This window comes from Snodgrassella sp. CFCC 13594, assembly GCF_001590725.1.
GTDB lineage: Bacteria > Pseudomonadota > Gammaproteobacteria > Burkholderiales > Neisseriaceae > Snodgrassella.
This window is the reverse complement of record NZ_LQXR01000016.1, coordinates 1-48,458: the sequence shown is the minus strand read 5'-3', so window position 1 is coordinate 48,458 and position 48,458 is coordinate 1. Positions and strand designations below refer to the sequence as shown.

The 48,458-nt window shown below is 48.6% G+C and carries 44 protein-coding genes, 1 tRNA gene and 5 pseudogenes; 36 read left to right on the top strand and 14 right to left on the bottom strand.

Annotated features, from left to right (window positions below; translation table 11 throughout):
* The 5 genes and pseudogenes from A2F46_RS09470 to A2F46_RS09450 all read right to left on the bottom strand — a co-directional run.
* Positions 1-203 (bottom strand): annotated as a pseudogene (locus tag A2F46_RS09470) (ABC transporter permease); the annotation flags it as partial.
* Positions 200-1,003 (bottom strand): ABC transporter ATP-binding protein, encoded by an 804-nt coding sequence (locus tag A2F46_RS09465; protein ID WP_066569726.1) that lies wholly within the window; start codon positions 1,001-1,003, stop codon positions 200-202. The pseudogene A2F46_RS09470 and the gene A2F46_RS09465, both read right to left, overlap by 4 nt.
* A gap of 113 nt (positions 1,004-1,116) precedes the next feature.
* Positions 1,117-2,106 carry a 4-hydroxythreonine-4-phosphate dehydrogenase PdxA gene (gene pdxA, locus A2F46_RS09460; RefSeq protein WP_066569725.1) on the bottom strand — a complete coding sequence of 330 codons (990 nt, stop codon included), beginning with the start codon at positions 2,104-2,106 and terminating at the stop codon, positions 1,117-1,119.
* A gap of 57 nt (positions 2,107-2,163) precedes the next feature.
* On the bottom strand, positions 2,164-3,117 hold the full coding sequence (locus tag A2F46_RS09455; RefSeq protein ID WP_066569723.1) for a peptidylprolyl isomerase: 954 nt from the start codon (positions 3,115-3,117) through the stop codon (positions 2,164-2,166).
* Positions 3,114-5,420, bottom strand: coding sequence for an LPS-assembly protein LptD (locus A2F46_RS09450; RefSeq protein WP_066569739.1), 2,307 nt, complete (start codon positions 5,418-5,420; stop codon positions 3,114-3,116). Before A2F46_RS09450 ends, A2F46_RS09455 begins: the two co-directional genes overlap by 4 nt.
* 60 nt (positions 5,421-5,480) lie before the next feature.
* Here A2F46_RS09450 and amgK point away from each other — a divergent pair, with 60 nt between their 5' ends.
* Together amgK and A2F46_RS09440 are read left to right on the top strand one after the other, a co-directional pair.
* Complete coding sequence (amgK, locus tag A2F46_RS09445) at positions 5,481-6,485, top strand: N-acetylmuramate/N-acetylglucosamine kinase AmgK (RefSeq protein WP_066569721.1); 1,005 nt, start codon at positions 5,481-5,483, stop codon at positions 6,483-6,485.
* Between the two features lie 311 nt (positions 6,486-6,796).
* Positions 6,797-7,081 carry a hypothetical protein gene (locus A2F46_RS09440; RefSeq protein ID WP_066569719.1) on the top strand — a complete coding sequence of 95 codons (285 nt, stop codon included), beginning with the start codon at positions 6,797-6,799 and terminating at the stop codon, positions 7,079-7,081.
* A gap of 73 nt (positions 7,082-7,154) precedes the next feature.
* Here the strand turns inward: A2F46_RS09440 and dtd are convergent, their stop codons facing one another.
* Positions 7,155-7,616, bottom strand: coding sequence for a D-aminoacyl-tRNA deacylase (dtd, locus tag A2F46_RS09435; protein ID WP_066569738.1), 462 nt, complete (start codon positions 7,614-7,616; stop codon positions 7,155-7,157).
* A 366-nt stretch (positions 7,617-7,982) separates the two neighbouring features.
* Here dtd and A2F46_RS09430 point away from each other — a divergent pair, with 366 nt between their 5' ends.
* The 3 genes from A2F46_RS09430 (at position 7,983) to A2F46_RS09420 (ending at position 10,645) form a co-directional block, all read left to right on the top strand.
* On the top strand, positions 7,983-8,759 hold the full coding sequence (locus A2F46_RS09430) for a ferredoxin--NADP reductase (protein WP_066569718.1): 777 nt from the start codon (positions 7,983-7,985) through the stop codon (positions 8,757-8,759).
* A gap of 94 nt (positions 8,760-8,853) precedes the next feature.
* Complete coding sequence (locus A2F46_RS09425; RefSeq protein WP_066569717.1) at positions 8,854-9,768, top strand: lysine exporter LysO family protein; 915 nt, start codon at positions 8,854-8,856, stop codon at positions 9,766-9,768.
* Positions 9,769-9,865: 97 nt separating this feature from the next.
* A complete protein-coding gene (locus A2F46_RS09420) occupies positions 9,866-10,645 on the top strand; it encodes a DeoR/GlpR family DNA-binding transcription regulator (RefSeq protein ID WP_066569715.1) in 780 nt (259 codons plus the stop codon).
* A gap of 112 nt (positions 10,646-10,757) precedes the next feature.
* Here the strand turns inward: A2F46_RS09420 and dcd are convergent, their stop codons facing one another.
* The 4 genes from dcd to A2F46_RS09400 all read right to left on the bottom strand — a co-directional run bounded on the left by dcd (position 10,758) and on the right by A2F46_RS09400 (position 14,558).
* Positions 10,758-11,324 carry a dCTP deaminase gene (dcd, locus tag A2F46_RS09415; RefSeq protein ID WP_066569713.1) on the bottom strand — a complete coding sequence of 189 codons (567 nt, stop codon included), beginning with the start codon at positions 11,322-11,324 and terminating at the stop codon, positions 10,758-10,760.
* Between the two features lie 91 nt (positions 11,325-11,415).
* Positions 11,416-11,787 carry a hypothetical protein gene (locus A2F46_RS09410; RefSeq protein ID WP_156471615.1) on the bottom strand — a complete coding sequence of 124 codons (372 nt, stop codon included), beginning with the start codon at positions 11,785-11,787 and terminating at the stop codon, positions 11,416-11,418.
* 43 nt (positions 11,788-11,830) lie between these two features.
* Positions 11,831-12,736 (bottom strand): recombination-associated protein RdgC, encoded by a 906-nt coding sequence (locus A2F46_RS09405; RefSeq protein WP_066569709.1) that lies wholly within the window; start codon positions 12,734-12,736, stop codon positions 11,831-11,833.
* Positions 12,737-12,932: 196 nt separating this feature from the next.
* A complete protein-coding gene (locus tag A2F46_RS09400) occupies positions 12,933-14,558 on the bottom strand; it encodes a phosphoethanolamine transferase (RefSeq protein WP_066569707.1) in 1,626 nt (541 codons plus the stop codon).
* Between the two features lie 165 nt (positions 14,559-14,723).
* Here A2F46_RS09400 and A2F46_RS09395 point away from each other — a divergent pair.
* The 5 genes and pseudogenes from A2F46_RS09395 (at position 14,724) to A2F46_RS09375 (ending at position 18,579) form a co-directional block, all read left to right on the top strand.
* Positions 14,724-15,415: pseudogene (locus tag A2F46_RS09395) on the top strand (VIT family protein).
* 103 nt (positions 15,416-15,518) lie between these two features.
* Positions 15,519-16,181: a winged helix-turn-helix domain-containing protein gene (locus A2F46_RS09390; RefSeq protein WP_066569704.1), complete on the top strand. Its 663-nt coding sequence runs from the start codon at positions 15,519-15,521 to the stop codon at positions 16,179-16,181.
* Positions 16,178-17,554, top strand: coding sequence for an ATP-binding protein (locus tag A2F46_RS09385; protein WP_066569702.1), 1,377 nt, complete (start codon positions 16,178-16,180; stop codon positions 17,552-17,554). The genes A2F46_RS09390 and A2F46_RS09385 overlap by 4 nt, the downstream gene beginning before the upstream one ends.
* A gap of 59 nt (positions 17,555-17,613) precedes the next feature.
* Positions 17,614-17,689 (top strand) — tRNA-Glu (locus tag A2F46_RS09380).
* A gap of 308 nt (positions 17,690-17,997) precedes the next feature.
* Positions 17,998-18,579: a LysE family translocator gene (locus A2F46_RS09375; RefSeq protein ID WP_066569700.1), complete on the top strand. Its 582-nt coding sequence runs from the start codon at positions 17,998-18,000 to the stop codon at positions 18,577-18,579.
* Positions 18,580-18,745: 166 nt separating this feature from the next.
* On the opposite strand, the gene A2F46_RS09370 is transcribed toward A2F46_RS09375, so the two are convergent.
* The 3 genes from A2F46_RS09370 to A2F46_RS09360 all read right to left on the bottom strand — a co-directional run bounded on the left by A2F46_RS09370 (position 18,746) and on the right by A2F46_RS09360 (position 22,437).
* Positions 18,746-19,255 carry a hypothetical protein gene (locus A2F46_RS09370; protein WP_156471614.1) on the bottom strand — a complete coding sequence of 170 codons (510 nt, stop codon included), beginning with the start codon at positions 19,253-19,255 and terminating at the stop codon, positions 18,746-18,748.
* Positions 19,255-19,875, bottom strand: coding sequence for a hypothetical protein (locus tag A2F46_RS09365; RefSeq protein ID WP_082783652.1), 621 nt, complete (start codon positions 19,873-19,875; stop codon positions 19,255-19,257). The genes A2F46_RS09370 and A2F46_RS09365 overlap by 1 nt, the downstream gene beginning before the upstream one ends.
* A gap of 522 nt (positions 19,876-20,397) precedes the next feature.
* Complete coding sequence (locus A2F46_RS09360) at positions 20,398-22,437, bottom strand: OPT family oligopeptide transporter (RefSeq protein ID WP_066569693.1); 2,040 nt, start codon at positions 22,435-22,437, stop codon at positions 20,398-20,400.
* A 292-nt stretch (positions 22,438-22,729) separates the two neighbouring features.
* Between A2F46_RS09360 and serB the strand changes: the two genes are divergently transcribed.
* The 12 genes and pseudogenes from serB to iscX all read left to right on the top strand — a co-directional run bounded on the left by serB (position 22,730) and on the right by iscX (position 31,545).
* A complete protein-coding gene (gene serB, locus A2F46_RS09355; RefSeq protein WP_066569691.1) occupies positions 22,730-23,581 on the top strand; it encodes a phosphoserine phosphatase SerB in 852 nt (283 codons plus the stop codon).
* 93 nt (positions 23,582-23,674) lie between these two features.
* Positions 23,675-24,613 (top strand): prolyl aminopeptidase, encoded by a 939-nt coding sequence (gene pip / locus A2F46_RS09350; protein ID WP_066569688.1) that lies wholly within the window; start codon positions 23,675-23,677, stop codon positions 24,611-24,613.
* A 113-nt stretch (positions 24,614-24,726) separates the two neighbouring features.
* A complete protein-coding gene (gene iscR / locus A2F46_RS09345) occupies positions 24,727-25,179 on the top strand; it encodes a Fe-S cluster assembly transcriptional regulator IscR (protein ID WP_066569734.1) in 453 nt (150 codons plus the stop codon).
* A gap of 31 nt (positions 25,180-25,210) precedes the next feature.
* Positions 25,211-26,424 (top strand): annotated as a pseudogene (locus A2F46_RS09340) (IscS subfamily cysteine desulfurase).
* Between the two features lie 59 nt (positions 26,425-26,483).
* Positions 26,484-26,864, top strand: coding sequence for a Fe-S cluster assembly scaffold IscU (gene iscU, locus A2F46_RS09335; protein WP_066569678.1), 381 nt, complete (start codon positions 26,484-26,486; stop codon positions 26,862-26,864).
* A 9-nt stretch (positions 26,865-26,873) separates the two neighbouring features.
* The gene (locus tag A2F46_RS09330; protein ID WP_066569677.1) at positions 26,874-27,140 is read left to right on the top strand and encodes a DksA/TraR family C4-type zinc finger protein; all 267 of its coding nucleotides are present in this window, start codon (positions 26,874-26,876) and stop codon (positions 27,138-27,140) included.
* Positions 27,141-27,187: 47 nt separating this feature from the next.
* Positions 27,188-27,508, top strand: coding sequence for an iron-sulfur cluster assembly protein IscA (gene iscA, locus A2F46_RS09325; protein WP_066569675.1), 321 nt, complete (start codon positions 27,188-27,190; stop codon positions 27,506-27,508).
* A 291-nt stretch (positions 27,509-27,799) separates the two neighbouring features.
* Positions 27,800-28,303, top strand: coding sequence for a Fe-S protein assembly co-chaperone HscB (gene hscB / locus A2F46_RS09320; protein ID WP_066569731.1), 504 nt, complete (start codon positions 27,800-27,802; stop codon positions 28,301-28,303).
* A 96-nt stretch (positions 28,304-28,399) separates the two neighbouring features.
* On the top strand, positions 28,400-30,268 hold the full coding sequence (hscA, locus tag A2F46_RS09315) for a Fe-S protein assembly chaperone HscA (protein WP_066569670.1): 1,869 nt from the start codon (positions 28,400-28,402) through the stop codon (positions 30,266-30,268).
* Between the two features lie 57 nt (positions 30,269-30,325).
* The gene (locus tag A2F46_RS09310; protein WP_066569730.1) at positions 30,326-30,961 is read left to right on the top strand and encodes a glutathione S-transferase family protein; all 636 of its coding nucleotides are present in this window, start codon (positions 30,326-30,328) and stop codon (positions 30,959-30,961) included.
* Between the two features lie 20 nt (positions 30,962-30,981).
* Positions 30,982-31,323, top strand: a complete 342-nt coding sequence (gene fdx / locus A2F46_RS09305; protein WP_066569669.1) for an ISC system 2Fe-2S type ferredoxin — start codon at positions 30,982-30,984, stop codon at positions 31,321-31,323.
* A gap of 27 nt (positions 31,324-31,350) precedes the next feature.
* Positions 31,351-31,545 carry a Fe-S cluster assembly protein IscX gene (gene iscX / locus A2F46_RS09300; RefSeq protein ID WP_066569667.1) on the top strand — a complete coding sequence of 65 codons (195 nt, stop codon included), beginning with the start codon at positions 31,351-31,353 and terminating at the stop codon, positions 31,543-31,545.
* 68 nt (positions 31,546-31,613) lie between these two features.
* Here iscX and A2F46_RS09295 read toward each other — a convergent pair whose 3' ends face one another.
* A complete protein-coding gene (locus tag A2F46_RS09295; RefSeq protein WP_066569666.1) occupies positions 31,614-33,158 on the bottom strand; it encodes a transporter associated domain-containing protein in 1,545 nt (514 codons plus the stop codon).
* A 272-nt stretch (positions 33,159-33,430) separates the two neighbouring features.
* On the opposite strand from A2F46_RS09295, the gene gap reads away from it, so the two are divergent.
* From gap to murA, 14 genes and pseudogenes are all read left to right on the top strand, one after another.
* Positions 33,431-34,459: a type I glyceraldehyde-3-phosphate dehydrogenase gene (gene gap / locus A2F46_RS09290; RefSeq protein WP_066569663.1), complete on the top strand. Its 1,029-nt coding sequence runs from the start codon at positions 33,431-33,433 to the stop codon at positions 34,457-34,459.
* A 146-nt stretch (positions 34,460-34,605) separates the two neighbouring features.
* The gene (locus tag A2F46_RS09285) at positions 34,606-36,360 is read left to right on the top strand and encodes a M61 family metallopeptidase (RefSeq protein WP_066569661.1); all 1,755 of its coding nucleotides are present in this window, start codon (positions 34,606-34,608) and stop codon (positions 36,358-36,360) included.
* Positions 36,361-36,786: 426 nt separating this feature from the next.
* Positions 36,787-37,758: a hypothetical protein gene (locus tag A2F46_RS09280; protein WP_156471613.1), complete on the top strand. Its 972-nt coding sequence runs from the start codon at positions 36,787-36,789 to the stop codon at positions 37,756-37,758.
* The gene (gene recJ / locus A2F46_RS09275; protein ID WP_156471617.1) at positions 37,758-39,476 is read left to right on the top strand and encodes a single-stranded-DNA-specific exonuclease RecJ; all 1,719 of its coding nucleotides are present in this window, start codon (positions 37,758-37,760) and stop codon (positions 39,474-39,476) included. The genes A2F46_RS09280 and recJ overlap by 1 nt, the downstream gene beginning before the upstream one ends.
* 160 nt (positions 39,477-39,636) lie before the next feature.
* On the top strand, positions 39,637-41,316 hold the full coding sequence (gene pilB / locus A2F46_RS09270) for a type IV-A pilus assembly ATPase PilB (RefSeq protein ID WP_066569654.1): 1,680 nt from the start codon (positions 39,637-39,639) through the stop codon (positions 41,314-41,316).
* Positions 41,317-41,361: 45 nt separating this feature from the next.
* Complete coding sequence (locus A2F46_RS09265; RefSeq protein WP_066569652.1) at positions 41,362-42,591, top strand: type II secretion system F family protein; 1,230 nt, start codon at positions 41,362-41,364, stop codon at positions 42,589-42,591.
* A 1-nt stretch (position 42,592) separates the two neighbouring features.
* Positions 42,593-43,449 (top strand): annotated as a pseudogene (locus A2F46_RS09260) (A24 family peptidase).
* Complete coding sequence (gene coaE / locus A2F46_RS09255; protein ID WP_066569649.1) at positions 43,449-44,060, top strand: dephospho-CoA kinase; 612 nt, start codon at positions 43,449-43,451, stop codon at positions 44,058-44,060. The pseudogene A2F46_RS09260 and the gene coaE overlap by 1 nt, the downstream one beginning before the upstream one ends.
* Positions 44,057-44,833: a cell division protein ZapD gene (gene zapD / locus A2F46_RS09250; protein WP_066569646.1), complete on the top strand. Its 777-nt coding sequence runs from the start codon at positions 44,057-44,059 to the stop codon at positions 44,831-44,833. The genes coaE and zapD overlap by 4 nt, the downstream gene beginning before the upstream one ends.
* Entirely contained in the window at positions 44,830-45,033 is a 204-nt protein-coding gene (gene yacG / locus A2F46_RS09245; protein ID WP_369796334.1) for a DNA gyrase inhibitor YacG, read from the top strand. Before zapD ends, yacG begins: the two co-directional genes overlap by 4 nt.
* Before the next feature lie 41 nt (positions 45,034-45,074).
* Positions 45,075-45,995 carry an ABC transporter ATP-binding protein gene (locus A2F46_RS09240; RefSeq protein WP_066569729.1) on the top strand — a complete coding sequence of 307 codons (921 nt, stop codon included), beginning with the start codon at positions 45,075-45,077 and terminating at the stop codon, positions 45,993-45,995.
* Positions 45,992-46,753, top strand: coding sequence for an ABC transporter permease (locus tag A2F46_RS09235; RefSeq protein ID WP_066569641.1), 762 nt, complete (start codon positions 45,992-45,994; stop codon positions 46,751-46,753). The genes A2F46_RS09240 and A2F46_RS09235 overlap by 4 nt, the downstream gene beginning before the upstream one ends.
* An 81-nt stretch (positions 46,754-46,834) precedes the next feature.
* The gene (locus tag A2F46_RS09230; RefSeq protein WP_066569631.1) at positions 46,835-47,083 is read left to right on the top strand and encodes a BolA family protein; all 249 of its coding nucleotides are present in this window, start codon (positions 46,835-46,837) and stop codon (positions 47,081-47,083) included.
* 33 nt (positions 47,084-47,116) lie between these two features.
* Positions 47,117-48,369, top strand: a pseudogene (murA, locus tag A2F46_RS09225) (UDP-N-acetylglucosamine 1-carboxyvinyltransferase).
* Positions 48,370-48,458: the final 89 nt, after the last annotated feature.

Below are 48,458 nucleotides of genomic sequence, written 5' to 3'. Positions count from 1 at the left end.
AGCACCATGCCCACAAACAAACCAGAAACCGCAATAATCACAATCGACAGCACGCCCGCAAAGTACATTTGCCGGATGCCCAATCGCGGACGTCGCAACGCAGCGCCACTGCGCCACAAAATGGCACCGAAAAACAACACCACTCGGCCCAATTGCTGAATAAAATTGAGGGCTTTCCGGCCCAAAGCTTGAATGGGGTTCATGTCAATAAATGCAAATCCTGTTGTAATGTGGTTTTGGCCGGATACCGGAAAGCCACCGGACCATCAGCTTGACCTTGTATAAACTGATTAATCCAAGGTGAATCTAAACGGCGCATTTCCTCAGGGCTGCCTGAAAACACGATCTCACCGTGCGCCAAAAAAACCACTTGATTCACGATATGTAAAGATTGCTGAATATCATGCGTTACCATAATACTGGTTGATTGCAGTGCCTGATTCACTCGACTGACCAAACTGGCAATCACACCCAACGATATGGGATCCAAACCAGTAAATGGCTCATCATACAGCAACAAGCTTGGATCCAAAGCGATGGTTCTGGCCAAGGCCACACGGCGAGCCATACCACCTGACAACTCTGCAGGCATTAAATCCTGCACGCCGCGTAAACCCACTGCATGCAATTTCAGTATCACCAAATCATGGATGACACTTTCAGGCAACCGGGTGTGTTCGCGCATAGGGAACGCCACATTTTCAAATACCGATAAATCAGTAAACAATGCCCCGAATTGAAATAGTACCCCCATATTGCGCCGGTGTTCGTATAGTTCTTCGGCAGTAAACCCAGCCAAGTTACGCCCATTAATCAACACTTGCCCTTGCTGTGGTTGAATTTGCCCTGTAATCAAGCGCAGCAGCGTGGTTTTACCACTGCCCGAACCACCCATAATAGCGGCAAAATTACCCCGGGGCACAGCAAAATTGATGTTTTGCAAAATGGGCCTGTCTCCATAAGAAAACGCCACATTTTTCATTTCAATAAACGCCGTATCCATGCCTCTCCGCTTCCTGCTCTGCCGTCAACTGGGCTGGGTATTTTAAACACCCAGACGCACCCGAAGCAAACTAACTGTGTTGAGATTATTGTAATCCAGTATAGGGCTGTGGTCTAAAGCGCCGGACGATGATGGGTACTCATGTCCCATGCACACAACACCGCTTCATGCAGGCTGCCTGAATCTGCCGCACCCCGCCCCGCCAGATCCAACGCCGTACCATGATCCACCGAAGTACGGATAAAAGGCAGCCCCAAGGTGATATTAACACCCTTACCAAAACTGGCATATTTCAATACCGGTAAGCCTTGATCATGGTACATGGCCAATACCGCATCGGCATCTTTCAACATAAATGGCTGAAACAAGGTATCAGCAGGGAACGGCCCTCGCACTGCCAGCCCTTGTTTCTGTAATTGCTGTATCACCGGCTCAATGATGTCTTGCTCCTCATGGCCCAAATGGCCTTGCTCTCCAGCATGAGGATTCAAGCCCGCCACCAAAATACGCGGCTGCGGCAAACCAAATTTGGTTTGCAAATCATGTTGCAAAATCGTCAATACCGATATCAATAAATCTGCAGTGATGGCGGCCGGTACTGACCGCAACGGTAAATGGGTGGTTGCCAGAGCCACTCGCAAGCCGCCACCGGCAAGCATCATCACCACTTGTTTGGTGTGGCTTTTGTCTGCCAGATACTCAGTATGCCCGCTAAAAGGAACGCCCGCATCATTAATGATGCCTTTGTGTACTGGCGCGGTTACCATGGCAACAAACTCACCACATTGTATGCCTTCATAGGCTCGATCAAGCAGTGCCAATACATAAGGGGCATTGGCCACATCCAAGCAACCGGCTTGAACTGGCTGAGGCAGCGGCACATCCAACACATCCAATACGGTGGGATCATATGCCAAATCAGGGCGGTATGATCGCAAAGCCACCTGCTTGCCCAAACCATTGGCACGGGCCTTCAATAAGGCCAAATTACCCAGCACCACAACGTGTCCGGGCAAACCCATGCTCGGCAAATCCAAGCAAATATCTGGACCAATACCAGCAGGCTCGCCACTGGTTACCGCGATTTTAGGTAAAGCTGTCATCGTTGTCGTCCAAAGTATTTCAGGCAGCCTTAAGGCTGCCTGAAAAAAGCCAACATGTTATTGTCGAACCTGAATAAAAGCCTGTTGGTGTAATTGCTGCAATAAATTTTGCATCACCGCTGCTCGTTTTTCTTGGGTCAAAACAGCGCGCATACCATTGCGTTGTTGTTGCTCAGGACTGTCGTTGGACTTCACCGCCACCAAACGCACAACATGCCAGCCAAATTGAGAACGGATTGGTTGACTCACTTGACCAGGCTTAAGCGCCTTCACTGCAGCCTCAAATGGCGCCACTGTCTGCCCTTCCGCAATCCAGCCTAAATCGCCGCCATTGGCCGCACTGCCATCCTGCGAATATTGCCGCGCCAACTGCTCGAAATTAGCACCTGCGCGCGCCTGTTCCGCAATTTGCCGTGTTAATTTTCGAGATTGCTCAGTATCGTCTTTAATCAAAATGTGTTGTACATGATAGGTATAGGTAGTAACTGGCGGAGGTAAAGCTTTGCCTGCTTGTTTGGCTCGGGCAATGGCATCATCAATCTCGGCTTCTGTCACTTGACCTTTGCTCATAGCCTCGCTGTCGGCCACTTTCTGCGCCAAGATATTTTCACCAATAGTGCGCCGCAACGTATTTTTGCCCACCCCTTCCTTAGCGATCTGGTGGTAAAGCTGATCCACAGTTATTTTTTTACTGGCCGCAATGCGCACCACTTCTGCATCGATGTCCGCCTCCGAAGCCGATACACCATTGCGCTTCGCGGCCTGCACCAGCAAACTCTGATTCACCAACTGCAGCAAAGCTTGTTGACGTACTGCTGCACCATCCGCTTTACTACCTTTGGGCAGCTGTGCACGAGCCTGACTGGTGGCCCAGTTGAGTTCTTGCTGCGTAATGGCATCATTATTCACCACCGCCACAATGCTGTCGACTGACTGAACACCTGCGGCTTGGGCTGCCTGAAACACCATCCCAATTGCAGCCACGCCCATCCATTGTTTTATTTGCTTCATCTGCGTTTTACCTCATTGACATTGCTGTAGCCGGGAATGGCTGTACGCAACTCATCCATTGGATTATTACCAACGCTGGTTAAATCACGCAACTGCAATTGCACAAAATAAGCAGTTTTGGTGCTGTTCACCCCATTCACATAGCGATTCGCCACAAAGCTTGCGCTCCAACAATTGCAAGGACTTTGGTACTGCACCCCAAGCAATCGATTCAGTGATTTATGATTGTCTAAATCGTAATTTTGGCGCGCCATCACATACCAATTTTGGGCAACCGGCCACTGCACGCCAATATCCAGCTGGCGCAGCTTACCATAGACATTGTCATATAGCTCTTCGTAGCGCCCATATTTATAGCGCACTGATACGGTTTTGCCTGTCTCAGGAGTATAGCGAATACCTGCATCATAACTCTCTGATGTTTTCAGGTTTTCATTGTAGTGCCAATTGCCTTCCACGCGAATTTGATCATTCACATTGGCACGCGCAAAAGCCAAAATATCAGAGCGATTCCGAGCATTCTCAGTTACTGAGCCATCCAACAACACATCATCGCGATTAAAGTAAAAACGCTGCCCCACGCCCGCACTGAGTCGCTCTACGCCAGTTTTTTTGTCGTATACACGCGTTTGCAATGCCATGGTAATGAAATTGGCAGAATTAATGCGATCTTGCCCTGAAAAGCGATTTTCACGGAACAACTGAGCATAGGTGAAATCATTTTCGGAAGTGTCAAACAGAGGCAAATCGTTCTGTTCTTTGGATGGAATGTAGGTATAAAACAATCGCGGTTCTAGCGTCTGTATGTAATCTCGGTTTCGCCATTGCCAAGGCCGCTCAAAAGTGACTCCGCTGTCCACGCTCACGATCGGCAAAACCCGATTTACGCTGCGTGATTTTAAACCGTCAAAAGCATCCAAATCATAATGGGTAGCATGTACGCCAATTTTAGGGCGTATATAACCCCAGCTGTTAGCGAACTCCGCAGTGGCTGTTGGATATACCACCACCCGGTTGCCTTCTTGCTTGCTGTCATGCGTAAATCGCGTGGCTTCTCCATAAACATTCACACGGTAATTATCACCGAATGAACGCCCCCAATTGCTGCTCAGACGCGGCATCATTGCATAAGGTTCGTCTTTATAGCCCGTAGTGGAAGCTAAAGTCTGGTATTTCTTAACGGTAAAGTAGCTGTCGGCTGTACCACCCCAAAGATCGGCATGGTGATTCAACCAAAATTGGCGATTCAAATTAACACTATCGTTATCTGCATTCCAAAAATCACGCTGGTAATCATCATCCGATACCTGATGGAAATCCACACCACCAGACAATCCGCTTATCCATGAATTTAAATTTTGCTGATGCGTCCAATCCAGCTTATAGCGATTATTATGGGTGCTATCTCGGTCATCGGGAAGCCACTCACCATTGACTTCGCCTACATAATTTGGCTGCAAATAACGAAACTCACCACCCAGTTGTAATCCACGTTTACTGATGTAATGCGGCTTAAACGTCGCATCATAATTGGGCGCCAAGTTAAAGTAATACGGCATCATCAATTCAAAGCCATCTGATCCAGCTTTAACTGTGGGCGCCAACAAGCCACTCTTGCGATTGCCATTCAGTGGAAAATCAATCCAAGGCGTATAAAACAACGGTACACCACCAAACACAAACGTGGCATTGCGTGCCACACCCACATTTTTGTCGTAATCGGTATCAATGCTGCTGGCACGAATATACCAACTATCGTCTCCAGGATTACAGGTATTGAATTGGGCGTGCTCCAAACGGTAGCGCTGCTTGCCTTCCATTTGCACAGTCTTGCCCACACCCTGCAACCGTCGCCCTTCCTGCTCAGTCTCAAAGCGAGCCGCATCGGCCACGCCAGAATCAGTGGACAGATCATAGGTGATTTTGTCACCACTCACGCGGCCTTGACCATCCGAAAAAGTAAATTCATCACCAGCTTTCAATAGCTGGTTTTGCTGATCATAATCCGCCCAATCAGCATTGAGTGTTTGTTGATTGCGCTCAACAATGACATTGCCCTTGGCATGAACCCGCACTTGAGATTGGCCACTGACATCGTCGGCCACAACCCGCGTCGCATCCTGTACCAATGGACCATCTCCACTACTTTGCGGTGGCGACACAAAATATTTAGGCGGATTAGGGGCATGACAGACTGAGCTGCCCATCGCCAATCCAGAATCTGCCCATGCCATGGCAGGCAAAGCAGTAAATCCGGCCAATAAGGCCAGAACCAGCGGTTTTTGATTAAACAATCGGGACAAAGTATCACCCTTACCGGATTTGCCAGTTAAAATAGCGTTTATTTTAACCTGAAAATGACCATGCAACGAGAAACCCAACTAAAAAACTGGCTGGCTGAATGCTACCCTGACCAAACACTGGCACTCAGCTTTGCCGCTGCCGATGCTGACTTTCGTCGCTATTTCCGCGCCACCTTTGACAATGGCGATAGCGTTATCTGCATGGATGCGCCGCCGGATAAAATGAGCATTGAGCCTTACATCAAAGTGCAGCAGTTGTTTCAAGCTGTCAATGTCCCCACCATTTATCATACTGATGTTGCGCAAGGATTTATGACGCTGCAGGATTTCGGCCACACTCCTTATTTAGCCGCATTAGAGCACGACAGCCGCCCAGAAGTTCACAAAGCTTTATTGTTGGAAGCCATTGATGAGTTGGTATTACTGCAGCAAAGCAGCAAACCAGGCAGGCTGCCTGAATACGATGAAGCCGTATTGCTGCGCGAATTACAACTTTTTCCAGACTGGTTTGTGGCCAAAGAGTTGAACAAAAGCTTGAATTTCAAGCAAAAACAACTGTGGCAACAAACTTTAGATGTGCTCATCCCTGTATTAACAGTCCAATCTTCCGTTTATGTTCACCGCGACTTTATTGTGCGCAACCTGATGTTGACACCCAGCCGCCCAGGTGTTCTAGATTTCCAAGATGCGTTGTATGGCCCTATCAGTTATGACTTGGTGTCTTTGCTACGGGATGCTTTTATTGAGTGGAATGAAGAGTTTGTATTGGACTTGGTCATTCGATATTGGGAAAAAGCACGTGCAGCAAACTTACCCGTACCTGCAGAATTCGACACGTTCTATCGCGATTTTGAATGGATGGGCGTGCAACGACATTTGAAAGTCGCTGGTATTTTTGCCCGGCTGTATTACCGCGATGGCAAAGACAAATACCGTGGCGAAATTCCTCGCTTTCTAAACTACCTGCGCAAAACAGCGCGTAGATACGGCGCTTTGGCGCCGTTGTATGCATTATTGGTCGAACTCGTAGGTGATGAAGATTTACAAACTGGTTACACTTTTTAGTTGGCATATCGGATAGATTATCACGCCACAGCTGCCTGAATGCAGCAGCAGGAACATGCCATGCCCAATGAATTTAGGTTATCTGTTTCATTTAAAAAAACATAAGCGGACAATTCGGGCATGCTCTGTTTGAGAATAGTTAATGACACTGCGGTAGCTATCGCCTTCTGTCAAAAAGGGGATCGCCAAGGATATGCAACGCTAACAAAATTTAGCCTACAGCCACTCATTCATCACCTTATTTAACCCCTAATCAGGATGGTTAGGACTAAACTAAAAATACCTTAAACCTAAAAACCTGGGAAACAATTATGAAAAAAGTATTGGCATTGTTGACTGCCTCAAGTTTGGCTTTATCCGGTATCACGTTGGCAGCACCTGGTGAACCAGTACCTCCCAAACCGCAGGTGCAACAACCTAATGCTCAACCGCAAAAACACCACTTAAAACATCAGAAGCGCGCGGCAAAACCCCAATTGAAAAAAAACCACCAACGTCCCTTGGCTCAAAAGAAACCGCAACCATTGCCACCCAAACATAAAGCGCAAGCACAGCCTATGGATCAGCAACAACCGATGCCGCCACGTGGTGAATAAGTAGATGCAATAAAAAATCCCTGATAAATCAGGGATTTTTTATTGCAGAAATCCTCAATATTCATCGTAAAAATTAAAACAATTTTTTGGAATCCAATAAGATGGTTACTGGTCCATCATTGTTCAATTCTATGTTCATGTGGGTGCGAAAATGACCGGTTTTAACCACGAGTCCCATATCCATGAGTAAATCTGCCAAGTCATTATACAAAGCGCGGGCTTGTTGAGGTCGCGCGGCCTCAATAAAAGAAGGACGACGGCCATTGCGCATATCCCCAAACAGCGTAAATTGCGAAACCAGCAAGATTTCACCTGCCACATCTTGAATAGACAGGTTCATTTTATCGTCTGCATCTGCAAAAATACGCATATGGGCAATTTTATCCGCCACATACGCAACATCTCGGTTGGTGTCATCATGGGTGATACCCACCAAAACCACCAAGCCTTGATCAATGTGATCAACATGGACCAATTCATGGCTTTCCACCACACCAATGTTGGCTTCCAATACTTTTTGAATAACAGCTCGCATGTCTTCTCTTAAAATACTTTGAGGGGGCTGTTTTATTAAGCCACAGAATAGCAGAATAAAAAATGAAAATATCAGCGGCATCAATAATATATCCACGATCCGCCTTAGATTAGGAGCGATTGCATAATATGCCAAAATATTTAATTATGCAATATCGATAATTCACCTGCCGCCGACATTCTGTCCAATGAGGCACAATCAGATTGATGATGTTGGTGTCGTTTCATTGTGAAGACAACGGTTTTCCCTTAAAATCGAGTTTTTGCTCATGCGTGCAGCTTAATGCTGCATGTTTGCTTCGGTTTTGCTGATTCAATGGCACGTACCTTCTGTGGCAAACAATGTGTTCAACTGGAATAAATATACATGGCCGCTTTCAACGTTCAAAAAGTTTTATCTGTGCATCACTGGACCGATGCCTACTTCACTTTCACCTGTACCCGGGATGATGCATTGCGCTTCCAGAATGGTCAATTTGTTATGGTTGGCTTAATGGTCGATGGCAAGCCACTGATGCGCGCGTACAGCGTTGCCAGTGCCAACTGGGAAGAACATTTGGAATTTTTCAGTATCAAGGTACAAGATGGTCCATTGACCAGTCGTCTGCAACATTTGAAAGTTGGCGATGAAGTATTAATCAGTAAAAAACCCACCGGCACGTTAATTGCAGGCGATTTAAATCCGGGTAAAAATCTCTATTTACTCTCCACCGGCACTGGCTTGGCCCCTTTTTTGAGTATCACGAAAGACCCGGATGTCTATGAGCAATTTGAAAAAGTGGTGTTGATTCATGGTGTGCGCTATACAAAAGATTTAGCCTATTATGAACACTTCACCCATGGCTTACCCAATCACGAGTATTTGGGTGAATTGGTACGTGAAAAACTGATTTATTATCCAGTGGTCTCTCGAGAAGCATTTAAAAACCAAGGGCGATTAACCAATTTGATGCGTACGGGCCAGTTATTTGAAGACATCAACATGGAACCCATCAACCCTACCGTGGATCGTGCCATGATTTGCGGCGGCCCAGGCATGCTCAAGGATTCATGCGATACACTCAATGAGTTTGGTCTGAAAATTTCCCCAAAAATGGGGCAGCGCGGCGACTATGTCATCGAACGCGCCTTTGTGGAACAATAAGCCGTTTTATTATCCCTGTTCACCCAAGCCCTTGGTTTGGGCTGCCTGAATCAAGCTGTCGGCCATCGGCAGCTTATTTTTATGTGAATGCCTTATGCACAGTCTCATCACCCTCATTACCATTTTGTTGCCGCTGTTTGTCGGCTTTTGCGTGCGATTGCCACCTGCCGGTGTGGCGTGGGTGAACCGTGGTTTGTCTTGGCTGGTATATTTGATTTTGGTTTTAATTGGACTCTCGCTGGCCAAAGTACCCAACTTGGGCAATCAACTGCATCTGATTGCGCTGACCACTGTGTGGTTGTTTGTTTGCACCATTGGTTTGAATTTGGTGGTATTGATGGTTTTCGACCATAAACGCCCTTGGACGCAACGGCCGTGCACACAGCAAAACCACAAAACCCGTGTTAGTGTTTCAGGCAGCCTGAAACAAGTGGCTTGCGTATTATTGGGATTGTTGTTGGGTAAAGCATTGCCCACACAATGGCTGCCGCCCGATGCCGCCAGCACCGATGCGCTCATGTTGTTGGTGTTTCTTGTGGGTGTGCAATTACGCAGCAGTGGCATCACTTTGCGGCAAGTTTTTATCAATCGGCGCGGCGTACAAACAGCCGCTTGGTTCATGCTTGCCAATCTGGCTGCCGGCATCGTGTTTGCAGCGACATTACCTCATGTATCTTGGTCGCAAGGGTTGGCTCTATCATCAGGTTATGGCTGGTACTCACTCTCCAGCATTGTCATGACAGAAGCTTATGGCCCCATTTGGGGCAGTATCGCACTCTTAAATGACTTGGCACGCGAATTTTTTGCATTGATGTTCATCCCCTTCATCATGCGCCGTCATCCCTCCGCGGGGGTGGGTATAGGGGGTGCCACCAGTCTGGATTTTACCCTCCCTATTATCCAGTCCTCTGGCGGTATTGCTGTCGTGCCGCTGGCCATCAGCTTCGGTTTTATTGTGAATGTGGTTTCGCCCATTTTAATGGTGTTTTTCTCTACATGGGCATTTTGAGCATGTAATTTCGCTGAGCGGAACTCAGCTTGCGCGCATGTGAACAATGATGCACAATACTTTTCACTTTTAGCCACAATCATTATAAGGTATGAAAATGCCGAGCCGTACGCCACGCCATGAAAAAATCATCGACTTAATCCGCGAAAGCGGTTTTATGCCCATCGACGAATTGGCACGGGTTTTGGACGTTACCCCACAAACCATCCGCCGCGACATCAATCAATTATGCGAAGAAAATTTGTTGCGACGTTATCATGGCGGCGCCGCATTGGGCAGCAGCATTGAGAATGAAGATTATTTTTCACGCAAAAATAAACTGCAAAGTGAAAAATCGCACATTGCCGACGTGATTGCGGAACACATTCCCGACAATGCCTCCTTGTTTATGAGCATCGGTACCACCATCGAAGCCGTGGCTTTATCATTGATTAAAAATCACAAAAACCTCAGCATCATCACCAACAACATCCACGTTGCCTCCATCGTATCCAGTCGCAGCGATTACACGGTCATGATCACCTCCGGGGTGGTGCGCGCTGTGGATGGTGGCATTACCGGCGTGGCCACCATTGATTTTATTAATCAATTTAAAGTCGACTATGCCGTTTTGGGTGCGGCCAGTATAGAGTCAGACGGTTCGTTACTCGACTTTGACTACAAAGAAGTCAGTGTCATGCAGGCAATGATGCAAAATGCGCGTTTTCGTTACTTGGCGGTTGACCACAGTAAATTTGGCCGCAATGCCTTGGTGCGCATGGGTGATATTACCGAGTTTCATGCATTGTTTACTGATGAAGAACCTTCTCCCGCATTGTCTAAAAAATTGGATGATCATGACGTAAAATGGTATTTGGCCGACAAAGAAGATGAATAAACAAACCAAGTCCAATAAAAAGGCTGCCTCAATGTTTCAGGCAGCCTTTTTATTTTTGGTTTGGGTATCAATTTTTATTGCATAACCGATAGGCAAAACTCCAAGCGCTCATTTATGCTTTGGGTAAGGTCACGCCAGTTTGGCCCATATATTTACCAGCGCGATCCCGGTATGAGGTTTCACACTCTTCATCGCTTTCAAAAAACAGTACCTGAGCCACACCCTCATTGGCATAAATCTTAGCGGGCAAAGGTGTGGTATTGGAAAATTCCAGCGTCACATATCCTTCCCACTCGGGCTCAAATGGTGTCACATTCACGATGATGCCACAGCGTGCATAGGTTGATTTCCCCAAACATACAGTCAACACATTACGGGGAATACGAAAATACTCCACGGTGCGGGCCAGGGCAAAGGAATTGGGTGGAATAATGCAATAATCGTCTTCCACGGTAACAAAATTGCGTGTATCAAAATTTTTAGGATCAACAATGGTGCTGTTGATGTTGGTAAAAATTTTAAATTCCCGCGCACAACGAATGTCATAACCGTAGCTGGAAGTGCCATAAGAAATGATTTTCTGACCGTCTGCTTGCTTGATTTGTCGCGGCTCAAACGGCTCAATCATGCCATGTTGCTCGCTCATGCGGCAAATCCACTTATCCGATTTGATGCTCATGATGGGCTCTACAAAAATGTAATGGACGCATTATACCGATGCAACGCAACCCTGCCACCACAACGCCGCTTTTGGCAGCACACAACGGGCTTTATTTACCCAATTGATTGCGGTCTTGAATTACACGGTAACCCAGGCTTTCTGCCTTGGTTTGCTGGCTTTTGGCAATGGTAAACACCCCTAAATCACCCGTAGGGCCACCACACATGGCCGGATAGGCACGGCCATCATGCGTATTGGTGGCTACCAATACATCAATCCCGCCTTGCTGCAATTGCGCACGCAAAAACGCAACGCCTTCGCCGACTGAAGTATGACCGCACTGACGCAAATCCAGTGTTTTTGACATCATTACAGTTTGACTACTAAGGCTGCCTGAAGCGCCTCCATTATTCGCGCAAGCAACCAATCCACTCACCATAGCCAATGCTGCAGCCATTCTAATCGTATTTCGCTGTATCATTTCGCCTCCCATTTAGCGGCCGATTTGGCCTGCTTTAACGTGCTTATTGCCCCGGCTGCCATCCACCCAAGTGACTCACTAATTCCAAGAGTAAATCACTCAAAGCTTCCGTCATCAATACCTGCGATGCAAACATCAGGCTTTCCATGTCATCTCCTTGGCTGGCGGCTTCTTCTTGCAACACATCCAAAAATTGAATGCGCTTCAACGTGAAGTCTTGTGTGAGCACACAACGCACCCGATCCTGCCACACCAAGCCAAGCTGCGTAACAACTTTGCCGCTCTTGACATGGTTTACCACTTCTTCAACCGTCAAATCTTGATGACTGATGCGAATGACCGGAGCGGCATCACCCACACCTTTGAGTTCACAATCACAATCCAGTTCAAAACCACCGGCTGCACTACCATTGAGCAACCACTCGGTCATCAAGCTACCCGGAGATTGTTGCGTACGCGGCAGGCTGGCAGGCAACCCACCCAAAGCGTCACGCAGCTTGGTGAGCAAGGTTTCAGCTCGCTTGCTGTTGCCCTGATTAATGAGCAGCAAAGCACGTTGGGTATCAATCACAGCTTCAGTTTTGCTGCTTTTGGTAAAGGCACGAGGCAGCAAGTCATCGGTGATGTTATCCTTCAGTTCTTGCTTTTCCTTGCGCCCTACTTGGCGACTTTCCGCTTGCTGTATTTCCTCAACCTTGTCGTCCAGCACATCCCGTATCACGGCCGCTGGTAATACCTTTTCCTCTTTTTTTAAGGCCACTCGCCAAGTGTGTTGCGCAGCAAATACCATTTCTGGACTAAAAGACGCTGGTGCACAAAAGCCTATGCTGTCCCAATCCAAACCCATGCACGGCGCAAATTCAGCTTTGCGCAATGCGTCCGCCAATGTTTCCAACACCGGTATGCCATTTTGTTCCAAAGGATAAAAACTCAATTGCTTAAACCACATCGACTGCTCTTTCGTGTATGACCACCTATAAAGATCTGCATTATACGGCAAAAGCCCCTCCGCCGATAAAGCACCCACACCCCGCCCGTACTAACTATCTGGCCCAGATGGCATTACGCTGACCATTACGAACGCTGCCAGATACCGTTCAGGCAACCATTAAGGTTGCCTGAACGGTATCGTGATTCATGAATCTTCAATGCGCTCGACAAGGCCGGAATACATCCAACTCAGGCTGATATTCGTGCGTACGAGCATCCATTAAACCCAAAGTGGAATGGAAAACATCATCATGAGAAAACTGGTTTTGCTGTGCCCGACGCTGTAAACACGAGGCATCTAAACCAGCATCATGATAGAACCCTGCATTGGCCCAAAAAATCATTGGGATATGAGTCTGTTGACTGGGGGCAATGGCATAAGGCGCAGCATGCAAATACATGCCGTTTTCACCCAGTGATTCGCCATGATCAGAAAAATACCATAAAGCGGCATCCAAATCGGTTTCGCTTTGCAGCAAGCGGATGGTTTGGGCCAACATATGGTCAACATACAGCACTGTATTGTCGTAAGTATTGCGTAATTGTTGATTATCACAGCTCTGAATCTGATTGGTATCGCACGTGGGCATAAAACGGCGGAAGGCACTTGGATAGCGTTGATAATAGGCCGGGCCATGACTGCCCATGGTATGCAACACAATCACGCCATCCGTTGGCAACGCACGGATTTCCTGCTGCAAATGGGTGAGCAAATTCAAGTCTTGGCAACCATCACCCACACACTCCTGTTTTGGCGCCCAGTCATGCACTTCAACATGACGTATACGGTCGCATGCCCCTTTGCACCCACCATCATTCTCACGCCAAAGCGTAGATATCCCAGCCCGTTGCAACACATCCATCAACCCTTCCTGATGCCGTGCCCGATTCGCATCATAGTGCGCGCGCGGCATATTGGAAAACAAACACGGTACTGACACCGCAGTGGATGTGCCACAAGAAGCTACTTGCGGAAAATTGACAATATCGCTGCCCATGGCGGCCAGTTGTGGTGTGGTTTGACGCCAATAACCATTTAAGCCCCAGTTTTCTGCACGGGTGGTTTCCCCCACTACCAAAATCAGCACCCGTTTGCGGCCGCCAACATGAGCTTGATGCTGTGCATCCAAGCCGATGCGCTGTAAAGGTCGGCTGGCATCATAAGCGTTATAGGCTGTTTTAAACAAAACACCCACCACATTGGTTGGTGCAATTTGGTGATTCACCTGTTTATTGTTCCGAAAAAAAGAAGCAAAATGCCCATATGCCGCCAACACCACAGCGCCTGCTACCACAACGGACATCAATATATTCAACAAGCGCCACGCCACTTCACGGTACCAAGGATGGGCATAGACCAAGCGCACCACCCACACATAACCCACGCTGGGTAAGACACCAGTAACCAGACACCACCACAAAAAACCAGCACTAAGCCAAGCGCTGGCCTCGCCCATATTGGTCTGCAATACGTTTTGCATCATATCCGCATTAAAATAAACATCCTGTGTCATGGCTGCATAACTCACCGCTGCTCCCACCATTAGCAAGACGGGCACCACCACTTTATGCACATAAGGCCAGAAAAAAAGTTGAATAAAGACGTTCATGGCCGCCAAGAGAAAAATAGGCATAGCCAACCACAGCACCATATTGTGGTCATACAACAAAGGGGCCTGCTTGGCCAATACCAGCCAAAGCCGGACATTAAACACCACTAAAAAATACACACTCAACAGCGCAATAATCCGGTTACTGCTGCCCAAAACGGAGATTTTCATCACACTCACCACAAAATTAGCGTGGAGGCAGTCTAAAAAAGCAAAATTAAGGTAATCTTAAGACTGCGTTGGCACACTCATGGCAAAAATCAATATTCAGGTAGCTTGCTGGCGCATAACTGATAGAAATGCTGTTGTCCCATTGAATTGATTAAAGAGAAACCGATGACTTTTTCTTGGCACGAAGAAAACCACTTTTCCACCCGCAATAACTGGCTGCGCGCCAGTGTATTGGGCGCCAACGACGGTCTGATCTCTACCGCCAGTTTGCTCATGGGATTGGCTGCCGCCCAGCCCAGCAGCCACACACTGATGCTCACAGGGGTCGCTGCCTTAGTGGCCGGGGCCATTTCCATGGCCGCAGGAGAATATGTTTCGGTGTCCAGCCAAGCCGATACCGAAAAAGCCGACTTACACAAAGAGCGAACCACACTGGCTTCGTTTCCCGATGATGAACTGGCTGAATTGACCACCATTTATCAAGAACGTGGGCTTTCTGCGCCTTTGGCACGCGAAGTGGCACAAGCCTTGACGGCACACAATGCATTGGAAGCCCATGCACGTGATGAAATCGGTATTACAGAAACCAATAGTGCCAAACCATTTCAGGCAGCCTTGGCTTCAGCATTATCTTTTTGCTGTGGCGCTTTATTGCCGGTATTGATTGCCATTCTGGCACCCCAACATGGGCTTATGATCATGCTCTTCAGCACCACCATGATAGGATTGCTGGTATTAGGCTGATATCGGCCAAATTGGGTGGTGCGCCTATCTGGCCTGCATTGACGCGTATTTTTATGTGGGGGGTATTGGCTTTGCTGGTCACCAGCTGCATTGGCAAAATTTTGGGTATATAGCCCCATGCGCATCATCATGTGCATCTACATTGACTCGACACACCAACCCTAAACATGGTCGCCCAAACCTAATGATTTTATTCCCATACGAAAACACATAACTATGCGTATTTTATTATTGGAAGACGACATCGACATAGCCGAGGGGCTGGTTGCCGGACTCAAAAAACATGGTATGGCCTGCGACTGGTTTCGCTCCGCGCGCTTAGGTCAGAGCGCCTTATTCAACGCGCCTTATGATGCCGTTATTTTGGATTTAGGGCTGCCGGAAATCGATGGCATGGATGTATTGGCCTACTGGCGTCAACACCAAATACCCATACCCGTCTTCATTCTTACGGCACGCGATGCACTGCCAGATCGTTTGGCCGGACTCAATAATGGTGCCGATGATTATCTGTGTAAACCCTTTTCCCTGGATGAAGTGATTGCCCGCTTGCATGCCTTAGTGCGCCGCAGCCAAGGCCGCAGCCAGCCCATGTTACAGTATGGCGGCTTGCAATTGGATGTGGCAGCTTGCTCAGCCACCTTAAATGGACAAGCCCTCAGTCTCACTCAACGAGAGTGGCTACTTTTAACACTATTGGTATCCCATCCCCACCAAGTCCTCAGCCGTGCTCAAATAGAAGACAAGCTATATGGCTGGGACCAAGAAGTAGAAAGCAATGCGGTAGAAGTCCATATCCACCACTTGCGTAAAAAAATCGGTCCCTCATTCATCCGCACCCGGCGTGGTTTGGGCTATCAATTGGGTACTCCGCCATGATGAAATCCACCACAGCCATCAGCCGTCGGCTCATGGTCTATTTGGGGCTAACTTTGCCAATTTTGTGGGTGACCACTGCGCTCATGAGCGCCATTGCTGTGTATCACGAAATCAATGAAGCGGGCGATACTCAATTGAGCCAACTGGCGCGTGAGCTATTGCAAGTACCGGTTGATGCCTCAGTCAAACCCACGATTACCAAGCTCGCGCTAACCAAAGCGCAACGAGGCCTAATTGATGCCGATGAAATGGGTTTTGCGGTATGGCGCCAAGATGGTCAGTTATTGGTGGCAGATGACATCGGACAGAAAATAAGGCCTCGGCATGATTTTCAGGGTTTTCACAATCAGGGGCGCTGGTGGGAAAAACACGCGTGGCGTATATTTTATCTTAACGACAACCAACACGACTTGCATGTTGCCGTCAGTGCCAGTAGGCGAGAGCGGCTATCCACAGTACTTAATGCTGTTTGGATACAATTAAGCCTGTCGATCTTGGTTTTGCCGATATTATGGTGGCTCATCGCATGGGGGGTACGCAAAGGCACACAACCTTTATTGCACTTAGCCACAGATTTGAATAAACGCGATGCATACAGTTTGACACCAATGGGCACAGCCGTGCCGGCGGAAACATGGCCCATGGTGAATGCCATGAATGCGCTCCTGAGACGCGTTGATGATGCTAGACAACGCGAATTGCAATTCACAGCCAATGCATCGCATGAATTGCGTAGCCCTTTGGCTGCCTTAAAAATACACACTGATGTTTTGGCGCTCACGGACCTAGACGATGAACAATGGGCGCACATCCACAGCATGCAGCAAAGCATAGCACGTACCCAGCATTTGATTGAGCAATTACTGATACTATCGCGCTTAGACCCACTTTCCACCTTGACCGACAACCAACCCATTGATTGGCATACTACCAGCAATCACGCATTAGAAAGTGTAAGCCTGTTGGCACGCGAAAAACACATTCACTTACAACGCATCCTATTGGCACCCAGTTGGGACCAAGCTTTACCTGTGCACGGTGATGCAACTCTACTGTCCGTATTATTGCGCAATCTTCTGGACAATGCCATCCGCTACAGTCCCCAACACAGCCCAGTCCTGCTCCAAATAAGTACACATCAAATTTCTGTCACTAATATGGGTAATGGGGTTTCAGCCGAAAATCTGCCGCGCTTACATGAGCGTTTCTTCCGACCTGCAGGACAAACTCAAAATGGCAGCGGCTTAGGGCTGTCCATTGCAGACAGCATTGCTCATTTACACGGTTTGGTCATTCATTTAGATAATCGCCATGATCCGTCAGGCCAAACCATTGGCTTTGTTGCTGCACTCAGCATTGCCATGCCACCATAACGTCCTCCAGATTGACAATGGGGCTGATTTTTAGCGATAATCCGCCCGCCTCATTGCATGCGCCCATCGTCTAGAGGCCTAGGACACTGCCCTTTCACGGCGGCAACCGGGGTTCGAATCCCCGTGGGCGTGCCAATTATGGTCACTCATTAAGATAAATAATTGATTATCAGTCTGATAACTATATACCCAAATATTTCTTTTATTTCATTGCTGCTAGCAGCGCCAACACACAGAAGCAGCCAACTTCATGCTGATGCGCTCTGCCCATTTCATTCATCACTATTACCTTGGCAATTACCTTTTGGATGTCTTTCACAGAGTTTTTACGCCAACAACACAACCCATGCCCCTCTCAAGGTAATATACTTTCATACATTGGTGATCAATCTCACTGTGTAACTTTGCTCAGCATATCCTAACTTATTATTGATTTTGACCGAATGATTGCTTTTTTTTCTGTTGTACTAGCCATTCTATTCACGCCAGGCCCCACCAACACCCTATTGGCTTCCTCAGGAGCCCGTATCGGTATACGGCAATCATTGCCTTTGATTCCAGCCGAATGGCTAGGATATTTCGTTTCCATCAGTGTTTGGGGGCACTTTTTGCATGGTCTAGCGCAATGGTGGCCGCTGATACCGATGCTCATTAAATTCTTATGCGCGGTCTATATTTTAAAACTTGCCTATGACTTATGGCATCATGCCAACTGCCCCAATGAACCTTCAAACAGAGGCATTACACCTGCCAAGCTATTTTTGACCACCTTATTGAATCCCAAAGGCATGATTTTTGCCACTACGGTTTTTCCCCCGATAGCATGGATCAATACAACCGCTTTTCTCACCTACTTTGCATTATTCACCGTAACCCTGATTCCAGTAGCCGCTTGCTGGGTGGTGTTTGGCGGCAAATTGGTCAATGAGAAATTACACATCAGCCCGATGCATTTTCAGCAATTTTCCAGCATGGTGTTGGCTATCTTTGCTGGAGTGATTATTTATAAAACCATCCTCGTTTGAGACCATGACCCAACAACGCTTATCCATGTGGTATTTTTCTCAATCATGCTCTTACGCTATTGCGGATTTAAACCCCAAAATTGATCTGCCTATAACAGTATTTTTGTATGCTCTAAATTAATGAGAAAATCAGCACTGCACGGGTTGCCTGAAACACAAAAGCAGCTTATTGCAATGCGCCCCAGCGGCTAACGGCAGGTTCAGATTGTGCCCATTGCCACATAGCGCCATTTTGACAGACATCCAAGGTAAACCAGTGTTCAATCACTTGTTTATGCTCTTTTTCTTCGACAGAAAACAATGCTTGTTTGCAAGTCGTCAACGCATTGGGTGCTTCACGCACCACCACCACCCGTCCTTGATTACGACCATAATAGGGAATAGCTTGCTTTACAGACCAAGTACGCTGATACCCAGGTGCTGTTTGTCCAATGGCATTGGCAATTTGCTGCTGTTCATTGGCTGTAAAGCGGCGCATGACGTATTTTATGCCAGAATCGACTGCGGCATTCGTCGCCGTTGCCACCGCCAAACCAACGGCGGGATTGCTGGTGGCAGAAGAAATTGCCACACCTGCTGTCACCCCGGGTAAACTCGCCAACACGCCACACCCCGACAACATAGGCGCTAAACACATGATCGTTTGTAGTAAGCGTTTAACTAGGATCCGTTTCATTACTGCAATGCCCCCCAACGACTGACCGCTGGCTCGGCCGTTGCCCATACCCAACCAGTTGGGCTTTGGCAAATCGAGGCCACATAAAACTGGCTGTGGGCAACATTTTTCGGACTGGCTATTGGTGTCCGCATGGCTACCCAAGCATCCAAATCATCCGTCACAGCATAGCTGGGAGCAGATGTGCTGGTGGCGGCCACCTCGGAGTCGGTCTTGACCATCGTATCCACTGAATACACGATTTCTTTACACTGCATCAGCCCATCGCTAATGCTGCGACTCACTGTCACCCGACCTCGCTCATCCGGTTCCAGCGGTATAGTGTGCGTTGAATACCAAGCAGCCACTTGGCCCTCATTCAATGGCGCCGCCGCCAGAGCAATCGCCTGCTGGGTTTTACCGTGACTATTGCGTAGGGCATACTGCACCGCCGAGCGGGTGGCTGCCTGAAAGCCAATACCAATACCAGCCGTCACAGCCGCATTATCGGTTACTTTTTGTGCCACAGCCGCCCCGCCCAAGCCGGCTACCACTGATGCGCTTTCTGTCATTAGCGATTGGCATCCGCCCAAGCCAAGCAACAACACAACAACCCAAATACGCGTCAACGCTACGGTCATTGTGCTGAATCTATAAAAATAGTTGAGATAGCTATGTGCAGCATTCATATTGGCTACGTTGCGTGCAGGTAGTGACACGCCCAAAATTAGTGAACTCGGATGGCAGTTAATTCGCATGTTGATTGGATATTAATTTAGCAACGCAGTTCAATATATGAAGATAACACAATGATTCAACTACGCACATCGTGCCACTCAAACACACCCATCCCCAGCATGCGCATTATGGCTTTACTTCATTTAGCCTGAGTCGATTAAGTTCCCAACGCAGGTTTAGCAATCTTTTGAATTGACTTATTCAGGATGGGTAAACAGCATACTACACCAATCGCCCATTCAATTCCGCGTCTGGCACACGCGCCAAAATACTGCTTATATGGGTATTGAGTGCATTAATTAAAAAATATGAACGCAAATATGCCATTGGGCAAGCTAGATATGCTCGCCAAAGAAACAAAAACACATTCAAAAAAACCGGCGCATCTGCGCCGATTTTTCAAGATAGGATTTCACTCAAATAACTTATTTTTTAACGATTTGCCGAGCAACCACCACAATACCGATTACAAAGGCCAGCAAACCCAGGATTTGTGATGGAACGGCCCAGTTGGGCAAATTCAGCGCCAATGGCGATTCACCAAAACCAGACGCCAAAGACACGACAATCACCATGGCTAAAGCCACGCCAACCAAACTTTCCCCAACAATCAAGCCTGCGGCAAACAAGGTGCCGCGACGCTCTACTGTTTTTAAGGCAGCCTGCTTTTCTGATTCGCCCATATGGCGTTTTTTGATCACACGAGTGCACCAATACGCCAACAAGGTACCGATGAAAATAGGCATGATGATGGTGGCGGGCAGGTAAATCCCCATCCCGACGGCCAAAGAAGGAAAACTCAATCCAGGCCGCCATTTTTTCAGCACTAAATCAATAATGATCACCACTACACCAATGATCATGCCGGTGAAAATATAACCCCACTCCAAATTATGTGAAAAAATACCTTTGGCAATGGTAGTCATTAATGTGGCTTGGGGAGCCGCTAATGCCTGTGTAGCATCCATATCCGGACGTGGCAAGGCACCACTGAAGCCATAAGCGTTGTAGAGTAATTCCAATACAGGGGCAATCACCATCGCACCGACCACGCAACCCACCATCAAAGCCACTTGCTGGCGCCACGGCGTGGCATGCACCAAATGGCCAGTTTTCAAATCCTGTAAATTGTCATTGGAGATGGTCGCCACAGCCATCACTACCGAAGCGGTAAACAGAGCCAAAGCTGTCATGAATTCATTGCCACCAACTTGTGCAAACACCCCTGATGTTTGACCAATCACCATAAACACCAGCGAAATTAAAACGATGGAAACAATACCAATCCCTGAAATGGGACTAGCAGAAGAACCGATCAACCCAGCCATATAACCACAGGCAGCCGCCACCAAGAAACCAATAAAAAATGCCAACAGCGTAGCGCATATCACCAAGCCAATGGCCAAGCCCGCTGAAATCGGGGCACTGGCCACAAAATGGTAAAATGTTGCAGCCAAAATCAACAGCATGGCCACCGCAATGATGCCCATGGTTTTAGGCGATAAATCCTGATGCACCCGATCAATTGAAGCCTCAGTATGTGATTTTTGGAAGGCTTGCAACGACAGTTTCATGCCTTCCACCATCGGTTTAAATAACGTCAACAACGTCCATATGGCTGCCACAGCAATGGTTCCTGCGCCAAGATAACGCACTTTAGTAACCCACAATTGCATCGCATATCCCGCCAAGGTAGTGCCTTCAGGCATTGGCGCGATGGCAGAAAAATACGGCACGGCTACCCCCCAAGCCAGCAACATTCCAGCAATCATAGCAATCCCGCCCGTAATACCCACCAGATATCCCGCGCCCAATAGGGCAAAAGAAAACCCCATAGGCAGCTGGAAAATGGCATTACCCGACTTAAACCAATAGCTGGCACTATCACTCAATATACGCAAGCCTCCGGCCAAAAAACTAAACACACCAGAAACCACACTGCCAGCCACAATCTGCTTAATGCCGCTTTGAGGCGCATTGCTGTTGGCCGAAATCAATTGGTTGTGGTCACCTGCCTTTAAAATTTCGGCAGCAGCCACACCTTCTGGATAAGGCAAATCACTGTTTACCACCATTACGTGCCGCAAAGGAATGGTAAAAATAACCCCTAAAATCCCGCCAGCAGCACAAATCAACGTGGTTTGCCAAAACGGAAAACCATTCCAATACCCCAACATCAGCAAACCTGGCAATACAAAAATAATGGACGACAACGTACCCGCTGAAGATGCCTGCGTTTGCACCATATTGTTTTCCAAAATGTTGGCGCCTTTGAAAAACTGCAACACCGCCATGGAAATCACTGCAGCAGGAATGGAAGAGGCAAAGGTTAGGCCTACTTTAAGGCCTAAATATACATTGGAAGCGGTAAAAATCACCGTAATCAAAGCACCTAGAATAATGCCGCGCAAAGTCAATTCACGGTATTGAGCCATGCTGGCCAGCTCAAAAGCGGATTTAGACATCTAAAAACCCCCAACTTGTTGGACTCAATGCCCATTCATTATGCGAATCAGACATTTCATTCAATCGAATTAGAAAATTCTGTTATTAAAAAAGAATATGGCACATTATGCTGTGTCAGCGCCTATATTGTACTTAATTTTTCTGAGTGTACAGACTTAAGAGCCATTACCCAGTGTATTGCTAAAACACACCCACCAGAAAATCCACCATCACAAGAGTGCCTTGGCAACATTGTCAGCCTGTTGTGGTGTGGCTATACTGCTTGAATTTGCTCTCGCTTATTTTAATAATATGTCTCAGCCAACTGTTTTGGTGTTGCAACACCCGCAATTATCCCAGTGTGATTTAGCCGCCTTGTCGTTCTTGCCCGCATTCGTAAAATCGGATTATCTTTTCAATCAAACCACTTTGCGCGTGCCCGTCACTGCTGACTTCAGGCTGCCTGAACAAGTCGGTGCAACACTGATGGCTCAACACATTGATTTCGCGATTCTCCCCGATCTGCCTTTTGAGCATTTGGGATTAATTGTCAGCGACATGGATTCCACTTTTATTACCATTGAGTGTGTAGATGAAATCGCTGCAGGTGTCGGTTTGAAAGACCAAGTCACGGCCATTACCGAACGTTCGATGCGTGGAGAGTTGGATTTTGAAGCCTCATTGCGTGCCCGTGTGGCTCTTTTAAAAGGGCTGCCTGAAGGCGAATTGCAATACGTATATGAACATGTTTTGCAGCCATCACCAGGCGCTGAGTGGCTACTCAAAGAATGCAAACAACACGGCGTGAGATTCATGTTGGTCTCCGGCGGATTTACTTATTTTACCGAGCGATTACGCCAAAAATATGGCTTGGATTATGCTTTTGCCAATCAACTTACCGCTCAAGCAGGGCAACTCACAGGCACACTCTCTGGACAGATTATTGACGCCCAAGCCAAAGCAGATTTACTGGCCGAATACACCCAGAAATTGGATTTGCAGCCCAATCAAACTTTGGCCATGGGGGATGGCGCCAACGATATCCCCATGATTCAAGCTGCAGGCTTTGGTGTGGCCTACCACGCCAAACCCAAGACCCAAGCAGCAGCAAACATTCAAGTTCGCTTTGGCGGACTGGATGTGGTGCGCAAGTGGTTCCGCTAACCCACAACCCTGCTGTTTTTTTAATCACTGCACCAATATACAACAATAAAATACTGCCTAGCGCTTTCAGGCAACCCGCTAAGGAACCCATCCATGTATCCCATCCATGAGCCCCTGCAATCTGGTCTTTTACGCGTATCCGACATCCACCAAATTTATTGGGAACGCAGTGGCAATCCCAATGGCAAAGCTGTCATTTTTTTGCATGGCGGTCCCGGTGGTGGTGCCACAGCCGAATGCCGAGGCTTTTTCGATCCCGATCGCTATCACATCATCATCATCGACCAACGCGGCTGCGGTCGCTCTTTGCCTTATGCATGCATTGATGACAACACCACATGGGATTTGGTGGCCGACATCGAAAAAGTACGTAACCTATTGGGTATTGAACAATGGCAAGTCTTTGGCGGCTCTTGGGGTAGCACATTGGCACTGGCGTATGCCATCACTCATCCACAGCGTGTGCGAGAATTGGTGTTGCGTGGTATTTTTTTATGCCGTCCTTCAGAGCTAGCTTGGGCCAACCAAGCGGGTGCCAACGCTTTTTTCCCGGAAGCATGGCAGGACTATTTAGCCCCCATACCCGTGCACAAACGACACGACCTCATCAGCGCCTATCATGAATTGTTGTGCAATCCCAACACCGATGAAACACAATGTCTGCAAGCGGCACGCGCATGGGCACAGTGGGAAAGCCACATCGTGCATCTGCACCCCAACGACGAAGCCGTCGCCGTTTACAATGATGCAAAAGCCGCCTTGGCCATTGCCCGCATTGAAAACCATTATTTTGCACATCGAGGCTGGCTCAGTGGCGAATTCGCGCTACTCAATCACGTTGCCAAAATCCGCCATATTCCCACCATTATCGTTCAAGGGCGCTACGATATGTGTACACCGATGCACACTGCTTGGGAATTACACCAAGCCCTGCCCCAATCAACGCTGGTGGTCACCATCGCAGGGCACTCTGCCTTTGAGCCAGAAAATAAACAAGCTTTGATTGCGGCTACCGATCAATTCGCCGCTTGATTCCATTTGCGAAAAGGCTGCCTGAATACTCTTCAGGCAGCCTTTTCTATACTTGACTGATTTTGTCGGGTATTGGATAATTCAGGCATTGATTAGGGATGTTTGGGGTTTTTATGCGTTTAACCACCAAAGGACGGTTTGCTGTAACGGCCATGCTGGATTTGGCCATGCACGCACGTGATGGTGCGGTGAGTTTGACTGCCATCAGTGAGCGCCAGCACATTTCCCTATCCTATTTGGAACAATTATTTGGGAAACTGCGTCGTGCAGGGTTGGTTGACAGCATACGCGGCCCTGGCGGCGGATATGTCCTCCGCCAACAAGCAGAGCTTATCAACATCGCCGACATCGTCGCTGCAGCCGAAGATACGCTCGATGCCACTCAATGTGGTGGCTCTGCCAACTGCCAAGACGGCAACCCTTGCTTAACCCATCATTTATGGGCCAATTTAAACAAAACCATCGACAACTATTTACGCGGCATCAGCTTGCAATGTGTGATTAACCAACAACAAGAGCGTCATGGCGGTCATAAAGCCACCATCGCACTCACCCAGATCCATTAACAGATGGACCAACAACCAAGAGAACACCACCATGACTGTTAAACTACCTATTTATCTCGACTACTCTGCTACCACCCCAGTGGATCCACGTGTGGCCGAAAAAATGATTCCGTATCTGACCGATATTTTCGGCAACCCCGCATCCAACAGTCACAGCTTTGGTTGGACAGCAGAGGAAGCTGTGGAAAACGCACGCAATGAGATCGCAGCTTTGATTGGCGCAGATGCCAAAGAAATCATCTTTACTTCCGGCGCCACAGAATCAGACAACTTAGCCATCAAAGGCGCGGCACATTTTTATCGCAGTAAAGGACAGCACCTGATTACCGTTAAAACCGAGCATAAAGCCGTACTTGATACCATGCGCGAGTTGGAACGCGAAGGCTTTGAGGTCACATATTTGGGGGTCCAAGAAAATGGCTTATTGGACTTGGATGAATTAAAAGCAGCGATTCGACCCGACACCACCTTGGTGAGCGTTATGTGGGTGAATAATGAAATCGGCGTGATCCAAGACATTGAAGCCATCGGTGCCGTGTGTGAAGAAAAAGGCATTGTGTTCCATGTAGACGCCGCTCAGGCTACAGGCAAGGTTCATATTGATGTCAAACAAAATCATATTGGCCTGATGAGCCTGTCTGCCCACAAAACTTATGGGCCAAAAGGCATTGGCGCTTTGTATGTACGCCGCAAACCCCGCGTACGCTTGGAAGCGCAAATGCATGGTGGCGGCCACGAGCGTGGCTTTCGCTCAGGAACATTACCTACCATCAAATTGTGGGTATGGGTGAGGCTTTCCGCTTGGCGCGTTTGGAAATGGATGCCGATAATGCCCATGCCAAAGCCTTGCGTGACCGTTTTTTAAACGGCATTAAAGACATTGAAGAAGTTTATATCAATGGTGATATGCAGCACCGCGTGGCCCAAAATCTCAATGTCAGCTTTAACTTTGTGGAGGGCGAAAGCCTGATCATGGCAGTGAAAGACATTGCCGTCTCCAGTGGTTCTGCTTGTACTTCGGCCAGTTTAGAGCCCAGTTACGTACTGCGCGCATTGGGTCGCAACGATGAATTGGCGCATAGTTCTTTGCGCATCACCATCGGCAGATTCACCACGGAGGAAGAGATTGATTATGCGGCTGAGTTGATTAAATCCAAAATCGGCAAATTGCGCGAATTATCGCCACTTTGGGAAATGCACAAAGACGGCATCGACTTGAGTAGCGTTGAATGGGCTGCACATTAATCTTCTCGGTAAAATGATACCAATAACAGGCGGCTTAATCCGCACACAAGGAGCAACACATGGCTTACAGCGACAAGGTCATCGACCATTATGAAAACCCCCGCAATGTCGGCTCTTTCGATAAAGGTGATGAAAGCATTGGTACCGGCATGGTGGGCGCACCTGCTTGCGGTGACGTGATGAAACTGCAAATCAAAGTGAGCGACGCCGGCATCATTGAAGATGCCAAATTCAAAACCTATGGCTGTGGCTCTGCCATTGCGTCGTCCAGCTTAATTACTGAATGGGTAAAAGGCAAAAGTCTGGATGAGGCATTGTCCATTAAAAACAGTGCCATCGCTGAAGAATTGGCTTTGCCACCGGTAAAAATCCACTGTTCTATTTTGGCTGAAGATGCCATTAAAGCAGCCGTGGCTGATTACAAGAAAAAACACGACTAAGGACTAATCATGGCCAGCGGCTGGGCTCCAGACGGCGCCGAACAGGCACAAATCGATGCCTCCTTGGATGATGCACTCACCCAAGTACGCGAGCGTTTACCACAAGGTGAGAGCGCGCATGAATGCATCGAATGCGGCGCCATTATTCCGGAAGCGCGGCGGCGTGCCATTGCGGGCGTGCAATTGTGTGTTGATTGCCAGGAGGAAGCCGACCGGCAGCAGCGTATTTTTGCCGGCTACAATCGGCGCGGCAGCAAAGACAGCCAATTGCGCTAAGGCTGCCTGAAATCAACAGAGAAACCAACAAAAATTCGGATGGATTTATGATTACCGTTACTGAAAATGCAGCCAACCACATTCAGAAATACATCGGCAAACGTGGCAAAGGAGTCGGCATTCGCTTGGGCGTCAAAACCAGCGGCTGCTCTGGCATGGCCTACACTTTGGAATTTGTGGACGACCTACACCCTGAAGATATGGTGTTTGAAGGTCACGGCGTTAAGGTTTTTGTGGACCCCAAAAGCCATGTCTATTTGGATGGCACGGAGTTGGATTACACCAAAGAAGGCTTACAAGAAGGCTTCAAATTCAGCAATCCCAACGTTAAAGACGAATGCGGCTGTGGCGAAAGCTTCCATGTTTGATGATCAGGCTGCCTGAAACACGCTGCTCAACAGCACAATAATCGCTGATGCACTAGCTGATGCACTAGTAGTGCATGGGGGCCATCCGTCGTACAACGTTTGCAACCACTGGGGTTGGACATGCCGCCGCACTGGCAGTGCTTACTGGCATCGGCGTCAAAACCCACAAGCACAATCGATCATCCAAGCTGCGATATGCTGGCCACAACAGCTAAAGAGAAGCCAACACAGTCGGATCATTTTCGCTCAGATAGTTTGAACGAAACCGGCGCACCCATAGAAACAAGCATCATGAGCCAATATTTTGAATTATTTCAACTTCCTGAGCAATTTGACATCAATCTTGACATGTTGACACAGCGCTACCATGCACTGGCTGCCCAATGCCACCCAGACAAATTTGCCCATCAATCTGCATTTGAGCAGAAACAAGCCATGATGATGGCCACTACAGTCAACGAAGCTTATCGCACGCTGAAATCGCCACTGGATAGAGCAGCATATTTACTACAGCAGCAAGGCATTGCCGCAGATGCGCCAGAACATACTCATTTCGCTCCAGAATTTTTAATGCAGCAGATGGAATGGCGCGAATGTTTGGAAGAAGGGCAATTGGCCCACGATGAAACCGTGCTCACCAACCTGAGCACTGAAATTGATGATGCCCAAGCGGCACTGGAGCACACCTTAGCTGCAGCATTGGGCGAGCAAAGCTGGGAAGAAGCCGCCGAACTGGTGCGACAAGGGCGTTTTTTAAGCAAATTACACCATGAGATTCAAGCTGCCTTGCCTTAATTTGGAAAGCCATTGAACGGCCTGAGCGCACGCACCAAAATGTTATAATTAGTGACACCCAAACACACAAACCAATCACACTAAGACTTTTTGATTATGGCTTTACTGCAAATTGCCGAACCTGGCTTATCCGCTGCGCCACACCAACATCGGTTGGCTGTCGGCATAGACTTAGGCACCACCAATAGCTTGGTGGCCACTGTACGCAGCGGCCATGCAGCCTGTCTGCCCGATAAGCAAGGCCGAATGACACTGCCATCGGTGGTTCGCTATGGCAGCGACGGAGAAATTGACGTGGGTCAGGATGCACTCAAGGCCCAAAAAATCGACCCAGCGAATACCATTAGCTCAGTGAAACGTTTAATTGGCCGCACCTTAGCCGACATTAAAGCCAACGAAGAGACACGCTACCTCCCCTACCGTTTCGGAGAGGATGAGCGCATCATCCAACTGCATACTCGCGCGGGTGTAAAAACGCCGATTGACGTATCGGCTGATATTTTACATGCCCTCAAAAATCGTGCTGAAGCCAGCTTAGGAGGTGAACTTACTGGCGCCGTCATTACCGTACCGGCCTATTTTGACGATGCACAACGTCAAGCCACTAAGGATGCAGCACGCTTGGCCGGCCTCAATGTATTGCGCTTACTCAATGAGCCTACTGCGGCGGCCATCGCTTACGGTTTAGACAACCGTGCTGAAGGTACGTTTGTGGTGTATGACTTGGGCGGGGGTACCTTTGACGTTTCCATTCTGTCGCTGAGCCAAGGCCTGTTTGAAGTCAAAGCCACCAATGGTAACAGTGCGCTTGGCGGTGATGATTTTGATCAACGCCTGTTTTGCTGGTTGCTGGAGCAAAATAAACTGTCGCAACTCAACGAACAAGACAGTGCTTTGCTACTTTCGCTCGCACGCGCCGCCAAAGAAGCGCTCACGCATGACAACTCAGCCACCATTCAGGCAACCTTATCTGACCACCGTCACATCAACACCCGCATCACCCGTGCTACTTTCCAGCAGCTCACACAACATTTGGTGGCCAAAACATTGGCGCCAGTAAAACAGGCGATGCGCGATGCGGGCGTAGCCAAAACCGACATCACGGGCGTGATTATGGTAGGTGGTGCCACGCGCATGCCTCATGTGCAACAAGCAGTCGCCACTTTCTTCGGGCAAACCCCACTCAACAATCTCAACCCTGATGAGGTCGTGGCTTTGGGGGCCGCCATTCAAGCCAATGTATTGGCAGGCAATAAAAATGACGATGAGTGGTTGTTATTAGACGTTACGCCGTTGTCTTTGGGTTTAGAAACTTATGGTGGCTTGGTGGAAAAAGTGATTCCACGCAACACCACTATTCCTACGGCTCGCGCGCAAGACTTCACCACGTTTAAAGATGGCCAAAGTGCCATGATGATTCACGTGGTTCAAGGTGAGCGCGAATTGGTATCTGATTGCCGAAGTTTGGCGCGCTTCACGCTGCGAGGCATTCCACCGATGATGGCGGGCGCGGCACGCATCCGCGTCACGTTTCAGGTCGATGCAGATGGTTTATTGTCGGTTTCGGCATGTGAGCAAACCACTGGCGTACAAGCCCACATTGAAGTTAAACCATCCTACGGTTTGGATGATGCCGCCATCACACAAATGTTGAAAGACAGCTTCAGCAATGCCGAAACCGATGTGCAAGCCCGCGCCCGCGCAGAAGCCGTGGTGGAAGCACAGAGCATCATGGGCGCAGTGCAAAGTGCACTTGCTTTGGATGCGGATTTACTCGATGCCTCAGAGCAGCAATCCATTCAGGCAGCCTTGATACAGACACAAAGCCAAGTTAATGAAGGCGATGTCCAAAGCCTACGCGATGCCATCCAAGCATTGAGCCACGCTACGGACCACTTTGCCGCCATGCGCATGAACCGCAATATTCAGCGGGCGTTGCAAGGCAAAAAAGTGAATGAGATTTAATTCATGGTTTGTCGGGCACGCCAAAAGCTGCCTGAAAACACAACTGGAGAATTGACGATGTTAAAACTATATTATTTACCTGGCGCTTGCTCTACGGTTCCTCATGTGGCTTTGGTTTGGTCGGGCTTACCGTTTACAGCCGAAGCCGTGAGTCGTGACTGGATTAAATCTTCTGAATATTTGGCACTGAACCCACAAGGCCAAGTGCCGGTATTGGTGGAAGATGGTTGGGCGCTTGCTCAAAATGTGGCCATTCTGGATTACATCAATGATTTGGCCCCAGATGCTCAGATTTTTGGCAGCGCCGATACCCATGCCAAAGCACAAAGTCGCCAATGGTTGGCTTTTGCCAATAGCGACATTCATCCTTCATTTGGCTTGCTGTTTCACCCTCAGTCGGCAAGCGACGATGAATTGGTCCAAAAAGACATAAAAAGCCGCGCAGCAGAAAAAATTGCCGCCTTGTTTGGCAAGGTCGATACGCGATTGACGGCACAGCAAGAACAGAACCAGGGTTTCTTGGCCGGAACCAACATCAGCATAGCCGATGTTTATGTTTACGTGACCTTACGCTGGGCACACGCCAGTGGCATTGATTTAAGCCGCTTCACACAACTGTCTGCATTCTATCAGCGCGTGGGCGCAAATGCGGGTGTACAAACCGTACTTAAAGCACAAGGTTTGCAACCATAAAAACCGCTTTCGGAACCAACATGCCAAAAATCACTGTTTTACCCCACCCCACTTTGTGTCCAGAAGGCCGAATCTTAGATGACGTGCCCGTAGGTGAAAGTATTTGCGATGCCCTTTTGGATCACGACATCGAAATTGAGCATGCCTGCGAAAAATCCTGTGCCTGTACCACTTGTCACGTTATTCTCCGGCAAGGATTCAATAGCCTGCCAGAACCAAGTGAACTGGAAGAAGATTTGCTTGATCAGGCTTGGGGTTTAGAGGCCACGTCGCGCTTAAGCTGCCAAGCCAAAATGGGTAACGAAGATGTGGTGGTGGAAATTCCCAAATACACCATCAACCATGCCAGCGAAAACCATTAACAAAAATAACCTACTCAGGAGCCGATGATGAAATGGACTGACACTCAGCGCATCGCAGAGGATCTTGCTGATATACACAGCCACATAGACCCCAACACAGTGCGCTTTACACAGTTGCGAGATTTGGTGCTGTCGTTACCAGACTTTGACGATCAACCAGAGCATTGTGGTGAGCGGATTTTAGAGGCCATTCAGCAAGCGTGGATTGATGAGGTAGAATAAATCCGTGGTATTGCACAACAAACAGCCGGTGAAAACCGGCTGTTTTTGCATGGGCTGCCTGAAAAACATTAAGTTATATCCATGCGCACCACCGCAACTTGCTTAATCATGTCGTTTTGCACAGACAACACCTCAAATCGAATGTGTTCATGTTCATAGACACTGCCCACTTGAATCGGCTCTGGCAACTTATGATGCAGATATTCAGCCACAGTCATAGCCACCTCATCGGCACTCACCAAATCATGTGTACCCAATTCCTGCTGCAACTGATACCAATCGGCATCACCCGTACAGCGCCAGCGCCCTTCACCCACTTTCACTAAGGCCAACTGCTCATCTGCATCTGGAAATTCACCAGCAATCGCTTCCAACACATCCAACGGTGTCACCAAGCCCACCACTTCATGGTGGCGGTTGCGCACCATCAGCAGCATACCTTTGGCCGCCCGCAAGGTATGCATACATTCAATCACATTTTGGTCTTCATACACCCAAATCGGCGGGGCTGCCTGTGATAGTTGTGCCTGCCAATCTTCGCCCCGATCCAATGCATCCAGTAAAATTTTTGCTCGAGCTACGGTACGCACTTCGTTCAAATGGCCAGCGCACACCGGCAACAAACTGTGTGGCACCGCCAAAATCGTTTGCCGTATTTGCTCGGCCGAAGCTCGGCTATCGATCCAGGAAATGTTTTCACTCGGCACCATAATGCTGTCAACCGTTCGCTGCGATAAAGACAATACTCCACCGATCATGTACCGTTCTTCAGGAATAAAAGCAGCGCCCAAAGTTCCTTCAGGCAGCACCGTCTCCAAACCGCCGTCGTCGGTTTTACCCCCCATCAGCCGGAAAATGGCATCGGCGGCTCTCGTCCGCATGGGCTGTTGCGCGGCCCGTTTCTGTTGATTGCGTTTGGTAAATTGATTAAATGCTTCTATCAATATGGCCACCGCAATACCAGAATAAATATAGCCTTTGGGAATATGGAAGCCCAAGCCCTCTGCGATCAGACTGATGCCAATCATCAACAAAAAACTCAAGCACAAAATCACCACCGTGGGATGTCGATTCACAAACACCGTGAGCGGCTTCGACGCCACCAACATCAATACCACCGCAATAATGACTGCCGCCATCATCACATAGAGATTATCAACCATACCAATGGCCGTAATCACTGAATCCAGTGAAAACACCGCATCCAACACCACAATTTGTGTCACCACCAGACCGAAGCCAGCAAACGCCTTTTGGCTGCCTGAAACGTCGTGGCTGCCGCCTTCAATTTTCTCGTGTAATTCAGTCACGGCTTTATAAAGCAAAAATAAGCCGCCTAATAAGAGGATGAGATCCCGTCCGGACAAAGACAGGCTCCCCAGTGAAAACAACGGATTGGTTAGGGTCACCAACCAAGAAATCACCGACAACAGCGCCAAGCGCATAATCAAAGCCAGCGACAAGCCAATCACTCGCGCTTTGTCGCGCTGGTGTGGCGGCAATTTCTCCGCCAAAATGGCAATAAAAATTAAATTGTCTATGCCCAGCACCACTTCCAGCACCACCAGAGTGAGCAAACCAATCCATAAACCGGGGTCGAGCAAAATCTCCATATATTGATAGCAAGTTGTTGAAAACGACCTGAGTATAAATGAGAATTGCGGATTATCACTTCGGCTTACGGTTTTTTACGCGAACAGTTTTTTTAGAATGAGAAACGCCATTCCGCCACCGCTTGTTTTTTCTGCATTCAGCCAACAATTTTGTAATGGCCTGTAATACGCTATAATTGGCCTATTTTCAGGCAGCCATTGTGTTCAAGCTGTTACATCGAAGCAGAATGCGCTGCCACCAAACCCTACTGCCTTGTTAAGGATACCCACTCATGAGCTTGAAAGTTGCCATCAATGGCTACGGCCGCATCGGCCGCCAAATCCTGCGCGCCATTTACGATTATGATTTGCGTGATCAATTTGAAATCGTTGCCGTAAATGCCAGCGGCAGCTTGGAAACCAATGCCCATTTGACCAAATTCGATACGGTACATGGCCGGTTTTCGGCTGAGGTAGCCGTGGAAGGCGACAACCTCATCGTCAATGGCGATAAAATCCCATTTTTCTCTACCCGCGACCCAGCTGAATTGCCTTGGCAGGCGCTTTCTGTGGATTTGGTATTTGAGTGTACTGGCGCGTTCACCAGCAAGGAAAAAGCCAAAGTGCATTTGGCATCTGGCGCCAAAAAAGTGTTGATCTCCGCACCCGGCGGCGATGATGTGGATGCCACCATTGTGTACGGCGTCAATCACGATGTCCTAACCGCAGACATGACCGTGGTTTCCAACGCGTCCTGCACCACCAACTGTTTGGCCCCTGTGGCCAAAGCCTTGGATGATGGTTTGGGCATCAGCAAAGGTTTAATGACCACCATTCATGCCTTCACCAATGACCAAGTACTGACCGATGTACGCCACAAAGACTTGCGCCGAGCCCGCAGCGCCGTGGAAAACATGATTCCCACCAAAACGGGTGCAGCCAAAGCCGTTGGCTTGGTATTGCCCACGCTAAAAGGCAAACTGGATGGCTTCTCGGTTCGCGTACCCACCATCAATGTGTCCTTGGTGGATCTGACTTTCGAAGCCAGCCGCGACACCAGCGTTGAGGAAGTCAACGCCATTGTAAAAGCGGCCAGTGAAGGCGCAATGAAAAATGTATTGGGCTATAACACTCTGCCTTTGGTATCAATGGATTTTAATCACACCACTGAAGCCTCCACGTTTGACAGTACATTAACCAAAGTCTCCAACGGCAATATGGTTAAAGTATTGGCTTGGTATGACAATGAATGGGGATTCAGTTGTCAGATGCTGAATACAGCCCGAGCCTTATTTGGCTTGGATGTTCGCCCATTTCACTGATTAAAACACCCCCAATCAGGCTGCCTGCATCTTTCAGGCAGCCTGTTTTTATGCCAAACATAGTACAATACAATGGCATGTCGCTGTATTAGGCGACCGCTTCAGCATGGCCAGATTGCCCCACCCTATAAAAAAGAGACTGAATCATGTTGCGTTATCACGTTCAACCGCATCACCTCAAACAACATTTATGGCAAGTTTCTCTGTGTTTCAGTCAAAACCATGATCATGCCTTTACCTTGAGCCTGCCCAACTGGGTACCAGGCAGCTACATGATTCGCGATTTTGCCCGCCACATCATATCCATCCAAGCCAGTTGCAACGGCCAAAGCCAGGGATTAATTCAAAAAAGTAAAAATACTTGGCAAGCCACAGGTGATATGGGCGAATGGCAGGTTGATTACTGGGTATATGCATTTGATGTGTCGGTGCGGGGCGCTTTTTTGAGTACCGAACGGGGCTTTTTTGATGGTGCTTGCCTCTTTCTGCGCCACAATCAGCGCGCCCAAGAAGCCTGTCTATTGGCCATCAGCAATGTGCCTCGGGATTGGGACATTGCCACCACACTGCCCGTTTTGGATGCTCGTAAAAACATCTTCCAAGCCACCAATTATCGTGAGCTCATTGATCATCCTGTGACAATGGGCAATTTACTGCGACTGCCTTTTCAGGCAGCCGGCATTGAGCATGAAATTATCATCAACGGTCATTTTGGGGATTTCGATCACGGCCGTTTGGTGGAAGATGTGCAACGCATTTGTACCACTGAGATTGCTTTATTTGATGCACCTGTTCCTTTTGAGCGATATCGGTTTTTGCTGTTTGTGGGTCAAAATGTCTATGGTGGCTTGGAACACGGCTCATCTACGGCGCTCATGGCCGACCGCCACCATTTACCGCAAAAAAATCGCCCCATGGATGATGGCTACATCAGCTTGCTGGGATTATTCAGCCACGAGTATTTTCACGCATGGAACGTGAAATCCATTAAACCGGCAGCCTTTGCCGATAGTGATTTAAATGAAGAGGCTTATACTCGGCTATTGTGGGCTTTTGAAGGCATCACTTCCTATTACGATGATTTAATTTTGGCCCGCAGCGGCGTCATCAGCCATGAGCAGTATTTAAACTTACTGGCCAAGACCATCACTCGCGTGCAACAAGGTGCAGGCCGTACCCTGCAAAACTTGGCCGACGCCAGCCTGACAGCTTGGACCAAATACTACAAGCAAAATGAAAATAGCCCGAATGCCATTGTCAGCTATTATCAAAAAGGCGCCTTGGCCGCGCTGTGCCTAGACATGTATATCCGTCGCCAAAGCCAAAATAAAATGAATTTAGATGTGATTATGCGTGCGCTCTATCAAGATTGGCGTATTCGCCACCAAGGTTTAGCAGAAAATGAATGGCTACAAATTGCCGAAGCGGCTACAGGCATGGATTTGCGCATATTCCAACAACGCTGCATAGACAGCACCAGTGAATTGCCCTTAGTTGCATTGTTAACCACCGCCGGCGTGGGCTTATCGTGGCAGGCTTTAGCACGTGATCATGGAGGTGCTTATGTGGAAAACACACCCAATCCCGTTGGCGCACCCGCCGATTTTGGTGCGCGATTCAAACCCGCGTCACTGGGTGTCACCCTAAGCCAAGTGTATAGCCAAGGCAGTGCCGAGCAAGCGGGATTGTGCGCAGGCGACTGCATCATTGCTTTGAATCAAGAAATCATTACCGATTTTACCCAACAATGGGCCCGCGTGGCGGTGAATGACTTGGTGTTGATTCACTTTGTGCGCGACGGTATGCTCGACCAAGTGGAAATGCAGGCTCAGGCCGCTCTACCCAACACTGCGCTACTGCACATCCAGGATCACAGCAAATTGGCTCAGTGGTTGGCTTAATGAAAAAAAGTGGATATAGGGTTGCAGAAACGATCATGGTTTCCTACACCGCTTGTTCAGGCAACCCTATCCTCCTTTGCTCAGCGCCACTAAAGCATGATTTGGTTCAATGAACGGAACAGGTTGCCTGAAAACCATTTCAGCCAAATCACCCAGTCCATCGCTAACCCTGTGCTAACCTCACTTCAGGCTTTATAACATTGCCCAGTACTCGTAAAACGGTATGGACCAGAGAATGAGCACTCATGGGGGACTCAATGACCATAACCAGGAAGATGGCGCCTGCCAAACAAATTGAATGGGGCAGAATAGACGCATTGCTCTTTAAAATTAAAATTGAAGCGCCTCATACGGTATAAAATTACCCAAACAATAGAGCCTATACCTGCTTCACTCAGAGCATTCCATATTTAAAAGACACACCTCATGCACCTCACCCTTGCCATACCCGCCTTGCTGTGGCCTTACGCATCCGCCGCATTACCGCCACTATCGCTCCCAGCCCTTGATGGACTGAGGCAATGGGGTCGATTTCAACACCAAACACAGACGCGTAGCGCGTTTTATGCGCAATACCTTAATAGCGGTTCTTGGTGCGCTACGCTTGCGCCCACGGCAAGTGTGGATGAGCATGAATTTTGCTTATTGTGTAGCCCAATAAGCCAGACTGTAGGAATGCATCAAGCCCCATTTTCCTCAGACAAACAACTGCAGCTATCAATGTCAGAAGCACATCACTATTGCCAAACATTGTCGGCTTTTTTTGAAACCGAGCACATCCGCTTTGTGGCTGCTCGCCCCACATTGTGGTTAATGATTATCCCTCAGGCTTGGTCATTCCAGATACCCAGTCTATGGGATTTGCATGGGAGCATGGACAAGGCCAGCAAACCCAGTGGCGTAGATGCGGGACGCATGTTACAGCTGTTGACTGAATGTCAAATGCTGCTATTCCAGCACCCGTTAAATAAGCAGAGGCAACAGAGCGGCCTAGCGCCGATTAATGGCCTTTGGCTACAAAATGACTTGATCGGCAATGCCAGTCAATCAATTAGCCTGTTTGCCGACAATGATTGGGCTTGTTCTGCCCAGCCATTACCCGTCAACGGCACCACATTACTGCAACAATTGGCTGCTGCACAAACAACGCATGCCGTGGTGTTTTTGGATGATTTAACCACACCAGTGGATGCCAACGATGCCTATGCCTATGCCGCCATTTTAAACCGATGGGAAATAGATTGGTTTCGGCCATTGCAGCAAGCATTACACAGCAAACCATCGTTCACACTCAGCCTCCATACTGATGGAGATCAAGGTGGCATCATGACCATACGCAAACCTTGGTTTACGCCCTTTTGGCGACACCGTTCCGCTTTTAACGGCCAAACTTTATGATGAATACCGAACACATTACCACACGCCCTGTTGATGAGCGTGCCTATACGGCATTACAAGAAGCAGGAATAGACCCCTTATTGGCTCGTCTTTACGCCGCCCGCTCGATACATCACATTGAGGAAACAGATATTAGCCTGCGCGCTTTGCTGCCTTTTGATGGCCTAAAAAACATTCAGGCAGCCGCACAACGCTTGGCTGAGGCCATTACACGACAAGAACGCATATTGATTGTGGCCGACTATGATGCAGATGGGGCAACCGCTTGTGCATTAGGCATTCGCGGCTTGGCGGCCATGGGTGGCTGCGTGGATTTTTTGGTGCCCAATCGTTTCGAACATGGCTACGGGCTCACACCCGAATTGGCCGAGTTAGCAGCGGCACGACAAACACAATTGCTGCTCACGGTCGATAACGGCATTGCCAGCGTCGCCGGTGTCATCAAAGCACGCCAGCTCAATATGGATGTTTTGATCACCGACCACCATCTCCCAGGTAACACCTTACCGGATTGCCTTATTGTAAACCCCAATCAACCCAACGATGCTTTTGGCAGCAAAGCCTTGGCCGGTGTGGGAGTGATGTTTTATGTGCTCATGGCGCTGCGCAGCCACCTTCGACGCCAGCACTATTTCGGCATCAATCGGCCAGAACCCAATCTCGCCAACTGGTTGGATTTAGTCGCACTGGGCACGGTTGCTGATGTCGTGCCATTGGACCACAACAACCGCATTCTGGTGACGCAAGGACTCAATCGCATTCGTGCAGGCAAAACCCATGCTGGCATACGCGCATTATTTGATGTCGCCAAGCGCAACATTCGACAAGCACAATCATTTGACTTGGGATTTGCCATTGGCCCTCGATTGAACGCCGCAGGGCGTTTAGACGACATGAGCTTAGGCATTACCTGCTTAGTCAGCGACGATGATGAAGCAGCCACCCTACTGGCCGAGCAACTTGACCAGCTCAACCGCGAGCGTCGACAGATTGAGCACGGCATGCTGGATGAAGCCTTGGCCGACTTACCCGAAACCATACCTGACCACTGTTACAGCACCGTGGTGTATAGACCACAATGGCATCAAGGGGTCATTGGCATTGTGGCCAGCCGTTTGCGTGAACGTTTTCACCGCCCAACCATTGTCTTTGCGCCAGCAGATGATGGTGAGTGGCGTGGGTCGGGCCGTTCGATCTCAGCTTTGCATTTGCGCGATGCCTTGGATTTGATTAGCAAACGGCACCCCTCACTCATTCATAAATTTGGTGGCCATGCCATGGCGGCGGGCTTAAGCTTAGCCGAAGAAGGGTTAACCGATTTTCAGGCAGCCTTTGAAGCAGTGTGTCGGGAATTATTACAACCACAAGACCTCACTGCACAACACCTAACCGATGGTCACTTACCATCACCCTATTTAAACTTGCCTACCGCCCGAGAATTGGCGCAACACGTTTGGGGACAAGGGTTTTCCGTACCCAGTTTTTGTGATGAATTTGATGTTTTATGGCAAAAGCCGGTGGGCACGCAACATTTAAAAGCAGGACTACTCAAAGATAATCAAACTTGCGAGGCCATGTTTTTTCGATGCACTGAAACTTTACCGCAGCGTATACGCGTTGTGTATCGACCAACAGTAAACGAATGGCGCGGACAACAGGAATTGCAATTGTATGTGGATTACTGGGAGCCTGAAAACGGCCCAAGCTCGACATTATGATGTGGCACAAAACAAGTAACATGACAATGGACTGAAGGCTGCCTGAAAAGTAAATTTATCTTATAATCAGCAGGATTGGCTGGGAATCAACGCGGCAGCGTCCGACTGGCATAATACTTTAGCAAAATATTCAAGAAATAACACAGGGAATCAAATACCTATGAGTGTAGGCTTATTGCGGGTTTTGTATCAACACAAAATCATAGACAACACACAAGTGGAAAAATTGCGCCAAGCCTTGGACAAAAACCACAATGTGATGCCCACTTTATTTGAAACAGGCGCCATCAATGCCGCCAAGTTGGCGTCATTTCTGGCACAAACATTTGGTTTCCCTTTGCTCGACTTGCATCAATACAACAGCAGCTTGGTCATCCAAGACAGCATCAATACCGACTTGATGCTAATGCGGCGTTGCGTTCCGATTTTCAAGCGCGGCAACCGCCTATTTTTAGCAGTGTCCGACCCCACACCCATCCAACACTATCAAAAAATGGCTGCTGATGTCGGTTGTGCCGTGGATTTGGTGATTGTTCGCGATGACCAACTCAGTGTCTTACTGGAAAATATCTCACAGCAATCCACCACTTTATTGGACGACCTCGGCGGCAACATGCCAGGGGCCGATGATGCAAAAAAAACCATGTCGGTGGATGACGAAGAGGGTGAAGACGGCCCAGTTGCCAAGTTTATTTTCAAAGTACTGGCGGATGCCTTGAACGCGGGCGCGTCTGATATTCATTTGGAATTTTATGAAGATTCAGCCCGTGTCCGGTTTCGCGTGGATGGTCAATTGCGCGAAGTAGTGCGCATGCCATTGAATATTCGCAATCAAGTGGCCTCGCGCATTAAAGTTATGGCGAAGCTGGACATTTCTGAAAAGCGCATTCCCCAAGACGGGCGTATTCAGCTTAGCTTCCGCAAAGGTGCCAAACCCATCGATTTTCGTGTCAGCACCTTACCCACTTTATTTGGCGAAAAAATCGTGATGCGTATCCTCAACTCAGATGCCGCCACGTTAAACATCGAACAACTGGGCTTCGAACCATTCCAAAAAGAAATGCTGCTCGAAGCCATCCATCGGCCTTATGGCATGGTCTTGGTCACCGGCCCTACCGGTTCCGGTAAAACCGTTACCCTGTATACCTGTTTGAATATTTTAAACACCGATAGTGTTAATATTTCCACTGCAGAGGATCCAGCGGAAATTAATTTGCCGGGGATCAACCAAGTCAATGTCAACGACAAGCAAGGACTCACCTTTGCCGCTGCGTTAAAATCGTTTCTTCGCCAAGATCCAGATATCATCATGGTAGGGGAAATCCGTGACTTAGAAACCGCCGACATCGCCATCAAAGCGGCCCAAACTGGCCACATGGTGTTTTCAACGCTGCACACCAACAACGCTCCAGCCACTTTATCACGTATGTTGAATATGGGTGTGGCGCCATTCAACATTGCCAGTTCGGTCAATCTCATCATGGCCCAACGTTTGGTACGACGCTTGTGCACCTGCAAAGCACCTGCAGAAAAACCGCCCATTGCTGCATTGAAAAAAGCAGGGTTCTCAGATGAGGATTTGGCCAAGGAATGGACACTCTACCGCCCTGTGGGTTGTGATCGCTGCAGAGGCAAAGGTTACAAGGGCCGTGCTGGGGTGTACGAAATCATGCCGATCAGCAACGAAATGCAGCGCATCATCATGGATAATGGCAATGAAGTCGACATCAGTACACAAGCCTACAAAGAAGGGTTAGTAGACTTGCGCCATGCAGGTTTGCTCAAAGTCATGCAAGGAGTAACGACCTTAGAGGAAATTTTAGCCACCACCAATGACTAACCATTTTCAACAAGCACTCATTAACCCAATAACACAGAGGCTGTTATGAATCGAACTGCAACGTCAACCACCAAAGCATCCGGAAAGCGCTTCACATTTGAAGGAAAAAATTTAAGTTCCGATCAGATGGTTCGTGGAGAGGTCACTGCCAAAGATGAGGCAGATGCCCGCGCTAAGCTGGCGCGGCGACACATTAAAGTGATACAGCTCACTAAAATGAAAAATCAGCGCCAAAAGCGCATCACTCAGGCCGACATCACGGTATTTACCCGCCAGTTGGCAACCATGATGAAAGCAGGCTTACCTCTGATGCAGGCTTTTGACATCGTTGCCCGTGGGCATGCCAATCCCTCCATGACCAAATTATTATTGCAAGTCAAAGGTGATATTGAACAAGGCACTTCAATGGCGGATGCTTTTGCCAAACACCCCAAATATTTTGACCGTTTTTATTGTAATTTGGTTAAGGCTGGTGAAGCCGGGGGGGTATTGGAAAGTCTGTTGGATAAATTGGCAGTCTACAAAGAAAAAACTCAGGCCATTAAGAAAAAAGTCAAAAGTGCTTTAACCTATCCGGCTGCGGTGATTGTGGTGGCCATTGCCTTGATTTTGGTGATGATGATGTTTGTGTTGCCTGAATTTGGCAAAGTCTATGCTGGTATGGGGGTAGAGCTACCTGTACTGACCCGTTTCATGATGACTTTATCGGAGTTTTTCGTTTCCTATGGCTGGCTGATTATTATTGCTTTAATTGGCGGTACCGTTGGCTTTTATCAATGGCACCAACGTTCACCCAATTTACAAAAACGCGTAGACGCTTTTTTATTGAAAATGCCTATTTTCGGCAGTATTGTCCGCAAAGCCACCATTGCGCGCTGGGCGCGCACCACGGCTACTTTATTTACGGCTGGGGTGCCTTTGGTTGATGCTCTAGATTCTGTAGGAGGGGCTTCAGGCAACATCATTTATGAAGAGGCCACAAAAGAAATCCGCAGCAAAGTCAATCAAGGGATATCCCTCACATCTGGCATGCAAGCCACCAATCTATTCCCAAATATGATGGTACAAATGGCATCTATTGGTGAAGAATCAGGTTCATTGGATGACATGCTCAACAAAGCAGCCGAATTTTATGAAGATGAGGTGGACAATGCCGTAGCCCAACTATCTTCATTAATGGAACCCATTATTTTAGTAGTTTTGGGTTCCATCATTGGGGTAATTTTGGTGGCTATGTACCTACCCATCTTTAACTTGGGTAACGTGGTGGGCTAATATGTTGCCAGAACAAGGAATGTACATCTTTTTTGCACTGATATTCGGTTTGCTCATTGGTAGTTTTTTGAATGTGGTGATTTACCGGCTACCGATCATGATGCAACGCAGCTGGCAAACAGAAGCACGGGAGGTTCTGGGGCTGTCGGAAGAAGCAGAAACGCTGTCCACATTCAATTTATGTAGGCCCGCATCAGCCTGCCCCAGCTGCCATGCACCCATTAAACCTTGGCAAAATATTCCCATCATTAGTTTTCTAATGCTGCGTGGGCGCTGCCAACATTGCCATACACCCATATCTTGGCGCTATCCTTTGGTAGAGCTACTCACTGGATTGGCATTCGCCACTGTGGTTTGGGTATTTGGCGCAACACCCATTGCATTGGGCGGTTTGATACTCACGACTGCCTTAATCGCGCTGACCTTCATTGATGCCGATACCCAGCTCTTGCCCGATCAAATCACCCTGCCATTGTTGTGGCTGGGTTTACTGTTTAATCTCATGGTTGGTTTCGTGCCACTGCGTGAGGCAGTATTGGGTGTTGTGGCAGGGTACATGAGCCTGTGGCTGCTGTATCAAGTATTTAAGTTGATTACAGGCAAAGAAGGAATGGGTTATGGTGACTTCAAGCTGTTAGCGGCTCTGGGCGCGTGGTTAGGTGTCAGCAATCTACCCATTTTGGTTTTCATGGCTGCATTAGTGGGTATTGTGGCATCCATTATTCTGCGCGTGGCACGCAATCAACCCATGCATTTGGGCCTGCACTGGCCATCGCCGGTTGGGTTGTTTTGGTGGCCAATGAGCCCATTCGCCAACTAATCCAGTGGTGGCTGCGGTTATCGGGTTTCCTGGCATAATGTTGTGGATAGGGCTAACAGGGGGTATTGGTAGCGGCAAATCAGCTGTTGCCGCTGGATTTCAACACTATCAAGTCCCTGTCATTGATGCCGATGCCATAGCTCGTGAACTGACTGCCCCAAACGGTGCCGCCCTAGCGCCCATCAAAGCCTTATGGGGTGATGATTTTTTCCATCCAGACCGCACACTGAATCGATCACACCTCCGTGACATGGTGTTTACGCACCCTCATGAAAAACACAAACTGGAAGCGCTACTTCATCCATTAATTTTCCAAAACATTCAAGCCCAGAAACACATACACACCTCGCCCCATGGCTACGGTTTAATCGAGATCCCATTGCTGGCGGAACAACCCCAATTTCAATCACTGATTCACCGCATATTACTGGTTGATGCCCCCGACAGCATACGGATTACACGGGTTCAAAAGCGCAATGGCCTTGATGAAGCTGCTGTGCGTGCTATCATGGCGCAGCAAAGCAATCGAGAAGCGCGGCTGGCGCTGGCCGATGACATCATCGACAACAGCCTGCATTGGCAACATTTGGATGAACAAATCGCCCGCCTTCACCGTTTTTACCAAGACCTCAGCCATTCACAGCCATGAACCCATGTATCCGTTTTGAGCATCCTTTATCTGAACGCGTGCGCAATTTTTTGCGCGTGAATCATTTGTTTGCACGTTTTCAAGAAACCTTGCCGCGTACCGAAACGTGGGCGCACCACAACGCTTTATTCACCTTATTCGAGATTATGGAAGCGGCGGCCCGCGCTGAATTGAAGCTTGATATTTTACAAGAACTGGAACGGCAAAAAGGCCTACTGGCACAATATACCCAATGGGATGAGACCACCAAACAGCAACGTCTCAGCCAATTGCAAGAGGCCATGCTCAATTTACAAAACGTGCAACAAAAATTTGGACAACACCTGCGTGAAAATGAGTGGCTAATGGGCATCAAACAACGCATGTTCGTTCCGGGCGGTACCAGCCCATTTGACCTGCCTTCTTATTACTTTTGGTTACAGCTTCCTGCCGAAACTCGAATGACTCAACTAACGCAGTGGATACAAAGCCTATTGCCTACTTATGAAGCGATCGCGCTTTTGCTGCGCATCTTACGCCAAAACAGCTGGTCTATTGATTGTCTGGCCAATGCAGGCAGTTATCAGCACAACAGCTTGGGACAAAATACCCATTTATTGGCCATTGATCTTCATCAAGCGGCCGCAGCGATCCCCGAAGTATCTGCCAATAAATACTTTACCCACATTCGCTTTTTACAAGCGTCGCAGCAACAAGCACGTGGCAAAATGGTTCCAGACAACATCCCATTCAAACTGATTATGTGCAGCTTCGATCCGGTGGTGAATAAATGAGTACGATGCATCACCCCACCATGGTTGCCTGCCCCACTTGTGGCAAACCAGTTGCATGGCTGCCTGAAAACCGCTTTCGCCCTTTTTGTTCAGAGCGCTGCAAATTGATAGACCTAGGCGCATGGGCCAGTGAAGACTACAACCTGCCGGCAGTGGATGATGGCCCTCATGAAGACGACATCCATCCTCGCCATCATTGATGTCCACACTTTCCCTTCCCTCAAAAATAAAAGATACTGCCATGCCTATTCCCGCTTTATCGGTTCGCAACGCGGTGAAAACCTATGCGAACGGCTTAACTGCACTCAACAACGTCAACCTAGAAGTAGCCCCAGGTGAATTTTTTGGCTTATTGGGCCCCAATGGCGCCGGTAAGACCACGTTGATTTCCGCCATGGCTGGCTTAAGTCGACTCAGCAGTGGCGACATCGCCATTTGCGGTCACGATGTCCGCCGTGATCCTTATGCCGCCCGCCGAAGCTTGGGCGTGGTGCCACAAGAATTGGTATTTGATCCATTTTTCAGCGTTCGCGAAGCTCTGCGTTTCCAATCTGGGTATTTCGGTATCCACCATAATGACGACTGGATAGACGAAATAATCGAAAGCTTGGGCCTAACCGACAAAGCCAACACCAATACGCGCAATTTGTCTGGCGGCATGAAACGGCGTGTGATGGTGGCGCAAGCATTGGTGCATCGTCCACCAGTCATTGTTTTGGACGAACCCACCGCTGGTGTTGACGTGGAATTGCGGCAAAGCTTGTGGCACTTCATTGAGCGCCTAAATAAACAAGGCCACACCATCATTCTCACCACTCATTATCTGGAAGAAGCACAAAACCTGTGCAACCGTATCGCCATGCTCAAGCATGGTCAAATCGTGGCACTCGACAGTACTGAAAACCTGCTCAAATCGGAGTCTAGCCTGCGCCTGTCAATCACCCTAGACAATAAGCTACCTGAAAGCCTGCGCAAATGCTTGATACATGAAGATGGCTACACGTACTTACTGAAATTAGCCGATTATGGTCAATTGGCTTTTGTGTTGCAGGCTGTGCAATTTGACCACATCACCATAAAAAATATGCACATGATGGAAACTGACTTGGAAGACGTGTTTTTGCGCCTCACCAGTGATCACCAAAGCGGAGATGCAGCATGAATTTTACCGGCTTTTATACCTTGTTCAAAAAGGAAATCTTGCGCTTCTGGAAAGTAGGCTTCCAAACATTATCGGCACCTATTCTCACTGCTTTGCTGTATCAATTGATTTTTTCGCATGTGATGGATGGACGCCCCAATATTTTGCCCGGTGTGAGTTACACAGCATTTTTGATCCCGGGGCTGGCCATGATGTCCATGCTGCAAAATGCCTTTGCCAATGCCTCATCCAGCTTGATTCAATCTCGCATTACCGGGAATTTAATTTTTATCTTGCTCCCGCCCATCAGCACCCCGGCTTTTTTCTGCGCTTATGTGGGTGCTGCCATCGTCCGCGGTCTGGTTGTGGGATTGGGGGTGATAGCCGTGACTGCGTGGTTTGGCCTACCCATGCCGCATCATGTGGGCTGGATTTTACTTTTTGCTTTTTTAGGCTGCGCCATTATGGGCATGTTTGGCCTATTGGCCGGCATTGTGGCAGAAAAATTTGACCAGCTGGCCGCTTTTCAAAATTTTTTGATTATGCCGCTCACGTTCTTGTCGGGTGTATTTTATTCCATCAATACCCTGCCGCCTTTCTGGCGTGCACTAAGTCATGCCAACCCAGTCTTCTATATGATTGATGGCTTCCGCTACGGTTTTTTTGGGCAAAGCGATGTTGCTCCGTGGTTGGCGCTGACCGTTGTGAGTGGGTTTACCGCCATTTTGGCGATCATCGTTTATGCCTTACTAAAATCCGGTTGGAAATTGCGTAATTAATGGTCAAACCCGCTATAATGTCGCCTTTGTGACAGGCGCGAATTTCCGTTCGGCGCCACCCAAAATTGTAAAGGAACTGCCATGCTGCTGCCCACTGATGTTGCCGACATGATTGCAGCCGTGGTGCCGTGCGAACACATTGCTGTCGACGGCGACGGCCATCATTTTTTTGCTGAAATTGTTTCTTCAGCTTTTGCCGGGAAAAGCCGCTTGGCACGACACCGCCTGATTAAAGATGGCTTGGCCGATAAAATTGCCAGCAATGAATTGCATGCCTTATCCATTACCACGGCGGCAACGCCTGAAGAATGGGCAACCAAACAACATTGATTCAGGCTGCCTGAATTATTTTCGGACTGTGTTATGGAAAAATTAAAAATCCGCGCCAATGGCCCACTTCAAGGTGAAATTGTGGTTTCTGGCGCCAAAAATGCCGCCTTGCCATTAATGTGTGCCGCTTTGCTCACCAAAGATACGGTACATCTCACCAATGTGCCCATGCTGCGTGACGTGAAGACCACACAGAAATTGCTGCAAGGCATGGGTGCACGCGTGCTCACCGATAATGTGCAGGAATTCGAAATCAATTGTGGCAGCATCAACAATACTTGTGCTCCCTACGACTTGGTGAAAACCATGCGCGCGTCCATCTTGGTGCTAGGCCCTACTCTGGCCCATTTTGGTGAAGCGAGGTAAGCTTGCCTGGTGGTTGCGCCATTGGCTCACGCCCTGTTGACCAACACCTCAAAGGCTTGGAAGCCATGGGCGCCGAGATCAGCATTGATCACGGTTATGTTAAGGCTCGCGCCAAACGCTTAAAAGGTGCCCGCATTGTCATGGACATGGTAACCGTTACCGGTACCGAGAATTTATTGATGGCGGCCACCCTGGCCGACGGTACCACCATATTGGAAAATGCAGCCATGGAACCCGAAGTATCGGATTTGGCCGACTGCTTGGTGAAAATGGGGGCCAAAATCCAAGGCATAGGCACGCCTACCTTGACCATTGAAGGCGTGGACAAACTGCATGGTTGCACCCATAGCGTGGTGCCCGATCGTATCGAAGCTGGCACTTTTTTGTGCGCCGTAGCGATGGCTGGTGGCAAAGTGATACTGCGACGCACCGCCCCCAAAACCATGCAAGCAATTTTAGACAAGCTGGTTGAAGCCGGAGCGGTGATTGAAGCCGGTGATGACTGGATTGCCATTGATATGCCCCACCGCCCCAAAGCAGTGGATTTACGCACGCTCCCTTACCCAGCCTTTCCCACCGACATGCAGGCACAATTTATGGCCATGAATGCCATCGCTGAGGGTACAGGCAAAGTAGTGGAAACCATTTTTGAAAACCGCTTTATGCACGTGCCCGAACTCAACCGCATGGGCGCGCATATTGACGCCGAAGGCAATACAGCCATTATTCAGGGCGTCGAACACCTTTCTGGCACCACCGTCATGGCGACCGACTTGCGCGCCTCCGCAAGCTTGGTACTGGCCGGTTTGGTGGCCAGCGGCGAAACCACGGTGGAGCGTATTTATCACTTGGATCGTGGCTATGAAAACATCGAACAAAAATTGGGCGGTGTTGGTGCACAAATCGAGCGTATCAACTAATCTACATCTTGTTGTTGCAAAACCCATGCAGGCAGCCTGAAAGCCCTTGCACCATTCAGGCAGCCCAACAGCAAAAAGCATCCCCAAAA

What these genes read in the sequence shown, in the direction of transcription:
- amgK (WP_066569721.1), top strand. Translation starts at nt 5,481, where the DNA reads ATGCAACGAGAAACCCAACTAAAAAACTGGCTGGCTGAATGCTACCCT.
- dcd (WP_066569713.1), bottom strand. Translation starts at nt 11,324, where the DNA reads ATGAGCATCAAATCGGATAAGTGGATTTGCCGCATGAGCGAGCAACAT.
- A2F46_RS09375 (WP_066569700.1), top strand. Translation starts at nt 17,998, where the DNA reads ATGATTGCTTTTTTTTCTGTTGTACTAGCCATTCTATTCACGCCAGGC.
- A2F46_RS09330 (WP_066569677.1), top strand. Translation starts at nt 26,874, where the DNA reads ATGGCCAGCGGCTGGGCTCCAGACGGCGCCGAACAGGCACAAATCGAT.
- A2F46_RS09280 (WP_156471613.1), top strand. Translation starts at nt 36,787, where the DNA reads ATGCACCTCACCCTTGCCATACCCGCCTTGCTGTGGCCTTACGCATCC.
- A2F46_RS09440 (WP_066569719.1), top strand. Translation starts at nt 6,797, where the DNA reads ATGAAAAAAGTATTGGCATTGTTGACTGCCTCAAGTTTGGCTTTATCC.
- A2F46_RS09455 (WP_066569723.1), bottom strand. Translation starts at nt 3,117, where the DNA reads ATGAAGCAAATAAAACAATGGATGGGCGTGGCTGCAATTGGGATGGTG.
- hscB (WP_066569731.1), top strand. Translation starts at nt 27,800, where the DNA reads ATGAGCCAATATTTTGAATTATTTCAACTTCCTGAGCAATTTGACATC.
- hscA (WP_066569670.1), top strand. Translation starts at nt 28,400, where the DNA reads ATGGCTTTACTGCAAATTGCCGAACCTGGCTTATCCGCTGCGCCACAC.
- iscA (WP_066569675.1), top strand. Translation starts at nt 27,188, where the DNA reads ATGATTACCGTTACTGAAAATGCAGCCAACCACATTCAGAAATACATC.
- A2F46_RS09235 (WP_066569641.1), top strand. Translation starts at nt 45,992, where the DNA reads ATGAATTTTACCGGCTTTTATACCTTGTTCAAAAAGGAAATCTTGCGC.
- A2F46_RS09360 (WP_066569693.1), bottom strand. Translation starts at nt 22,437, where the DNA reads ATGTCTAAATCCGCTTTTGAGCTGGCCAGCATGGCTCAATACCGTGAA.
- iscX (WP_066569667.1), top strand. Translation starts at nt 31,351, where the DNA reads ATGAAATGGACTGACACTCAGCGCATCGCAGAGGATCTTGCTGATATA.
- recJ (WP_156471617.1), top strand. Translation starts at nt 37,758, where the DNA reads ATGAATACCGAACACATTACCACACGCCCTGTTGATGAGCGTGCCTAT.
- gap (WP_066569663.1), top strand. Translation starts at nt 33,431, where the DNA reads ATGAGCTTGAAAGTTGCCATCAATGGCTACGGCCGCATCGGCCGCCAA.
- zapD (WP_066569646.1), top strand. Translation starts at nt 44,057, where the DNA reads ATGAACCCATGTATCCGTTTTGAGCATCCTTTATCTGAACGCGTGCGC.
- pilB (WP_066569654.1), top strand. Translation starts at nt 39,637, where the DNA reads ATGAGTGTAGGCTTATTGCGGGTTTTGTATCAACACAAAATCATAGAC.
- A2F46_RS09265 (WP_066569652.1), top strand. Translation starts at nt 41,362, where the DNA reads ATGAATCGAACTGCAACGTCAACCACCAAAGCATCCGGAAAGCGCTTC.
- A2F46_RS09420 (WP_066569715.1), top strand. Translation starts at nt 9,866, where the DNA reads ATGCCGAGCCGTACGCCACGCCATGAAAAAATCATCGACTTAATCCGC.
- A2F46_RS09295 (WP_066569666.1), bottom strand. Translation starts at nt 33,158, where the DNA reads ATGGAGATTTTGCTCGACCCCGGTTTATGGATTGGTTTGCTCACTCTG.
- A2F46_RS09365 (WP_082783652.1), bottom strand. Translation starts at nt 19,875, where the DNA reads ATGACCGTAGCGTTGACGCGTATTTGGGTTGTTGTGTTGTTGCTTGGC.
- A2F46_RS09390 (WP_066569704.1), top strand. Translation starts at nt 15,519, where the DNA reads ATGCGTATTTTATTATTGGAAGACGACATCGACATAGCCGAGGGGCTG.
- A2F46_RS09465 (WP_066569726.1), bottom strand. Translation starts at nt 1,003, where the DNA reads ATGGATACGGCGTTTATTGAAATGAAAAATGTGGCGTTTTCTTATGGA.
- A2F46_RS09410 (WP_156471615.1), bottom strand. Translation starts at nt 11,787, where the DNA reads ATGATACAGCGAAATACGATTAGAATGGCTGCAGCATTGGCTATGGTG.
- A2F46_RS09370 (WP_156471614.1), bottom strand. Translation starts at nt 19,255, where the DNA reads ATGAAACGGATCCTAGTTAAACGCTTACTACAAACGATCATGTGTTTA.
- A2F46_RS09285 (WP_066569661.1), top strand. Translation starts at nt 34,606, where the DNA reads ATGTTGCGTTATCACGTTCAACCGCATCACCTCAAACAACATTTATGG.
- dtd (WP_066569738.1), bottom strand. Translation starts at nt 7,616, where the DNA reads ATGCGAGCTGTTATTCAAAAAGTATTGGAAGCCAACATTGGTGTGGTG.
- A2F46_RS09400 (WP_066569707.1), bottom strand. Translation starts at nt 14,558, where the DNA reads ATGAAAATCTCCGTTTTGGGCAGCAGTAACCGGATTATTGCGCTGTTG.
- A2F46_RS09240 (WP_066569729.1), top strand. Translation starts at nt 45,075, where the DNA reads ATGCCTATTCCCGCTTTATCGGTTCGCAACGCGGTGAAAACCTATGCG.
- A2F46_RS09310 (WP_066569730.1), top strand. Translation starts at nt 30,326, where the DNA reads ATGTTAAAACTATATTATTTACCTGGCGCTTGCTCTACGGTTCCTCAT.
- serB (WP_066569691.1), top strand. Translation starts at nt 22,730, where the DNA reads ATGTCTCAGCCAACTGTTTTGGTGTTGCAACACCCGCAATTATCCCAG.
- pdxA (WP_066569725.1), bottom strand. Translation starts at nt 2,106, where the DNA reads ATGACAGCTTTACCTAAAATCGCGGTAACCAGTGGCGAGCCTGCTGGT.
- coaE (WP_066569649.1), top strand. Translation starts at nt 43,449, where the DNA reads ATGTTGTGGATAGGGCTAACAGGGGGTATTGGTAGCGGCAAATCAGCT.
- iscR (WP_066569734.1), top strand. Translation starts at nt 24,727, where the DNA reads ATGCGTTTAACCACCAAAGGACGGTTTGCTGTAACGGCCATGCTGGAT.
- A2F46_RS09385 (WP_066569702.1), top strand. Translation starts at nt 16,178, where the DNA reads ATGATGAAATCCACCACAGCCATCAGCCGTCGGCTCATGGTCTATTTG.
- A2F46_RS09430 (WP_066569718.1), top strand. Translation starts at nt 7,983, where the DNA reads ATGGCCGCTTTCAACGTTCAAAAAGTTTTATCTGTGCATCACTGGACC.
- A2F46_RS09230 (WP_066569631.1), top strand. Translation starts at nt 46,835, where the DNA reads ATGCTGCTGCCCACTGATGTTGCCGACATGATTGCAGCCGTGGTGCCG.
- iscU (WP_066569678.1), top strand. Translation starts at nt 26,484, where the DNA reads ATGGCTTACAGCGACAAGGTCATCGACCATTATGAAAACCCCCGCAAT.
- A2F46_RS09405 (WP_066569709.1), bottom strand. Translation starts at nt 12,736, where the DNA reads ATGTGGTTTAAGCAATTGAGTTTTTATCCTTTGGAACAAAATGGCATA.
- fdx (WP_066569669.1), top strand. Translation starts at nt 30,982, where the DNA reads ATGCCAAAAATCACTGTTTTACCCCACCCCACTTTGTGTCCAGAAGGC.
- pip (WP_066569688.1), top strand. Translation starts at nt 23,675, where the DNA reads ATGTATCCCATCCATGAGCCCCTGCAATCTGGTCTTTTACGCGTATCC.
- yacG (WP_369796334.1), top strand. Translation starts at nt 44,830, where the DNA reads ATGAGTACGATGCATCACCCCACCATGGTTGCCTGCCCCACTTGTGGC.
- A2F46_RS09425 (WP_066569717.1), top strand. Translation starts at nt 8,854, where the DNA reads ATGCACAGTCTCATCACCCTCATTACCATTTTGTTGCCGCTGTTTGTC.